General features: G+C 62.3%; 46 protein-coding genes and 2 tRNA genes (1 of these 48 running past the window's edge). 26 read left to right on the top strand and 22 right to left on the bottom strand.

The window, feature by feature from the left end; translation table 11 throughout:
- On the bottom strand, window positions 1-1,327 hold the start of the coding sequence (locus JQ46_RS02515) for a transglycosylase domain-containing protein (protein ID WP_034985172.1). The gene continues 1,403 nt to the left of window position 1, outside the view; only the first 1,327 of its 2,730 coding nucleotides appear in the window; it begins with the start codon at window positions 1,325-1,327; the stop codon falls past the left edge of the window.
- Window positions 1,320-1,661: a DUF5318 family protein gene (locus tag JQ46_RS11315; RefSeq protein WP_237744682.1), complete on the bottom strand. Its 342-nt coding sequence runs from the start codon at window positions 1,659-1,661 to the stop codon at window positions 1,320-1,322. Before JQ46_RS11315 ends, JQ46_RS02515 begins: the two co-directional genes overlap by 8 nt.
- A gap of 190 nt (window positions 1,662-1,851) precedes the next feature.
- Between JQ46_RS11315 and JQ46_RS02505 the strand changes: the two genes are divergently transcribed.
- From JQ46_RS02505 to JQ46_RS02490, 4 genes are all read left to right on the top strand, one after another.
- Window positions 1,852-2,943 (top strand): inositol-3-phosphate synthase, encoded by a 1,092-nt coding sequence (locus JQ46_RS02505; protein ID WP_034985171.1) that lies wholly within the window; start codon window positions 1,852-1,854, stop codon window positions 2,941-2,943.
- 179 nt (window positions 2,944-3,122) lie between these two features.
- Window positions 3,123-3,590, top strand: coding sequence for a MarR family winged helix-turn-helix transcriptional regulator (locus tag JQ46_RS02500; protein ID WP_034985170.1), 468 nt, complete (start codon window positions 3,123-3,125; stop codon window positions 3,588-3,590).
- A gap of 25 nt (window positions 3,591-3,615) precedes the next feature.
- Complete coding sequence (locus JQ46_RS02495; RefSeq protein WP_034985169.1) at window positions 3,616-4,545, top strand: universal stress protein; 930 nt, start codon at window positions 3,616-3,618, stop codon at window positions 4,543-4,545.
- Window positions 4,546-4,624: 79 nt separating this feature from the next.
- Window positions 4,625-5,236, top strand: coding sequence for a hypothetical protein (locus JQ46_RS02490; protein ID WP_237744681.1), 612 nt, complete (start codon window positions 4,625-4,627; stop codon window positions 5,234-5,236).
- A gap of 874 nt (window positions 5,237-6,110) precedes the next feature.
- On the opposite strand, the gene JQ46_RS02485 is transcribed toward JQ46_RS02490, so the two are convergent.
- Window positions 6,111-9,053: a leucine--tRNA ligase gene (locus tag JQ46_RS02485; RefSeq protein ID WP_034985167.1), complete on the bottom strand. Its 2,943-nt coding sequence runs from the start codon at window positions 9,051-9,053 to the stop codon at window positions 6,111-6,113.
- An 84-nt stretch (window positions 9,054-9,137) separates the two neighbouring features.
- On the opposite strand from JQ46_RS02485, the gene JQ46_RS02480 reads away from it, so the two are divergent.
- From JQ46_RS02480 to JQ46_RS02460, 5 genes are all read left to right on the top strand, one after another.
- Window positions 9,138-9,764, top strand: a complete 627-nt coding sequence (locus JQ46_RS02480; protein WP_034985165.1) for an SdpI family protein — start codon at window positions 9,138-9,140, stop codon at window positions 9,762-9,764.
- Between the two features lie 95 nt (window positions 9,765-9,859).
- Window positions 9,860-10,789 (top strand): ribokinase, encoded by a 930-nt coding sequence (locus JQ46_RS02475; protein ID WP_034985164.1) that lies wholly within the window; start codon window positions 9,860-9,862, stop codon window positions 10,787-10,789.
- Window position 10,790: 1 nt separating this feature from the next.
- Window positions 10,791-11,825, top strand: coding sequence for a nucleoside hydrolase (locus tag JQ46_RS02470; protein WP_034985163.1), 1,035 nt, complete (start codon window positions 10,791-10,793; stop codon window positions 11,823-11,825).
- Window positions 11,826-12,075: 250 nt separating this feature from the next.
- Window positions 12,076-13,449 carry an MFS transporter gene (locus JQ46_RS02465; RefSeq protein WP_034985194.1) on the top strand — a complete coding sequence of 458 codons (1,374 nt, stop codon included), beginning with the start codon at window positions 12,076-12,078 and terminating at the stop codon, window positions 13,447-13,449.
- Between the two features lie 132 nt (window positions 13,450-13,581).
- Window positions 13,582-14,595, top strand: coding sequence for a bile acid:sodium symporter family protein (locus JQ46_RS02460; protein WP_034985162.1), 1,014 nt, complete (start codon window positions 13,582-13,584; stop codon window positions 14,593-14,595).
- Window positions 14,596-14,641: 46 nt separating this feature from the next.
- Here the strand turns inward: JQ46_RS02460 and JQ46_RS02455 are convergent, their stop codons facing one another.
- The 5 genes from JQ46_RS02455 to JQ46_RS02435 are packed head-to-tail and all read right to left on the bottom strand — an operon-like array spanning window position 14,642 to window position 18,885.
- Window positions 14,642-15,202: an NUDIX hydrolase gene (locus tag JQ46_RS02455; protein WP_034985161.1), complete on the bottom strand. Its 561-nt coding sequence runs from the start codon at window positions 15,200-15,202 to the stop codon at window positions 14,642-14,644.
- A 48-nt stretch (window positions 15,203-15,250) separates the two neighbouring features.
- A complete protein-coding gene (locus JQ46_RS02450; RefSeq protein ID WP_424647992.1) occupies window positions 15,251-15,565 on the bottom strand; it encodes a branched-chain amino acid transporter permease in 315 nt (104 codons plus the stop codon).
- A gap of 54 nt (window positions 15,566-15,619) precedes the next feature.
- On the bottom strand, window positions 15,620-16,372 hold the full coding sequence (locus JQ46_RS02445) for an AzlC family ABC transporter permease (protein ID WP_051876208.1): 753 nt from the start codon (window positions 16,370-16,372) through the stop codon (window positions 15,620-15,622).
- Entirely contained in the window at window positions 16,373-17,197 is an 825-nt protein-coding gene (locus JQ46_RS02440; RefSeq protein WP_034985160.1) for a hypothetical protein, read from the bottom strand.
- Window positions 17,194-18,885 carry a CCA tRNA nucleotidyltransferase gene (locus JQ46_RS02435; protein ID WP_051876207.1) on the bottom strand — a complete coding sequence of 564 codons (1,692 nt, stop codon included), beginning with the start codon at window positions 18,883-18,885 and terminating at the stop codon, window positions 17,194-17,196. Before JQ46_RS02435 ends, JQ46_RS02440 begins: the two co-directional genes overlap by 4 nt.
- A 360-nt stretch (window positions 18,886-19,245) precedes the next feature.
- On the opposite strand from JQ46_RS02435, the gene JQ46_RS02430 reads away from it, so the two are divergent.
- The 7 genes from JQ46_RS02430 to JQ46_RS02400 all read left to right on the top strand — a co-directional run bounded on the left by JQ46_RS02430 (window position 19,246) and on the right by JQ46_RS02400 (window position 30,509).
- Complete coding sequence (locus JQ46_RS02430) at window positions 19,246-20,019, top strand: NUDIX hydrolase (protein ID WP_034985159.1); 774 nt, start codon at window positions 19,246-19,248, stop codon at window positions 20,017-20,019.
- 101 nt (window positions 20,020-20,120) lie between these two features.
- On the top strand, window positions 20,121-22,859 hold the full coding sequence (locus JQ46_RS02425; protein ID WP_034985158.1) for a membrane protein: 2,739 nt from the start codon (window positions 20,121-20,123) through the stop codon (window positions 22,857-22,859).
- A 53-nt stretch (window positions 22,860-22,912) separates the two neighbouring features.
- Window positions 22,913-26,812 carry a murein biosynthesis integral membrane protein MurJ gene (locus tag JQ46_RS02420; RefSeq protein ID WP_237744680.1) on the top strand — a complete coding sequence of 1,300 codons (3,900 nt, stop codon included), beginning with the start codon at window positions 22,913-22,915 and terminating at the stop codon, window positions 26,810-26,812.
- Window positions 26,813-27,010: 198 nt separating this feature from the next.
- A complete protein-coding gene (locus JQ46_RS02415; RefSeq protein ID WP_034985156.1) occupies window positions 27,011-27,628 on the top strand; it encodes an RNA polymerase sigma factor in 618 nt (205 codons plus the stop codon).
- A gap of 38 nt (window positions 27,629-27,666) precedes the next feature.
- Window positions 27,667-28,701 carry a thioredoxin-disulfide reductase gene (trxB, locus tag JQ46_RS02410; RefSeq protein ID WP_034985155.1) on the top strand — a complete coding sequence of 345 codons (1,035 nt, stop codon included), beginning with the start codon at window positions 27,667-27,669 and terminating at the stop codon, window positions 28,699-28,701.
- 123 nt (window positions 28,702-28,824) lie between these two features.
- Window positions 28,825-29,148, top strand: coding sequence for a thioredoxin (trxA, locus tag JQ46_RS02405; RefSeq protein WP_034985154.1), 324 nt, complete (start codon window positions 28,825-28,827; stop codon window positions 29,146-29,148).
- A gap of 173 nt (window positions 29,149-29,321) precedes the next feature.
- Window positions 29,322-30,509, top strand: a complete 1,188-nt coding sequence (locus tag JQ46_RS02400; RefSeq protein WP_034985153.1) for an N-acetylmuramoyl-L-alanine amidase — start codon at window positions 29,322-29,324, stop codon at window positions 30,507-30,509.
- Here JQ46_RS02400 and JQ46_RS10765 read toward each other — a convergent pair.
- From JQ46_RS10765 to rpmH, 9 genes are all read right to left on the bottom strand, one after another.
- Complete coding sequence (locus tag JQ46_RS10765; RefSeq protein ID WP_080719481.1) at window positions 30,483-31,469, bottom strand: hypothetical protein; 987 nt, start codon at window positions 31,467-31,469, stop codon at window positions 30,483-30,485. The genes JQ46_RS02400 and JQ46_RS10765 overlap by 27 nt on opposite strands.
- Window positions 31,470-31,672: 203 nt before the next feature.
- The gene (locus JQ46_RS02390) at window positions 31,673-32,254 is read right to left on the bottom strand and encodes a nitroreductase family protein (RefSeq protein ID WP_034985152.1); all 582 of its coding nucleotides are present in this window, start codon (window positions 32,252-32,254) and stop codon (window positions 31,673-31,675) included.
- A gap of 98 nt (window positions 32,255-32,352) precedes the next feature.
- Window positions 32,353-33,630: a ParB/RepB/Spo0J family partition protein gene (locus tag JQ46_RS02385; protein ID WP_034985151.1), complete on the bottom strand. Its 1,278-nt coding sequence runs from the start codon at window positions 33,628-33,630 to the stop codon at window positions 32,353-32,355.
- A 260-nt stretch (window positions 33,631-33,890) separates the two neighbouring features.
- Window positions 33,891-34,829: a ParA family protein gene (locus JQ46_RS02380; RefSeq protein WP_034985150.1), complete on the bottom strand. Its 939-nt coding sequence runs from the start codon at window positions 34,827-34,829 to the stop codon at window positions 33,891-33,893.
- Window positions 34,830-34,926: 97 nt separating this feature from the next.
- Entirely contained in the window at window positions 34,927-35,595 is a 669-nt protein-coding gene (gene rsmG / locus JQ46_RS02375) for a 16S rRNA (guanine(527)-N(7))-methyltransferase RsmG (RefSeq protein WP_034985148.1), read from the bottom strand.
- Between the two features lie 197 nt (window positions 35,596-35,792).
- Entirely contained in the window at window positions 35,793-36,767 is a 975-nt protein-coding gene (gene yidC / locus JQ46_RS02370; RefSeq protein ID WP_034985146.1) for a membrane protein insertase YidC, read from the bottom strand.
- 87 nt (window positions 36,768-36,854) lie between these two features.
- Window positions 36,855-37,097 (bottom strand): membrane protein insertion efficiency factor YidD, encoded by a 243-nt coding sequence (yidD, locus tag JQ46_RS10920; RefSeq protein WP_080719480.1) that lies wholly within the window; start codon window positions 37,095-37,097, stop codon window positions 36,855-36,857.
- 109 nt (window positions 37,098-37,206) lie between these two features.
- Window positions 37,207-37,596, bottom strand: coding sequence for a ribonuclease P protein component (rnpA, locus tag JQ46_RS02365; RefSeq protein ID WP_034985144.1), 390 nt, complete (start codon window positions 37,594-37,596; stop codon window positions 37,207-37,209).
- An 84-nt stretch (window positions 37,597-37,680) separates the two neighbouring features.
- Window positions 37,681-37,824, bottom strand: coding sequence for a 50S ribosomal protein L34 (gene rpmH, locus JQ46_RS02360; RefSeq protein WP_005292556.1), 144 nt, complete (start codon window positions 37,822-37,824; stop codon window positions 37,681-37,683).
- Between the two features lie 705 nt (window positions 37,825-38,529).
- Here rpmH and dnaA point away from each other — a divergent pair.
- From dnaA to JQ46_RS02330, 6 genes are all read left to right on the top strand, one after another.
- The gene (dnaA, locus tag JQ46_RS02355; protein WP_034985142.1) at window positions 38,530-40,281 is read left to right on the top strand and encodes a chromosomal replication initiator protein DnaA; all 1,752 of its coding nucleotides are present in this window, start codon (window positions 38,530-38,532) and stop codon (window positions 40,279-40,281) included.
- Window positions 40,282-40,889: 608 nt separating this feature from the next.
- Window positions 40,890-42,074 (top strand): DNA polymerase III subunit beta, encoded by a 1,185-nt coding sequence (gene dnaN, locus JQ46_RS02350; RefSeq protein WP_034985185.1) that lies wholly within the window; start codon window positions 40,890-40,892, stop codon window positions 42,072-42,074.
- 47 nt (window positions 42,075-42,121) lie between these two features.
- Window positions 42,122-43,471 carry a DNA replication/repair protein RecF gene (recF, locus tag JQ46_RS02345; RefSeq protein ID WP_080719479.1) on the top strand — a complete coding sequence of 450 codons (1,350 nt, stop codon included), beginning with the start codon at window positions 42,122-42,124 and terminating at the stop codon, window positions 43,469-43,471.
- Entirely contained in the window at window positions 43,461-43,988 is a 528-nt protein-coding gene (locus tag JQ46_RS02340; RefSeq protein WP_237744679.1) for a DUF721 domain-containing protein, read from the top strand. The genes recF and JQ46_RS02340 overlap by 11 nt, the downstream gene beginning before the upstream one ends.
- A 110-nt stretch (window positions 43,989-44,098) precedes the next feature.
- Window positions 44,099-46,123 (top strand): DNA topoisomerase (ATP-hydrolyzing) subunit B, encoded by a 2,025-nt coding sequence (gyrB, locus tag JQ46_RS02335; protein ID WP_034985138.1) that lies wholly within the window; start codon window positions 44,099-44,101, stop codon window positions 46,121-46,123.
- Between the two features lie 9 nt (window positions 46,124-46,132).
- Complete coding sequence (locus tag JQ46_RS02330; RefSeq protein ID WP_034985136.1) at window positions 46,133-47,134, top strand: alpha/beta fold hydrolase; 1,002 nt, start codon at window positions 46,133-46,135, stop codon at window positions 47,132-47,134.
- Window positions 47,135-47,323: 189 nt separating this feature from the next.
- Here the strand turns inward: JQ46_RS02330 and JQ46_RS02325 are convergent, their stop codons facing one another.
- The 4 genes from JQ46_RS02325 to JQ46_RS02310 form a co-directional block, all read right to left on the bottom strand.
- Window positions 47,324-48,040 (bottom strand): hypothetical protein, encoded by a 717-nt coding sequence (locus JQ46_RS02325; protein ID WP_034985134.1) that lies wholly within the window; start codon window positions 48,038-48,040, stop codon window positions 47,324-47,326.
- A gap of 200 nt (window positions 48,041-48,240) precedes the next feature.
- Window positions 48,241-49,539, bottom strand: coding sequence for an iron uptake transporter deferrochelatase/peroxidase subunit (efeB, locus tag JQ46_RS02320; protein ID WP_272944691.1), 1,299 nt, complete (start codon window positions 49,537-49,539; stop codon window positions 48,241-48,243).
- Window positions 49,539-50,798, bottom strand: a complete 1,260-nt coding sequence (locus tag JQ46_RS02315) for an EfeM/EfeO family lipoprotein (RefSeq protein WP_034985132.1) — start codon at window positions 50,796-50,798, stop codon at window positions 49,539-49,541. Before JQ46_RS02315 ends, efeB begins: the two co-directional genes overlap by 1 nt.
- 40 nt (window positions 50,799-50,838) lie before the next feature.
- A complete protein-coding gene (locus JQ46_RS02310) occupies window positions 50,839-52,785 on the bottom strand; it encodes an alkaline phosphatase family protein (RefSeq protein WP_034985130.1) in 1,947 nt (648 codons plus the stop codon).
- Window positions 52,786-53,068: 283 nt separating this feature from the next.
- On the opposite strand from JQ46_RS02310, the gene gyrA reads away from it, so the two are divergent.
- The 4 genes from gyrA to JQ46_RS02290 all read left to right on the top strand — a co-directional run bounded on the left by gyrA (window position 53,069) and on the right by JQ46_RS02290 (window position 56,697).
- Entirely contained in the window at window positions 53,069-55,582 is a 2,514-nt protein-coding gene (gyrA, locus tag JQ46_RS02305; protein WP_034985129.1) for a DNA gyrase subunit A, read from the top strand.
- A gap of 156 nt (window positions 55,583-55,738) precedes the next feature.
- Window positions 55,739-56,377 (top strand): DUF3566 domain-containing protein, encoded by a 639-nt coding sequence (locus tag JQ46_RS02300; RefSeq protein WP_034985127.1) that lies wholly within the window; start codon window positions 55,739-55,741, stop codon window positions 56,375-56,377.
- A gap of 104 nt (window positions 56,378-56,481) precedes the next feature.
- A tRNA-Ile gene (locus JQ46_RS02295) sits at window positions 56,482-56,558 on the top strand.
- Between the two features lie 66 nt (window positions 56,559-56,624).
- Window positions 56,625-56,697: transfer RNA gene (locus JQ46_RS02290), tRNA-Ala, on the top strand.
- A 133-nt stretch (window positions 56,698-56,830) separates the two neighbouring features.
- On the opposite strand, the gene JQ46_RS02285 is transcribed toward JQ46_RS02290, so the two are convergent.
- On the bottom strand, window positions 56,831-57,671 hold an 841-nt coding region (locus tag JQ46_RS02285), incomplete at its 5' end, for an IS256-like element IS1249 family transposase (RefSeq protein ID WP_034985124.1).

The following is a 57,671-nucleotide window of genomic DNA, read 5'->3' as shown; positions in this document are numbered from 1 at the left end:
CCAGTACATAGTTCCAGCGTGCTTCTGCACGCTCGCGGTTGGTCCACGGATCCAGGCCAGAGGGCGCCTGGATGGTCGCGGCCAGCACCGCGCCTTCCTCCGGGGTGAGGTCCTTGACGTCCTTGTCGAAGTAGGCGTGAGAGGCCGCGCTGATGCCGTAGGCATTGCGGCCGAAGTAAATGGTGTTCAGGTAGGCCTCGAGGATCTCGTCCTTCGACCATTCGCGGGCCATCTTCGCGGAGATAACCAGCTCCTTGGCCTTACGGCTCAGGCTAAACTCGTCGCCGACCAGCGCGTTCTTCACGTACTGCTGGGTAATGGTCGAGCCACCACCGGCACCCTCGCGGCCCAGCACCTGGCCGACCGCCGCGCGGGCGAAGCCGGAGACGGAGAAGCCGGGGTTACTGTAGAACTCGCGGTCCTCAGCAGCCAGCACGGCCTGGCGGACCGGCATCGGCACCTCGTCAATCTTGACGTTCTGGCGGTTGCCTTCCGGCGGCACGATGCGCGCCAGCTCGGTGTCGTTATCGCTGGCCATAATGTAGGAGATCTGATTGTTCACCAGCTCTTCCGGCTCCGGCACCTTCGTCACCGAATACGCCGTAAAGAACGCCACCAGCGGCACAATGATCAGCACCGCCATGACGGCCGCCAGCCCCGCGAAGAAGTTTCGCAGGGTGCGCTTATCGCGCCAGCTGCGCTTCTTGCGCGTCCTTGCCTTCAGCTTTCCATCGCCCACGGAGCGGGATCCATTCTTTTTCACGCGAGTCTGTGGTCCATTCTGATTGGGCCCATTCTTGCTGGGGCCGTTGTTCTGCGGCCTCTTTCTTTGTGACGCCGCCGCCCCCGCCGCTGCAGCCCCAGCTCCCGCTGCGGCTCCGGCCCGGCGGGAACCTCCGGACTTCACCGGCTTGGTGCCGCGACCCTGCGCTGGCTTGCCCTGTGCGGGCTTGCCATGCGCCGGGCGCCCCTTAGCCGGACGACCCTTCACTGCGCGCCCCTGGGCAGCCTGACCCTGTGCAGGACGACCCTGTGCAGGACGTCCCTGGGCACTGCGGCGCTTACCTGGCTGAGCACCCTGACCCTGCGCAGGTTTGCCGTTTGCAGCCCGGCGCTTGCCCGGCTGGCTAGGCTTACCCGACTGGCCCGGTGCTGGGCGCCCCTGCGCAGGCTTGCCGTTTTTAGCCCGACGCTTGCCAGACTGAGCACCCTGACCTTGGCCAGGCCTACCCGGTTGCCCCGGCTTCCGCTGTCCGCCACGGCCAGCACCGGAATTTCCGGCACCACCGCGGGAGAACGGGTTCTTGGACGGCTTGTCGCTACTCAACTAGACGAGTCTCCTGATTGTCGATCGTGATTCCGATCAGCTCTTCTCGGATCAAGTGATTCCATCTACACTTCATGCACACTTCAACGGTGTGTATCGAGAACTCAGCATCCTGCTGCGCATTCACTAGCGCATCAATAACACCATTGATCTCTCTTACACTACGCGCTGTACCCGACTTTTCACCTAATACGTCGCCGTGAATCCACTGCGTTTCCCTTAAATCATGCCTTCCGCACACCGGACACGGACGGTCGACTGCCTGACCTAGAACCTCCGCGGACGAAAGGAGCCGCGGGGTGGCGTCACCAACAAAGCGCCCGACCCCACGCACCTGAGACAGAGTGCGACGGCGATCGAGTGACCTATCAATAACCCTTCGCGAAATCGACACACCCACATTCTAAACACGGCTCGGACAACCCCCACCGCGCGCGAGCTTAATCGATACACCCGCCCGGCTTGATCGGTAAACCTGCCGACGAGGAGCGGTTTTCACCAGCCCACAACCTAGCGTTGACCGCATGACATCTAAGACTTGCAACATCGCAATCGTGGGTCTCGGCAACTGCGCGACCTCACTGATCCAGGGCATTCACCTGTATTCCGACGCCGCCGCGACCGAGAACGTCCCCGGCCTCATGCACACCCAGTTCGGCCCCTACTCGGTCGGCGACGTGCACGTGACCGCTGCTTTCGACGTGGATGCGGACAAGGTAGGCAAGGACGTCTCCGAGGCCATCGACGCGGGCATGAACTGCACCATCAAGATCGCCGACGTGCCCCACACCGGCGTGACCGTGCAGCGCGGCCACACCTTCGACGGCCTGGGGCGCCACTACCAGGAAAGCATCACCGAATCCGACGCAGAGCCCGTCGACGTGCCACAGGCTCTGCGCGACGCAAACGTGGACGTGCTGGTCAGCTATCTGCCCGTCGGCTCCGAAGAGGCCGACCGCTTCTACGCGCAGTGCGCCATCGACGCAGGCTGCGCCTTCGTCAACGCCCTGCCGGTGTTCATCGCCTCCGACCCGGAGTGGGCCGAAAAGTTCCGCGCAGCTGGCCTGCCGATCGTCGGCGACGACATTAAGTCCCAGGTCGGCGCCACGATCACCCACCGTGTGCTGGCCCGCCTCTTCGAGGAGCGCGGCGTGCGCCTGGAGCGCACCATGCAGCTGAACGTCGGCGGCAACATGGACTTCAAGAACATGCTGGACCGCGACCGCCTGGAATCCAAGAAGATCTCCAAGACCCAGGCCGTGACCTCCAACCTGCAGGAAAGCCCGCTGGCCGGCAAGGTCCACGACCGCAACGTCCACATCGGCCCGTCCGACTACGTGGAGTGGCTGGACGACCGCAAGTGGGCATACGTCCGTCTGGAGGGCTCCGCCTTCGGCGAGGTGCCGCTGAACCTGGAGTACAAGCTGGAGGTCTGGGACTCCCCGAACTCCGCGGGCATCATCATCGACGCAGTGCGCGCCGCGAAGATCGCGCTGGACAGGGGAGTGGCCGGCCCGGTTGAGGCAGCCTCCAGCTACCTGATGAAGTCCCCGCCGACGCAGCTGCCGGACGACGTCGCCCGCGCGCAGCTGGAAGAGTTCATCAACGGCGCTTAAGCGCTGGGCACGTGGCGCCAGGAGCTTCCGGGGGGTGGGAGTTTCCGGCAGGAGTGTCGGTGCACGCCTATGCAACAGTGGGCGTCACCGGCACTTGTTTTCATCCGTAGGGGGCGAAACTGCCGTACTAGGCAACCCTCATGAGCATTTACTTGCAAAACTGTTGTATTTTAGTACCTATGGCTTCCACATCTCTTGAAATTGCCAAGAAACTGCGCCTCCCGTTGACGCGCCTGTACCTGCTGTACTTCCGCCAAACGGAGAGCTCGCACATCAGCATGGCGCAACTGTCGATCCTCATGATTCTCGAGGAAAACGGCCCAATGCGCATCAGCCAGATCGCGGCGACCGAGACGATCCGCATGCCCACCGCCTCCAACGCGGTCAACCAGCTGGAGACGATGGAACTGGTCACCCGCGTGCGCGACACCTCCGACCGCCGTGGCGTGAGCGTCGCCCTCACCGACAAGGGCCGCGAGGAGCTCGAGCGCCTGGGCGAAGAGCGCGCCGAGCAGCTGGCCAGCATGCTGGACAGCCTCAGCGAGGAAGAACTCAAGGAAGTTGCAGACGCCACCTCTGTCATCGAGCTGGTTCTGCGCCGCTACACTGAATCCATAGAGGCAAAGCTGAACAACGACCAGCACTAAAGCTGGAGCTAGCGAGCAATCTTCCTTGAGCAACACCCCTAAGTCCGCCGACCCCCTCCGTCTACTCCTCACGTGGCGCCCCGAATCCGCAGGTGACGAGGCTGCGCAGGTCGCCGCCTGGATCGCCCGCACGGAAACCATTGCCCTGCGCACCGCCACGGTCATCTCGCGCTCGTGGACGGCGCAGCCGGAGCTGGAGTTCGACAGCTACTCGGAGTGGCTCGACAAGGAATCCAAGGCTGTCTCCTCTGCCGCGCGGAAGGCCCTCGCTCTGGCCAAGCTGCCGGAGCAGATGCTGGACGCCGACGAGCCCTCCACCGTCACTGTTGATCACTCGGAAACGAAGGCTCTTATTGACGCCGCCGCCGAGTTCAATGCCGACATGATGATCTTGGGCTCCCACCCCGCCGCGCCGCATTCTCGCTTCCGAATCGGCTCGACGGCGGACGCACTGCTGCACTACGCCCCGCTACCACTACTGCTGGCTCCGCGGACGCCGAAGCTGTCGAAACGTGGCGTCACCAGGGTCAATTGCAGTTACATCGACACCGACCAGTCGCACGAGGCCCTGCGCCGCGCCGCCGACCTGGCGCACCGTTGGAATGTTCCGCTGCGGCTGGTGGCGTTTAGCCCGCGCGGGGCGACGATGTACCCGACGGAGACGGAGTTCATCGACAACTCGGACATGATGGTCGAGTGGCGTGAGCAGGCGCTGGCGCTGCTGGACCGTGGCCGGGACCGTGCGCTGAACAGGCACAGCGACCTGACCGTGCAGATGGAGGTCGGCAGCGGCTACGGCTGGTCCGGCGCGATTAACGCCCTGAAGTGGAAGAAGGGCGATCTGCTGGTGATGGGTTCCAGCACGCTGGGTGGTTTCCACCGCGTATTCATTGGCCCGTCGACGAACCAGATTCTGCGGCACAGCCCGGTGCCGGTCCTGCTGAGCACCGTTTAGCGCTCCTCAGCGTGCCGCGCGGTGCGCGATCCCGCGCGGGTTCTGATTAAGCACCGAGGAGTGTAGATTTGAGGTCATTATGAGCAATGATGGTTTGAACAACGGCCCCTCACCTGCTGATAACCCGGACCCTTCCTCCCAGTCCGACGGCTCCACTCCCGACGGCTCCTCTCCCGCAAGCTCCCAGCCTGCCGCATCCACTCCCGACGGCTCCTCTCCCGCAAGCTCCCAGCCAGGCGCCTCCTCACCTGATGGCTCCCATCTCGAGATGTCCGAGCTGGATCGCCCCAGCGCCCCCACCGAGCTGGACTACGAGGCCGACCCGTTGCTCCGCCTCGAGCGCAACAATAAGTCCACTCGCCAGGCGATTTGGTTCTTCGTCGGCGTGATCGTGGCCACCACTTTGTCTGCGATCCTGATTTGGATTTCCTCCAAGGTAATCGGCGGCCCCTACTGCGATGCAGACTCCTCCGCACAGCTGTGCAGCCGGACCTTCCAGCTGCTGTTCGCCATAGTGCCCACTTCCGTGGCTTTCTTTGGGCTTTTCGGCTCGGCTTTCATCACCTACTACAAGTGGAAGAACCACCAGCGCTGGCGCCCATGGGTAGCGGTGATCTGGTTCATCATGCCGTTCTGCATGGCTTGGATCACCTCGGTCGGCGCGTACCTGCTCCTCGACCACAACCTCTAGGACCGCTAGTTCCCCTAGTTCCCCTGACCCTGCGCTCCCACTCCGCTAGCCTCCGCGCGCTACGTCCACTTACTCCACCCGCCAGCACACTCCCACTCCTCTAGCCTCCGCGCGCTCTACGTCCACTTACTCCACCCGCCAGCACCGCCTACCTGCGCCCGGGCACTCAGGAGATGTCCCAAATCTTCCACTTTCGGCCAGTAGCATCTGTGAAGCGCAGATCTTACAACCTTCTGACCTGCGGGAATAGAAACTTATAGAAACAGAGTGGAAGATTTGGGACAATCCCCCCTGCGGACCGTCCCCTTTGAACCCATCTGAGCTAGCCACTCCGAGCTAGACCCAGCCAACCCCTCCGAGGTAGACCCAGCCAGCGAGACACTCCAATTGACACGTCGCCGAGGGCAATCACAGAGCCTTAGGCGGGGTAATGTCCCAAATCGTCGAGTTATTGAAAGTAGAGGGTTTGAAGCCCAAAATAGCGACGCTCTGACCTGCAGGAATAGAATAGTTATGTTTTAAGACGTGGAATTTGGGACATTCGCCCCTCGAGCAGGCCATCCAGCCCGTCATCAACGCCTCGCAAAAGCCCAATCCACGCCTTTCGGAAGCGTCACTGTGACATTTCAGATGCATAAACTCGCACCTTAGTTCTATTCTGCGCCTTAGAGTCCGCAGCTTCCGTCCGTGACTGTAATGAAGGCGCACGCACCCCCACCGTGCCGCCGGGAAAAATAGACCTGCGGCCCGACAGCACTAGAACAGCGCCGCCGCAGGGTAGGGTCGGGGCGCCGGAAGAAGGAGAACTCCAGCCCGGGCGCGCCAGCGGGCACCCCCGCGGCACCCATGCCCAGCGGGCGCCCCAGCGCGGGCGCTACTTCGCGACGATATTCACCATCTTGCCCGGCACCACGATGATCTTCGCCACCGTCTTGCCCTCAATGTGCGAAGCAACATTCGGCTCCTCCAGCGCAGCAGCCTCAATGTCCTCCCGCGAAGCATCCGCCGCCACGTTAATGCGACCGCGCAGCTTGCCCATCACCTGCACTGGCAACTCAATAGTGTCATCCACCAGCCACTTTTCATCCCACTCGGGGAAGGACTCATAAGTAATACCCTCGGAGTGGCCCAGGATCTCCCACATCTCCTCGGCGATGTGCGGCGCCACCGGCGACAGCATCTGCACCAGCGGTTCCACGGCTGCCCGCGGAGCCTGCCCGGCGGAGTAGGTTTTCGTCAGGTAGTTCACGTACTCAATCAGCTTCGCTACAGCCGTGTTGTCGCGCAGCTCTGCATAGTTTTCGTGAACCCCCGCGATGGTCCTGTGCAGGGCTTTTAGGTCTTCATCCGTGAGGGCGTCATCGCTCACAGAACCCTTACCCGTGTTCTCGTCGACGGCGAGGCGCCACGCGCGCTGCAGGAATCGCTGCGCGCCGACCACGTCCTTCGTAGCCCACGGCCGCGACGTGTCGAGCGGACCCATCGCCATCTCGTAAACGCGCAGGGTATCCGCACCGTAGTCGTCGCAGATCTCGTCGGGCGAGACCGCGTTCTTGAGGGACTTACCCATCTTGCCGTATTCCTGGAATACTTCTTCTTCCTTTGTGACGCCCTCAGCATCATCCGCCTCGCGAACCCAGAAGAACTTACCGTCGCGCTCGGTGACCTCCTCCGCGGGGAGGTACACGCCGCGGGAGTCCGTGTAGGCGTAGGCCTGGATGTAGCCCTGGTTGTAGAGGCGGTAGTAGGGCTCAAAGCTGGAGACTACTCCCAGGTCGAACAGCACCTTGTGCCAGAAGCGGGCGTACAGCAGGTGCAGCACGGCGTGCTCCACGCCGCCGACATACAGGTCCACGCCGCCGGAGGGGCGGCCTTCGCGTGGACCGACCCAGTAGCGTTCGTTTTCGATGTCTACCAGGGCGTTGTCGTTGTTCGGGTCGATGTAGCGCAGTTGGTACCAGGAAGAACCTGCCCACTGCGGCATGACGTTCGTGTCGCGGTAGTAGGTCTTTTCTCCGTCGCCGAGGTCCAGGGTGACCTCGACCCACTCCTTGGCCTTGGCCAGCGGGGGCTGGGGGGCGGAGTCCTTGTCGTCCGGGTCGAAGCTGACGGGCTTGTAGTCTTCCACCTCAGGCAGCTCGACGGGGAGCATGTCCTCCGGCAGGCCGTGGGCCATGCCGTTTTCGTCGTAGACGATGGGGAAGGGCTCGCCCCAGTAACGCTGGCGGGCGAACAGCCAGTCGCGCAGCTTGTACTGGATCTTTCCGCTGCCGGCGCCCTTGGATTCCAGCCATTCGATGGCCTTGTCGATGGCCTCCGCCTTGCCCAGGCCATTGAGCTCCAGGCCGTCGGAGTTGTTGGAGTTGATGTGCGGTCCGTCCTCGGTGAACGCCTCGGTGAGCTCGAGCCCCTTCTCACCAGCATCTGCGCCAGCCTTGCCTGCCTCAGCGCCCTCCGGCGCCAGCACTGGCACGATCGGCAGCCCGAACTCGGTGGCGAACTCAAAGTCGCGGGTATCGTGCGCCGGCACAGCCATGATCGCGCCGGTGCCGTAGCCCGTCAGCACATAGTCCGCGATGAAGACCGGCACCTGCGCGCCGTTCACCGGGTTAGTGGCGTAAACGCCCAGGAAAACGCCGGTCTTCTCCTTGTTCTCCTGGCGCTCCAGGTCCGACTTAGCGGCAATTGCCGCCCGGTAAGCCTCCACTGCAGCAGCCGGAGTCGACTGGCCGTAGGTCCACCGTGGGTCGACATCCGTGTAGGCGTCACTACCCGCAGAAGAACCACCGGACTGCGCGACGAGCGTATCCACCAGGTCGTGCTCCGGGGCCAGCACCATGTACGTCGCGCCGAACAGCGTGTCCGGGCGCGTGGTGAACACGTCAATGTCGCGGCCAAGGCAGTCGAACGTGACCTCCGCACCGCGGGACCGGCCGATCCAGTTGCGCTGCATGGACTTCACCTTTTCCGGCCAGTCCAGGTACTCCAGGTCGTCGATCAGGCGGTCGGAGTACGCGGTAATGCGCATCATCCACTGCTGCAGATTCTTGCGGAAGACGGGGAAGTTGCCGCGCTCGGAGCGGCCCTCCGCCGTGACCTCCTCGTTCGCCAGCACGGTGCCCAGACCGGGGCACCAGTTCACCGTCGAGTTCGAACGGTAGACCAGGCGGTAGCTATCCAGGATCTCCTGCTTCTCGGCGGCGCTGAGGTCCGCCCAGTCGGAGCGCTCGGCAGCGAGCTTCTCCTCCAGCTCCTTAATCGGGCGAGCTTTGCCCAGGGTGCCGTTGGCGTTCTTAGCCTCCGGGTCGAACCAGGAGTTGTAAATCTGCAGGAAGATCCACTGCGTCCAGCGGTAATAATCCGTATCCGTTGTGGCGAAGCTGCGGCGCTTGTCGTGGCCCAGGCCCAGGCGGCCCAGTTGGCGCTCCATGTTGGCAATGTTGGCCATGGTGGTGGTTCGCGGGTGGGTGCCGGTCTGCACGGCATACTGCTCGGCGGGCAGACCGAACGCATCGTAACCCAGCGTATGCAGCACATTCGCACCCTTCATGCGGTGGAAGCGCGCAAACACGTCCGTGCCGATGTAACCCAGCGGGTGGCCAACGTGCAGGCCCACACCGGAGGGGTAGGGGAACATGTCCTGGATAAATTTGCGGTCCTCCGGCAGCTCCGCGCCCGGCTCCGCCAGATCGCCCGTCGGGTTAGGGGCGTTAAACGTGCCGTTGTCGGCCCAGTGCTTCTGCCACTTGGCCTCGATCTTGGTCGCGAGGCCAGGAGTATAGCGATAAGAATTGTCTTCAGTGCTGCCGTTAGTCATGTTTTAACAGTCTAGTAGGTCGCCTGGACAGGGCAGGTTATTGCGTTTGGCTTGTTAGCCACCTGCGGTAATAGACTGTTTGGCATGATCGTGTTGACCGTTGTGTTGGTAGTCGTGGGTCTCGCCTTTTTCATCGCGGGCCTGCTGGGGGCTGCGGGGAAGTTGCCGGGTAACCCGGTCGTTGGCCTGCGCATTCCGGAGGTTCGCAAGACCGAGGAGCTCTGGAACACCGCGCACCGCATCGTCGGCCCGGCCTGGATGGGAGCTGGTGCGGCGTTCATCGGCGCGGCGCTGATCACCCTGAAGGTGAGCGGTTGGATGTGGCTGGTCTTCGCGTTGTTGCTGGTCGGCGCCGCTTTCTTGATCGGCCTGGGCTCCGCGTTGGGCGCCCACGCCGTCGCGCGCCTGGACGCCCGTGCCGCCCAGCTCGAGGCCGCCGAATCTTCTTGTTGCTCTAGCGGTGACGCCACCTCGGACTCCTGCTGCGGCGATTCCAGCGCGGCCGCCGGCGCTGGTCAGGCTGCTGGCGCTTGCTGTTCCGACGGCTCTGGCGTCGGCGCCGAAGCTGGCGCGGTGAGCGCGGAGGCGTGCGCAAGCGGTCAGGCGTGCGGCAGCTGCTCTCTGAATGGCTCCTGCGAGGGCGGTGGCGTGGACTGGGAGGCTGCCCAGCGGGCCGCCTCGGCGCAAGACTCGGCCCAGAACCCAGCGTAGAATCCAGCGCAAGACCCCACACGGGCCTAGCCCAGCACCACTGCACCCGTCGCCGCAGCTCCACCGCGCCCGGCAACCCAGTATTCTGGGGAACCATGAGAGACTCCAACGCCACCGTCGTCGTATCCGGCACCACCAACGTCGACACCTTCGTCACCGTCCAGAATTTCCCCCAGCCAGGGGAAACGACCATCGCAGAACCCGGCATAGAGGGGCTGGGCGGTAAGGGCGCCAATCAGGCGGCAGCCTGCGCACACTTGGGCGTCAATACCGTCCTTCTATCTGCGGTGGGCACCGATCCGCAGGGCGAACTCGCGATCAAAGAGCTGCGCGAACACGGTGTGAACACCGACTACATCGTAAGTAGCCGGCAGCCAACCGGACGGGCGTTCATCATGAACGACCCGAGCGGCGAGAACATCATCATCGTCACCTCGGGCGCAAACGAGCTGGTCAGCCCGGCTCAGCAACGTGAAACCGTGGAGGAATTGCGCCGCCAGGGACCCGTACCTATCGTGCTTGCGCAGGGCGAACTGACCCCCGAGCACAGCGCGGAGCTGCCGAAGCTGGTGGCGAATTCGGACTCGCGGCTGGTGCTGAACCTCGCGCCCGTGACCACGCGCGACCCCGACCTGCTCGCCGCGGCCGACCCCTTGGTGCTGAACGAGGGTGAGGCCGCCGCGGTGCTCGACGCCGCCCCCGGCACGCCCATCGAGGAGCTGCTGGAGCGCCTGCGCCCCATCGCTCGCTCTGTGGTGGTTACCTTGGGGCAGCGTGGAGCCATGATCTTGGAGGGTGACGCCGAACCGGTGCACATCCCCGCCGTCTACGTCGAGCGCGTCGTGGATACCACTGGTGCAGGCGATGCGTTCTGCGGCACGCTCGCGGCGGCGCTGGCGCAGGGGGAGAACCTGGTGGATGCGTGCACGCTGGGCGCGGCGGCCGGGGCTCTCGCCACGCAGAAGCGTGGCGCGGCAGGCAGCTACGCCACCGAGAACGAAATCCGTCGACTAGGAGACGCATAAAATGACTCAGAAGATCATCCTGGACTGCGATCCGGGGCACGACGACGCAATCGCCATGCTCCTGGCCTGGGGAAACCCGAACCTGGATCTGCTGGCGGTCACGACGGTGGCGGGCAACCAGACGCTGGAGAAGGTCACCAAGAACGCCCTGGCGCTGGCGCGCGTCGGCAACATCACCGGCATTCCTTTCGCCGCCGGGGCGGATCGCCCGCTGGTGGCGCCGCAGATCATTCCGGAGGAAATCCACGGGGATAGCGGCCTGGACGGCCCGCAGCTGCCCGCCGCCGGGGCCGAGCTGGATCCCCGCCACGCGGTGAACCTCATCGCGGACATTATCCGCGACAACGAGCCGGGGACCGTCACCCTCGTCCCCACGGGGGCGCTGACCAACATCGCCCTGTTCGCCCGCATGTATCCCGAGCTGGTGGAGCGGGTGGGTGGCGTCACCCTGATGGGTGGTGCGCACCACGCAGGCAACATGACCCCGAGTGCCGAGTTCAACATCCTGGCCGACCCGGAGGCCGCGAAGATCGTGTTCGGCGCGGGCTGGCCGGTGACGATGGTCGGGTTGGACGTCACGCACAAGGTGCTGGCCACGCCGCAGCGAATGAAGCAGTTGGCGGAGGTCGACACGGACGTGGCGAAGTTCATCGCGGAGCTGGTGGAGTTCTTCGGCGGCGCGTACATGAAGGAGCGGCACTACCCCGGCCCGCCGATGCACGACCCGCTGGCCGTCGCGGCCGTGGCGGACCCGCAGGTCGTGCGCACAATCCTGGCGCCGATCGACGTGGAGACCAAGGGCGAGCTGACGCGCGGGGCGACGGTCGTGGACTTGCGGCGCACCTGGGGTAGCCAGGATGGCGGGCAGGATCCGACGGCGCTGGGCACGGCGGATGATTCTGATATTGACGCCCCCGCCTCCGCCACTGCAGCGGGCGCTACCCTACGCACCCGCGTGGCTGTGGACGTCGACGCCGAGCGCTTCTGGAACCTGCTGGTCGACGCGCTACAGCGCATCGGGAGTACGGGATTCTAGTTAGGCGGTTCTAGTCAGGCGCGCATTCATCGCTTAAAGTTCTAGCTGCAACTATTAGAACCCCAATTGGTTTTCAATTGACGCTGAATCGGAGCCGCCCATGAACTCCACTAATCCGCACGCCGACAACGCACCATCCGGAAAGCCCGGTGGCGAGGCCGACGGAGCCACAGCCACTGGAGCCCCTGCTACAACCGCAGCAGCTTCCCCGGATCCGGTCGACTCCCGTCCCGGCGGTATCGGCCTGCTGATGACGGTGCTGATCACCGCGGCCGTCGCGTTCCAGCTGAACGCCTCCATGCTCTCCCCGGTGCTGGCCACCATGGCTCGCGAGCTGAACACCGACGAGGCCGCCACGGGTCTCACCCAGACCGCCTTCTTCACCGGTGGAGCCATGTGCGGCCTGTTCCTGCCGCGGCTGTCGGACATTGTCGGCCGCCGGAAGATCCTCGTCATCATGCTGGGCGTGATGTCCCTCGGCGGCCTCATCGCCGCGCTGGCGCCCAACATTGGCGTGCTGATGGTCGCCCGCGCCATGCAGGGCATCGCCGGCCCCACGATCCCCATGACCCTGATCATCCTGCGCAGCCAGGTCAAGGAGGAAGTCCGCCTGGGCACGCTCATGGGTCTGCTCGCCGCCATCAACGGTGGCGTCGCTGGTATCGACGTGATCCTGGCCGGCTGGATGGCCGAGCAATGGGGCTTCCGCTCCGTGTTCTGGCTCATCGCCATCATCGGCATCATCGCCACTCTGGTCGTCGCCTTCGGCGCTCCGGAATCCAAGCCGTCGGACAATGTGAAAATGGACTGGGCGGGCGCTGCTCTGCTGGTGGTATCGGTGCTGTGCATCACGTTGGGCGTCAACGAGGCAGGCAAGGCCGGGGCAGCGAACTGGCTGTACGTCATCGCCATGTTCATCGTCGGCGCGGTCGTCTTCCTGGCCTTCTGGAAGTACGAAAACCGCCACGACCAGCCGCTGGTCGCCCCGAAGTACCTGGCCCGCCGCCACACCTGGGCGCTGCTGGCCACCACGGTGCTGACCATGACCGGCGTGTTCGCCGCGGTCAACGGCCTGGCTATCTCCCTGGCGCAAAACCCGGATGCGGGCTTCGGCCTGGAGGCCGACAAGGCCTCCCTGTGGCTGCTGACCCCCTACGCCCTCATCGGCTGGGCCGTCGGCCCCTTTGCTGGACGCTGGGCACCGAGGGTCGGCTACGGACGGCTGATCATCATCGCCAACCTCGCCAGTGCGGCCCTCATGCTGGCTCTGGCGTTCGTCGGCGTGCACTCGCTGCCGGTGCTGATCATCACAGTGATCCTGCTGGGTGTTACCTACGCGGGTATCGGCAACATCGTCATCAACAACCTGGGCGTGGTGAACTCCCCGAAGGATAACGAGGGCTTCCTGCCCGGCATGAACTCCGCAGCCTTCAACCTGGGCGCGGGCGTGTCCTTCGCCGTGCTGCCGGTCTTCCAGGTCGCGGGCTCCCCGCAGGGCTCGGATTCTGCCGCGGGTTATATCACCGCGTTCATCGTCGCCGCGGTGATCCTCGGCATCGCCGCGGCCGTGGCGGCGCTGATCCCGAAGCAAACCGTCGCGGAGCTCGACCGCGCCATCGTCTAACCCCCGGCGCCGCGCGCGGGTCCACGCACCACTCTGCGCCCCGGCCCCCGCAGGCGCCCACCCCACCCGCGCCTGGCCCGTTGTGGACGGTCAAGGTTCGCGGAGGCGAGGGCGTCAATAAGATAAAGACCCATGGTAGAAAAACAGTCGCTATGGCACCGCATCATTAACTACCGGCCGGACTTCCTCATCGTCCTGATCGTCATCGCGGTCGTCGCGGCAATCATTGTGCCCGTGCGCGGCGAGGCGGCGGATGTCGCCAACACCATCACCAAGATCGCCATCGCATTCCTGTTTTTCCTCTACGGCGCGCGCCTGTCGCCACAGGAGGCCCTGAAAGGCCTGATGCACTGGCGGCTGCACCTGCTGATCATGGCGTTTACCTTCGTGGTCTTCCCGCTGATCGGCGTGGCGATGATGCCTCTGAAGGCGGTCGTCGGAAACGAACTCTACCTGGGCATTCTCTTCTGCACCCTGGTGCCATCGACAGTGCAATCCTCCGTTGCGTTCACCAGCATCGCGCGCGGCCACGTCGCCGCCTCGATCGTCGCGGCCAGCGTGTCTAGCCTTGTGGGAGTGCTCTTCACACCACTGCTGGTGCTGTTGCTGATGTCTTCTTCGGAAGGCTTTCATATTGACGCCACCACGTTCCTCGACATCGGAGTCCAGCTACTGCTGCCGTTTGCCATCGGCCAGCTGCTGCGTAGGTGGGTGTTCAAGTTCGCGGCCTCCAAGGCGACGAAGAAGGTGGACCAGATCTCCATCGGCCTGGTGGTGTACGTCAGCTTCTCGGAGGGCATCGTCTCCGGCGTGTGGGGTTCCGTCAACTGGCTGACGATTCTGGGCCTGGTGCTGGGCTCCATCGCGCTGGTGCATCTGATGCTGGGCGTGACGAGCGTGACCTCGCGGAAACTGGGATTCAACTACGCCGACCAGGTGGCCATCCAGTTCGCTGGCACCAAGAAGTCCCTGGCCTCGGGGCTACCGATGGCGGCGGTGATGTTCGGCGGGGCGAGCCTGGGCATGATGATCCTGCCGCTGATGATCTTCCACCAGGTGCAGCTGGTGATCTGCTCCTTGCGTGCCAGCACCTATGCCGCGCGCTTCCCGGAGGGCGAGAAGACCGCGGGCGCGCACACCTGGTAGGAGCTCGGGCTAACGCGGGCACGGAGCCTGCCGCACACTTGCCGCACTATTCCGGCTTCTGCAGCCGCTTCACGTAGCCCATGCGCGGGCGGAAGCCCGCCGGGTGCTTCATCTGCGCCACCGCGTCGGCAATCACCAGGCGGAAACGCGGCTGCATCGGCGGCATCTGGGAGATCGAATACCAGCCCACCTGCGTGGACTCGTCGTCGCCGATCACCGGCTCGTCGTTGAACTCGCCGGTCGCGGGGTCGGGAATCACTGTGCAGCGGACGGTGGTGTCCACGTAGCTGGTCACATCCCCATTCGGGTATTCCACGGGGCCGACCTGGCCCACGCCCAGCAGCGCATCCACCTGCACGTGCAGGCCGGTTTCCTCTCGCACCTCGCGGATGGCCGCCAGGTGCGGCTCCTCCCGCGGGTCCACGATCCCCGTCACGGGGGTCCACTGACCGTCGTCGGCGCGCTTCACCAACAGCACCTCCGGCACGGCCCAGATGGGTGCGTCCTCTGGGACGTCTCGGATGACAATGGCCGTCACGCCGGGCAGCCACAGCTCGTCGTGGCCGATTTTCTTGCGCAGTTCAACGATGAAATCAGGGGTCGGCATGGGCGCTATTCTACGGTGCTGGGGCTAGGTGCGGCGGGGGAGGGGGCGTCAAAAAATAAGGTTCACCAGCACCAGATACAGCACCGTGCCCAGCAAGATCGACAACGTGGCCGAGCGGCGCCAGAGGTGCACAGCGACGGTGAAGGCCAGGGCGATGCCAACCGCGGCCAGTCCGCCCGGCGCGCTGGCCTGGCCGGAGACGGTGTAGATGACGAGGAGGGTCATCACGCCGACGGGCATCGCCACCCCCAGCCAGGCGACCAGGTCGGACTCGCGGAAGAAGCGCAGGGCGGCGAAGGGCAGGCCGCGCAGGGCGAGGGTGACCAGGAAGACCGCGCCGAGGATCGCGAGGGTGGGGCCCACCTGCACACCTTCGGGCAGGCCGGCGGTGGCGAGCACCTGCATCGGCACGGCCACTTACTCCACCTCCCGAGATACAGCATTGTCCGCGCCGACTTTCAGCCGTAGCGCGCGGTCCAGCGGCGGGCATAGGAAGCGCACGATGAGGCTGACGAAGTACAGGCTCATGCCGATCATCAGCATGTTGTCGGGCGAAACCAGCAAGCTCACCGCGCCACACACCGCGGCCATGATCGGCAGCGAAAGATCCTTGAAGCTCACGAAAGCCTCGATCGCCAGAACCGTAAACAGGGCAAAAAGCGCGAACTCCATGCCCTGGATCTCGAAGGGCAGGGCGCTGCCGAACAGAGCACCGACCAGGCCACCACCGACCCAACCCGCTTGCAGCAGAATCTGCACCGCCATCACGCGGGCAGTGGACCACTGCGCATCGCGCCGGGCGGCGAGGATCGCATACGTCTCGTCCGTCAGTGCATAAATGCCATAAGCCCTGGCCAGCCAACCACGGACGTGGGCGATGGGGTAGTTCAGGGCGTAGAAGGCGTGGCGGAAGTTCACCAGGAACCCGTACAGCGCCGCGCTCAGCGGCCCCACGCCACCCGTGACCAGCGAGACCGCCAGGAACTCCATGGATCCCGCGTAGATGACGAAGGAGAAGATCGGCGCCCACCACCACGCGAAGCCGACCTGAGTGATCAGCAGGCCAAAGGCCAGACCCAGCGGCACCATGCCCAAGGCCACAGGCCAGGCGTCGGCAATCCCGGCGCGCCAGTCAGCGTTTCTGTCGCGGTGGGTGCTGCTCACGGCCATCTAGTTGCGCTCCGGGTGGCTCGCCCAGGTTGCGAACAGGTTCTTGGGGAAGGGGCTGTTCTTCATAATCTGACGCCACGTCTCCGCCGGTCGGTCCGTGAACACATCCTCTGCGGTTGCGGCCTGGAGGCCGGCAATCCCGGAATCCAGCCAGCCGCGCACGTCGGCGGCGTTGAGGAGGACGTAGCTGTGGAAGAGCCGCAGGCCGCGCAGCATAGAGGGGTCCACATGGCCGACAACCTGCGCTACCTGCTCGTCTACGCTGGGCGCCTCTTCGGCGGTGCTGATCAGCATGAACTGCCCGCGCGCGCCAAAGCGGGTGGCGGGGGCTAGGGCTTCAGGGCTGCCGGAGGCGGCGGAGGCGCCCGCGGCGTCCAGCTCCAAACGGTCCGCGTCCAACAGGCCAACGGCGAGCACGACGGGTTCGTTGTCGCCGCCGATGAAGAAGACCTTCGGCTTGGTGAGCTTATCCGCCAACGAAGGCAAGTGGTTGGCGACGGCTTCGCTGCTCATGAGACCCAGGCGGACGGCCACGATGGTGGCGCCGTCGGCCTGCGCGGCGCCGGGGCCCTGGCCGTCGGCCTCCGGGTTGTCCTGCACTTCCAGCACCAATAGCGCGTCCGCGCCGGGCAGCCCCGGCACGGCGAGCACGCCGGGGGAGGTGCCGAAGGCGTCGACGAACGCCTCCAGGTGTGCGGGGTCGACGTCCGCGGTGTCCAGGTAACCATCCGGATCCACAACCACTGCCGGTGCTTGGAAGATCACGTCACCGGGGTGCACGTTGAACTGGTTCTCGGCACCATTCGGCTGCTGTTCAGCGCTCACTTTTGCGACCCACCTTTCTGTTCGCCCCACCATTGTTTCAGCGCGGCGATGGCGTCCTCACGCTCCATCGGCCCGCGATCCAGCCGCAGCTCCTTCAAGTATGCCCAGGCCTTGCCCACATCGGGGCCGGGCTTGAGGTCCAAGATCTGCATGATCTCGTTGCCATCCAGGTCGGGGCGGACGGCGGCGAGGTCCTCCTGCTCCTGCAGCTGCTCGATACGCTTTTCCAAATTATCGTAGGTGCGCTGCAGCCTCTGGGCTTTTCGCTGGTTGCGGGTGGTGCAGTCGGCGCGAACCAGAAGGTGCAACAGTGGCAGCAGCTCGCCGGCGTCGTTGACGTAGCGGCGCACGGCGGAGTCGGTCCAGGTGGATTCGTTGTTGTCCTTCTCGCCGGCGCCGCGGCGGGCATCCTGGTTCTGCCCCTTGCCTTGCGTGTCCGCGTAGCCGTGGAACCGCATGTGCAGAAATACCAGCTGGCCGATGTCCTGAACGTGCTGCTTGGAGTACTTGAGCTTGCGCAGGCGGCGGCGGGTGATGCGCGCGCCCACGACTTCGTGCTGGTGGAAGGTCACCGCGCCGGATTCGGTAAAAGCCCTGGTGTCAGGCTTGCCGATGTCGTGCAGCAGCGCGGCCATGCGCAGTTCCAGCGAGGGCTCCAACCCGCGCTCGGCTTCCAGGTTCACGGCGTTGCGCAGCACCTTCAGCGAGTGCCAGTACACGTCCTTGTGCTGCCGGTGCTCGTCCTGCGTGAGCTTCAGAGCTGGCAGCTCCGGCAGCACGTGGTCGGCCAGCCCGGTCTCGACCATCAGGTCCAGGCCCACCCACGGTGCCGAGCCGAGCATCAGTTTGTTCAGTTCGACGGCCACGCGCTCGACGGTGATGCGGCTGATCTGCTCGCTCATCGCCGTCATTGCTTCCTTGACCCTCTTTGTGACGCCAAACTCCAGCTGGGAGACGAATCGGCACGCGCGGAGCATGCGCAGCGGGTCGTCGTTGAAGCTGATCTCCGGGCTATCCGGGGTGTCTAACACTCCGGCCTGGAGGTCTTCGAGGCCGTTTAGAGGGTCGCGGAGCTGGTGATTTCCGTCGGGGGAGAGCTCCAGTGCGATGGCATTTGCGCGGAAATCGCGGCGGATGAGGTCTCCGTCGAGGCTGTCGCCGAAGGAGACCTCGGGGTTGCGGGACTGGCCGTCGTACTGGTCGGCGCGGAAGGTGGTGATCTCCAGGATCTGACCCTTGACCAGCGCCGATACGGTGCCGTATTCAATGCCCGTGTCCCACACTGTCTCCGCCAGGGGCGTGACAATGTCGACGATGGCCTGCGGCCGGGCGTCGGTAGTGAAATCCAGGTCGTGGGAGAGGCGCCCCAGCAGAGCGTCGCGTACCGACCCGCCGACGAGGTAGAGGCTGTGGCCAGCGTCGTGGAAAGCCTGGGTGAGTGGCAAAAGGTCGCGGTCAAGCGCGCGCAGGGAGGTAAAGGCCTCCTGCAGCATGCCTTCAATCGTGCGCGAGCTGGCCGGCGCAGCGGCCGGCTGCGCCGGCTGCTCAGTGGCCTTCGCAGTGGCCTGCTGCGCTGGCTGTGCCGCCTTGCCGGGCTGCGCGGGATCCGAGTTTGCGGGGGAGTGGGCGGGTTTCGTCACGCTGCCAGATTCTACTAGCCCCCTCGGACGAGCCAACGGCCCCCTCATAACCTCCCAAAACCCCCGCACAAGTCTCAAATATCTCAGGACCTCCCGCACGGGCGCCAAGTCCCCCCTCAAAATCTCCCTAGATGAGCGGCAGATGTCGTTAGAACGGGAATACGCCGAGCAAAAGCTAACGCCCAAAAAATCCGCAATCCTCTGACCAGGCACTTTGCATAATCGACGCTTACTTTCAATAACGTATTCCCGTTCTAACGACATTCACCAGCTTGCGGCCCTGCCGGAACCCCCAGAAGCCTGTACCTGCACACCACCCGCAGATAGTTACAAATTCAGTTATAATTTCGCCTCCACTCGCTTCCATTCAGTTCCACATTGCGCAGATAACCGGCTATCGTTATCAGAATGAGTGGAAACGACAGCACCGGAAACGGCACGCCCCGCCGCCGGCGCCGCCGTTCAAGAAGAAGGCACCGCTCTGGCAGCGGCCAGCAGCAAGGCAACGGCCAGGGCAACAGCCAGCGCGGCCAGAACTCCCAAAACAGTTCCAACCAGGGCAAGCGCAAGAGCAACCGGAACCAGTCGCACCGCAAGAAGGGCGCCAACTCCAACAACCGCAACCGCCAGCGCAACCGCAGCAACTCGCGCCCGCGCTCTTTCGACGAGCACTCCAGCCTGCCGACCTCCGTGGAGACCTCCGCGGGCGGCCTGGTACTTTCCGGCCTGGCGGAGGCCGTGCAGCCTAATGGCGAGGTCGACTTCTCCGCAATCTATGTGGCCCTCATCGGCCGCCTGGATCGCCGTGGCAGGCTGCTGTGGTCCATGCCGAAGGGGCACATCGAACCGGATGAATCCCAACACGCCACCGCCGAGCGCGAGGTGTGGGAGGAAACGGGCGTGGCCGGGGAGGTCATCGCCGACCTCGGCACCATCGACTACTGGTTCGTCTCCGAGGGCATCCGTATCCACAAAACCGTCCACCACCACCTGCTTCGCTATGTCGATGGGGATCTGAACGACGAAGACCCGGAGGTCACCGAGGTTCGTTGGCTGCCCGTCAACCGTCTGATCGAGCACCTGGCCTACGCCGACGAGCGGCGCCTTGCCCGCCAAGCCTTCGACAGTCTGGCTGATCTGGCGCGCGCGGAGGCCGAAGCCGGCCGTGCAACGCCACGCTAAGGAGCGCTAACGGATTGCCAGCCGTTGCTGTTAGAACTAATAGCGACTAACAACTACTAATTACTTACGTAAGCGTGTAATCGTGCACAAAGGTGAGCGCAATGTCTAGATTCCCCCACGCCTGCACGGCGTTTGGTGTTTCTGTCGCGCTCTGTGGCCTGTTTGCCCTGCCTGTGGCCCCGGCGGTCGCTGACCCTATTAATGACGCCCCCTCGGCCTCCACCACTCAATACTCAGCCCAGGGGCGGACCCCGGACCCCACCGACCCCGCGGTTCGCGAGGATTCCACCTGGGCCAACCCGCTGGCTCGCGCGACGGATCCGCAGCAGGACGTGGACTTGGAGATCACCGGCATTGGTGCCAGCTCGAGCGTCCACGCCGCCGCGGGTCAGACTTATACCCTGCGCATCCGCAATGATCGCTCCCACGCCCTGAGCAATCTTTCGCTCACCTTGTTCTATCGCTCGGCCGCCACCGCCGCAGAGGTGCGCGTCGCGCAGCTCGCTAACCAGGGAGAATACTCCCTCAGCAGTCAGCCTCTGCAGCTCGACGGCACGCTCAGCCCCGGCGAGACGCGCGAGGTCACGGTCACTCTTCCTGCGACTGGTGTCTCCATCGACTCTTCTCGTGACGCCCCCTCGCCCCAACCGCTGAACCTCCCGCCTAATGCTTTTGAGGAACCCGGCGCTTATCCCCTGTTGTTTAGCCTGAGCGGCCAAGACACGAACCCGGAGAGCCCGGAGCAGGGGGGCGCACAGTACCTGGCGGTGGCGCGAACCACGCTGAGCGTGGGGGCGTCCACAAGAAAAGAAGACCAACCCAGCACCCCAGTGACGGTCGTGTATCCGCTGGCGGGGCCTACGTACATGGCGGCGGGGCAGACGGGCGATGCTCCGAAGCGGCGGCCCGCGTTCGTGACGAAGGACGTGCTGGCAGCCGAGGTCGGTAAGGGCGGTAGGCTGCGGGGGCTGCTGGATGCCTACCGAGAGGCGAAGTCGAGCAAGCTGAAGCAGGCGACGTGCATCGCCATCGACCCGGAGCTGCTGGATACTGTAAACCGCCTGGCAGAGGGGTATTTCGTGGGCGAGCGCGCGCCTGACCCGGTGGAGGAACCGCAACGGCTGCGCGACTCTTGGGATGAGATCCTGGGCGGCAAGGAGGTGGACGCCCAGCACATGCCCGGCAATGCGGATGCGAAGAAATGGATCGCTGACCTGCGGGAAGTCGTGCAGAGCAACTGCTCGGTGGCGTTGCCGTACGCCGGGACGGACATCAATGGGCTTTCGCAGGTGGATTCCGACTGGCTGCGCGTGCGTGCACTGGGCACGGGTGCCGGGGTGATTCAGCGGATCCTGGGCGTGGTGCCGACGCAGAACGTGGTGATCCCGGACGCTGGCTACGTCTCCCCGGAGGCACAGCAGGTTCTGGCGGCAGGGATCAGCAAGACTCCTGAGGGTGTGGAGCCGGTAGAGACCGACCAATCACGCCGTTTTGAGCAGACCGTGCAGGGTAAACCGGCAATTCCGCAGGCCGGGCACGTTACCACGCTGGTGGCGGAGAATACGGTGAACATCGAGCAGCCGGCGGCCGCACCCGAACAAGATCCCGGCGACGCAGGTCCAGATAGCATCGACCACGCCAACCCCACCGACGAGGCATGGAACGAGCGTCTGGTGAACCTCCCCGGCGCGCAGACCGACAGTGCGAAGACCACCGCCACCGCACTGACGTACTCCGCGGACCTCGGCACGGTACTCAAGGCCACTGGCGAGCACCCGGAGATTGCCGCATACTCCAACCCTGACCTGCGCTTTAACCTCGCCGACGATAGCGCTGTCGCCCGCCTGGCCAGCGCACAGGCGGTGCTGAACCTGGAGCTCGACTCCGGCCGTCCGACCCTCGCCGTACCGCCCGCCGCGTGGTCCGTGAACAAGACCCAGGCCAGCAGCTTCCTGCAGACCATCAGCCAGCACCTGGACGATCACTCGGCTACTCCCGCCCCGCTGCCGGAGGCCGTGCAGCCCCGCGGCATCGACCTGGCGGATGTGAGCTCCGGCAGCACCACGGTGCCTTACACCGACCCCGGTGCGTACTCCTCGCCTTACCTCGGAACGGTGGCGGATGCCGCCCGCAAGCTGCGGGAGCTCACGTTGTTTATGCAAAATGATTCCGCCATTGCGCTGACCCGCGAGGGCTTCACCAGCCCCCTGTTTTCCGATCTTCTGCGTGGCCTTTCCACCTACCGCAAGCGCGAGCGCGACCACGTGGACGTCCTGCGTGAGCAACTCGGCACCAACCTCGCCCGCGTGGGGCAGGTCACCTCCCAGCTGCGCCGCTCCATCAGTCTGCTGCCGCCGGGCAACGTCTTTACCCGCACGTCGGATTCCTCGCCGTTGCTGGTGGTTGCGCGCAACGGACTGCCCCTGCCGGTGACGGCCAAGGTTGGTTATTCTTCTGACGCCGACACGGATGTCACCGTCCACGTGGATTCCACGGCCTCGCCGACGATCCCGGCAAAGGGCTCCATCACCTGGTCACTAACCACCGACATCGCGGACACGTCCGAGCAGGTCAACCTATCTTTGTGGCTGGCGACCAACAGCCAGGAAGGCAAGGGGGATCTGGAAGACGGAACCCGCATTTCGGATCCGGTGGAGTTGCGCGTGCAGTCCGTACCGGGACTGTCCTCCCGCGGGGTGGCCATCATCGCCGTGCTGCTGCTGGGCATCGGCGCGGCGGGCAAGATGCTGTGGGATCGCCGGGGTGGGCCCACTTCTAAGCGGAATACAGCCACTCCGCTGCGGCCCGCTCCGCGCCCGCAGGAGGGCGATCAAAACTAGACACGCCCGGGGCTCCGTTAGGGAATGCACGATTGTTGCATAAAGATGGAGTAGTGACTTCTGAGCAAGAGAGGGAAGACCAACCGGCTAGGCTCTCGGCCGGACAGCGCGGACGTTTCCGTGCGACCCAGCCGCCGGCGCTAGCGCCGAAGAAAGACCGCACGAAGGCTGGAGTGTCTGCGGGCGGAGACGGGGCGTCACAAAGCCCTGCAGAGGTAGCCCCGACCTCCCAGAGCGGCCAAGGCCAAAGCAACGGTGGCCAGAGCGGCCAAGGCAACAGTGCCCACAACGGCGACGGCACGACCGCGGCTCAGGGCGCGGCAGCCACGGCGGCAACCGCGGGCACCGCGAGCGCCGCCACCGTGACCGCAGCCGACGAGCCGACCGGCAATGGCGGCAATGGCGGCAGTGGCAGCAACGGCAATAGTGGCGGCGACGACAACACAGACGGCCAGAGCCAAAAGCAGAGCGATGAGCAGATCGTCCGCGCCGGCGGCTCCATGGCCATTGCCACCCTGATTAGCCGCATCACGGGCTTCCTGCGCACGGTGTTCATCGCCTCCGCGCTGGGCGGTGCGGTGGCCAGTGCCTTCAACACGGCCAACACGCTGCCGAACCTCGTGACCGAGCTAGTGCTCGGCGCGGTGCTGACCTCCCTGGTCGTGCCCGTGCTGGTGCGCGCCGAGAAGGAGGACGCGGACCGCGGCGAGGCTTTCATACGAAGACTCTTGACGCTCACGTTCTCGCTGACCCTGGTCATCACCCTGGTCTCCGTGGCATGCGCGCCGCTGCTGGTGCGCATGAGCCTGGATTCCGAGGGCCACGTGAACATCGGCATGTCCACGGCATTCGCCTACCTGGTGCTGCCGCAGATCATGTTCTACGCCATGTTTGCCGTATTCATGGCGATTTTGAACACCAAGGGAGTATTCAAACCCGGCGCGTGGGCGCCCGTGGCCAACAACGTGGTCACGCTAGCCGTGCTGGGGCTGTACATGTTCCTGCCACGGGATACGAAGCTGCAGCCCACGGACAACGTGACTATCACCGACCCGCACGTGCTGCTGCTGGGCCTGGGCACCACCGCGGGCGTGGTCATGCAGGCGCTGATCATGGTGCCCTTCCTGCGCAAGGCCGGCATTAACCTGCGCCCGCTGTGGGGGATCGACGAGCGCCTGAAATCCTTCGGCGGCATGGCCATCGCCATCGTGGTGTACGTGGCTATCTCCCAGGTCGGTTGGCTGCTGAACAACCGCATCGCCTCCGACACGTGGGAGGTCGCGCCGACGATCTACATGCAGGCATGGCAGCTGCTGCAGATGCCCTATGGCGTGATCGGCGTGACGTTGCTGACGGCCGTCATGCCCCGCCTGTCCCGCAACGCCGCGGAGGGTGACGACAAGGCCGTGGTGCGCGACCTGACCGTCGCCTCGAAGCTGACGATGCTGGCGATGGTGCCGATCATCGTGTTCTTCACCTGCTTCGGCACCCTGATCTCCGCCGCCCTGTTTGCGTACAAGGAGTTCACCCTGGAGGATGCGAACGTGCTGGGCTGGACCATCAGCTTCTCCGCGTTCACCCTGATCCCCTACGCCCTGGTGCTGCTGCACCTCCGCGTGTTCTACGCGCGCGAGGAGGTCTGGACGCCCACCTTCATCATCGCAGGCATTACCGCGACGAAGCTGACCTTCGCCTACATCGCCCCGCAGATCGCCACCGAGCCGCGCCTGGTTGTGGTGCTGCTAGGTGCGGCCAATGGCCTGGGCTTTATGGCCGGTGCGATCATCGGCGACCGCCTGTTGCGGCGCTCGCTGGGGGATCTGCAGTTCCGCAAGGTGACGAAGACCGTGCTGTGGGCGCTGGGTTCCTCGCTGATCGGTGCACTGGTCGCCTGGCGCGTGGACGTGCTGCTGACGCACTTCGCCTTCCCGGCGCTCGCCAACCCCTGGTTTGTCATCCGCCTGCTCATCGCCGGCGTGCTGTTCCTGAGCATTACCGGGCTGATCCTGGTGCGCGCCCCGCTGCCGGAGATCCAAACCCTGGTGGGCGCCCTGTCGCGCATCCCGGGTATGTCGCGGGTTCTTCCGTCTCGACGCCCACTTCCCAGCGACGAGCAACCCATCGAAGAGGACCAGCCCCGTCGTCTGTCGGCCCAGGAGCTGGCCGCCCGGGAGGCCATTGCTCTGGACCACATGATGGCCGGCGTGGCGCTGCCGCCACTGGCGGCGGGCCGGGTGCGCGGTCCGCGCCTGGTGCCGGGTGCTCCGCTGCTGGAGGGCCGCTACCGCCTGCTGGCCGATCACGGCGGTTGGTCTGCCGCCCGGTTCTGGCAGGGCCGCGAGCTGGCCACCGGCGACATTGTGGCTCTGACCATCATGGATCCGGTGGCTTATGCCCGCTCGCAGGTCGCCCCTGGAATATCCGTGCCCGTCAACGGCGTGGAAGTGGCGCGCGCGAAGGACGAGATGCTGCGCCTCTCCGCGAAGCTGAAGCAATTCAACGTGCCGGGTATGGCACAGGTCAACCGCGTGATCGATTACGGCAACCTGGTGGTCATTGTGTCCCGCTGGGTGCAGGGTTCCCCGCTGACCACCGTGGCGGAGAGCCAGCCGGAGCCGCTGGCGGCTGCCTTCGCCGTGTCCTCCCTGGCCGACGCTGCCGCACAGGCCGAAGACAGCGGCACCTCGCTGGGCTTGGATCACCGCGACCGCGTGCGCATCGGCACCGATGGCGCGGCCGTGCTGGCCTTCCCGGGTGTGCTGCCGAACGATGACACGGCACAGGATGCCCACGGCGTGGCCGCGGCGCTGCGCGTGCTGCTGGAGCACGTCCCTTACGAGGAGGTGCCGGAGAACCTCACCCGCACCTACAAGAAGATCCACGAACTCGACGGCGAGAAGGTGGGCCCGGAGGACCTGCGCAAGGTAGCGAAGGACCTGCGAGAGCTGCAGGCCGGCGGCCTGGCTGTCCAGGAGGATGCAACTCCGGATCCGAGTGCACAGTCCGGCTTCGGTGCCCGCGGCAACCGCCCGGTGGGCATGGCCGCCGCGGCGGCCATCGCGTTCGTCTCCGTGTTGGTTATCGCCGCGCTGGTTGCGGCGGTGGTCAGTGTGGTCGGCGGCGACCGGAAGGATTCGCCGCTGTCCACCGACTCGCTGCGCCAGGGTGCGCAGGCCGTCCGTGGCGTGGACCCGGCGGAGGTTCCTCTGAGCCGCCCCCTCGAGTGGCTACCCGCCGATGTGAACTGGCCGCTGGATCGCCCGGACCTGGCGCGCCTAATCACCGACGGCGACCCGGAGACGTTCTGGCAGTCCAACCCTGCGTCCGTGCAGCTGGGTGGCCAGCCCGGCACCACGAAGCCTGGAATTGGTCTTTTGATGACGCTGCCAGAGGGCACCGCCCTGTCGCAGGTTCAGCTGCGCGGCCTGACCCGGGGGACCACCCTGGAGCTGCGCCTGGCGCAGGCTGACATCAACGGCAAGCTGGCCTCCCTGGATCAGACGACACTGCTGAAGTCCGTGCATGCGGACTCCGACGACGTGACCGTGGATCTGGCTGGCATGGGTGCGGACCACGCAGATACAACTGGCGACTCCGGCTGGGGTGTCGACCGCGAAGGCTCCTCCGCCGCGCCGGGTGAAGGCAACAGCGACGGCGACGGCGACAACGAGGACGCCGAGGGAAGCCAGAAGGGCAATGAAAAGGGCAAATACGATACCGATAAGGTCAGCGCCGCCAAGGGCAACCGCCTGCTGATCTGGATTACCGGCCTGCCGCTGCCGAAGCCTGCCACGCTGGCGGAGGTTACCGCCGTCGGCAACTGGCTGGATCAGACCAGCGAGGAAAATGCCGGTGCCGGTGACTCTGGCGACTCTGGTGACGCCGACGAAGCCGACGAAGCCGACACTGTAGAAGGCTCCCGACCCGCACGCCCCGTGCAGCCCGTCGGATAGACGCTCGAATAGACGCTCGGAACGCCTGCGCCCCTATAGCGCAACACGGCGCCTGCCTCAACTGTGAAGTTCACAATGAGGCAGGCGCCGTTCCCAGTTATCCACAGGCCAGGAACTTCGAACCCACAATCTGCCCGCTCATGAATAAAGTGTGGAGCACGGGGGCGGCACGGCTCCCGCAGACACACTAGGGGGAAGATGATGCTGGGGGCGTCACAAAGAACAAAGAGCAACACACGGCCAGCGCAACAAACCGACCACGAGCTGCTGCGCGGCCACAACGAGGGGCAACCCGGCGCGTTCCGCGAGCTGATCGACCGCCACCAACGCACGCTGTGGTGGGCGGTGCGGCGAGTCAACGTGCCCGAGGCCCACCAAATGGACGTTTACCAGGAGGGACTGCTGCGCGTGCACCGCTTCGCCGCACGCTTCAACGGAGAGCGCTCCGCCAGCGTGAGCACCTGGATGGCGACCATTATGCGCAACGCGGCGCTGTCATACATGCAGCGCTACAGCCGCGAAGCGCAACCGGGGCGCGAGGATTTCAACGAGCGTACGCGAACCCTGCCCGCGCGGGGGATGCGAGAAGAGGCGACGGTCGCCCGGTTGGATGTGCACCGCAGCCTACGGCAACTTTCGCCCGAGATGCGTGACGTGATGGTGTTGACGGAAATCAGAGGGCTAAGCGAGGCGACAACCGCGGAGCAACTGGGGATTCCCGTTGGCACCGTGAAATCACGGAAGAATCGGGCGAAACGGATGATATACGAGCACCTCGGAGGGGCAGAGGAATACGGAATGGCTGTGGCCGGTTAGACTGAAGTGAACAACATCTTCGACCTCAAAGGATAGATATGAACCAGCCATTCCTGCAGGCCAGCGGTATTCTCAGCAATGATTCGAAGGGTGCCGCGGACGCGGATAACGCCAGCGCTACCAGCGCAGACGGCGCTGCAAACGCAGAGGCAGGCAAGGTTCATGACGTCATCATTATCGGCTCCGGGCCCGCGGGTTACACCGCTGCTGTATACGCGGCACGCGCCGAGCTGAACCCGGTGGTTTTCGAGGGCGTAGAGTACGGCGGCCTGCTGATGCAGACCACCGAGGTGGAGAACTTCCCGGGCTTCCAGAAGGGCATTATGGGCCCGGATCTTATGGAAGAAATGCGCGCCCAGGCCGAGCGTTTCGGCGCTGACCTGCGCCAGGAGGATGTGGAGAAGGTCGACCTGACCGGCGAGATCAAGAAGGTGTGGGCCTATGGCGAGGAGTACCAGGCCCGCGCCGTGATCCTGGCTACCGGCGCCGCCCCGCGCTACCTGCACGTTCCTGGCGAGCAGGAGATGCTCGGCCGCGGTGTATCCGCCTGTGCGACCTGCGATGGTTTCTTCTTCAAGGACAAGCAGATCGCTGTGGTCGGCGGCGGCGATTCCGCGATGGAGGAGGCCGACTTCCTGACGAAGTTCGGCGAGAACGTCACCATCATTCACCGTCGTGACGAGTTCCGCGCCTCCAAGATCATGGAGGAGCGCGCCCGCAACAACCCGAAGATCAAGTTCCTGACCAACGCGAAGGTCGTGGAGGTCAAGGGCGACAAGTCCGTGGACACGCTGGTGGTGGAGGACACTCAGACCGGCGAGCAGAAGGACGTTGCGATGGACGCCATGTTCGTCGCCATTGGCCACGACCCGCGCACCACCGTCTTCGAAGGTCAGGTGGAGCTGCAGGAGAACGGCTACGTGAAGGTCGAGGAGCCCTCCACCCGCACTAGCCTGCCGGGTGTATTCGCAGCGGGCGACCTCGTGGATTCCCACTACCAGCAGGCCATCACCGCAGCTGGCTCGGGCTGCCGCGCCGCCCTGGACGCCGAGGCTTACCTCGCCGCCCTGTAACGGATCGGATAAGTTCGGTCACCGTTAGGTAACTATGGCCGGTCGGGCATAAGATACTTGCATGTTGAAGGGTAACCTCCAACCTAAAGAAAAGCGCTCCCAACCAGGAGGTTTGTCGCCACTATGTCCGACATCGTGAACGTCACCCAATCCACCTTCAAGTCCGAGGTCGTCGAAGCTACTCAGCCTGTTCTTGTCGACTTCTGGGCCGAATGGTGCCGCCCTTGTTTAGCTATGACGCCCATTCTCGACGAGCTGGCGACGGAGTTCGATGGCAAGGCGAAGATTGCCAAGGTGAACGTCGATGAGGAGCGCATGTTGGGCGCCATGTTTCAGGTCATGTCCATTCCCGCCCTCATGGTTTTCAAGGACGGGGAGAAGGTCGCGGAATTCACCGGCGCCCAGGATCGGGACACGCTGCGCTCTGCGATTGAGGCGCAGCTTTAAGAACAGCTGATAAAACACGCCTGACCTGCAAGTGAAGCAGATTGTTTAATTTGTCCCTAGAATTGCACCTATGGCTCGCCACTGTCGGCGAAAGATCTTAAATGTGATCTGGATCACAGTGGATAAAGTGGCTCTAGGCCGCGAAAGTTTGAAGAATTGGAGTGTTGAACCCAGTGGATCGTTTGCTTCTCCAGGTCGGCGACCGCAGCCCGCGCGTCGCCGAGGTCCGTGGCACCTTGGCGCGCCTCGGGCTGCTGGAAGGGTATGAAGGCGACGCGACCGGCAGCAAGTCGCAGCGCTGGACCAGCGAGGAAGAAGTTTTCGACGAAGCGCTGGCGGAGGCACTAAAGGCGTTTCAGCAGCAGCGCGGCATTATCGCCGACGGCACCATCACTCCCGGCACGTTGCGTGCGCTACGTGAGGCCTCCTACACATTGGGGGCGCGTGTGCTCTCGCTCCAGGGCAACCAGTTCGTCGGCGACGACGTGGCGCAACTGCAGACTCAGCTGCACGACCTGGGCTTCTACACCAGCCGTGTGGATGGCCACTTCGGCCCGCGTACCCACTCCGCCGTGGTGAACTACCAGCTGAACTACGGGCTAAACAACGACGGCGTGGTTGGTCCAGATACTTTGCGCGCCCTGTCTTACCTGGGACGGAGAATCACCGGCGGTTCGCCCCAATCCATTCGAGAGAAGGAACAGATTCGCTCCGCCGGGCCACAGCTGACCGGCAAACGCGTGGTGATTGACCCGGGTCTCGGCGGCTCGGACAAGGGATACATCGTTGACGGCCCCTTCGGACAGATCTCGGAGGAGGAGATCCTCTGGGATCTCGCCGGCAGGGTAGAGGGCCGCATGATTGCAGCGGGAATGGAAACTATTCTTTCGCGCCCCCGGTCCGCCAACCCCACTAACCAGGATCGTGCGAACATCGCAAATGCTTTCGGCGCGGATGTCATGATTAGCCTGCGTGCCGACATCTACCCAAACGAGAAGGCCAACGGCGCAGCAACGTTCTACTTTGGCTCGCTGACGGGCTACTCGTCGATGGTGGGCGAGAAGCTCTCCGGCTTTATTCAGCGCGAGATTGTAGCCCGCACCCCGCTGCAGAACTGCTTTAACCACGGTCAGACGTGGGACATTCTGCGCCTGACCAGCATGCCGACGGTGCAGGTCGTGCCCGGTTACCTGACCAGCCCGAAGGACGTAGAGATTCTCACTGATCCCGCGATGCGCGATACCATCGCCGAGGCCATCGTAGTGGCCGTGAAGCGCCTATACCTGCTGGACAAGGACGTCCACGCCACTGGCACCTTCAGCTTTGTGGAGCTCCTACAGGAAGAGCTTCCGAACAAGTAGATTCTGCTCCGGACTGGCTTGACTGAGCTTAGTCATCCGGCTGGACGTTCTGCCTCGTCCAAGCGCTGCGAGACTTCCAGAACTGCCGGGCGTTTCAGGGTTTCCGCGCGTTGCGAGCGTTCTAGACGTTCCAGTTAGTTTTAGTGTCTGGTTTCCACCAATTACCGTGGAAATCTTCTCCGGTCCATTGACCTGTGCGTGATCCTCTTCAGCAAAGTCCCCAAAGAGGCTATGGGGCCCGTTGATCTCAAAGCGATAGCGTGGGAAGTGTCGGTGGTGTTTAACCACCTTGAAACCCTCCGCCTCGAGAATGTCCTCGGAGAGCATCGGGGCGCTATCCAAAATGTCCGCGTTGCCCCCGTGGGTTTCCGCGGCGGTCTTCCAGCCCCGATAGGATTCGGGCACATACTTGAGAGATTCGAGCGCGCTGTATCCGCTTTCTTCTTTTTTTGTCTCGTCCCGCACCTTCTGCCACGAAGGCTCGTTGAGCTGCCGTGCAAACTCCTCGTCAAAGTCCTCAACTCGAGCGAAAGCCTCTACTGCCTTGACTCCCCGTCGGTGCGCCTCGGTAAGCACAGTATCGATGAGTTGATGTTCCAGATATAGGCCCATATACGGAACCGCCACGTGGACGGTGCTCAGCAGGATTGCATCAGGGGAGATCGGCCCAGTTGGCATGTTCGCGATGCCCTGCATATAGCGCGCAGGAGCGAAGAAGACCGTCGCTGCTGGAACTGGGCGAGTACCTGCACCTCCGGCGCTGACGAAGGCCGTGTAGCCGCAGATTCCCCATTCCAGCAGGACATTCTGCAGCCATACTTGCTTATCGAATAGCGGATCCTTGGCTGAACTACGCTGAGTCCCGTAAGCCGGGGGGAGCGCCCAGAAAGTCGATGCCGCAGCACTGGGCTCTAGATCTTCGGAACACTGAGGCGTGATGGCTTTAATATGTACTTCCACAGCGCTCCTTTCTGTTCGTTGAAGACATCCAAGAGTCCCTGAAAGTAGCGAGTCTGGAATGCGCAATCCGCTGCGTGCGGTTGGTTTCTACGAGAATCCTATAGGGGACCAATCATTCCCGTGGCAAAATCGCTAGTTTTTCGTTACACAAAACCCCGATGTTTCACGTGAAACATCGGGGTTAGAAGTGGAAGAGCAACCGATTAATAGTGGTCATTCACTCGTCGGTTCGCCGCACGGCCTGGATGAGTGGGTTCTTCATTGGCGTAGCCCGCAGCCACTACGAGAGCGATTGATCGGTCGTCGCGCCCCTCGAGGCCAATTGCCTTCTTGACGCCATCTTCGTTCCAACCGGTGGTGGGGGAGGTAGCCAGACCCTGTTCCTGGGCTGCAAGTAGCAGGAATCCTGCAACCAGCATGGCATCTCGAATACCAATTTCGCGAAGCTTCTCCGCGGATGCCGAGCCGTTGAAACCACGAACCTTCTCCGTTAGATCTGCTCCGAGAATCTTCTCAGCATCGTCCGGCACCACCTCGGATCGGCCGACCACCACGAATACCACGGGCGCATCTAGGAACTGCTGTTGCCCCGAGGCGTCGAAAATCGCCTGCTTAACGGCCTCATCCTGGACAACTACCAGGTCACGCATCTGCGCATTAAATGCACTAGGGGCTTCGAGGGCATTCTGAACCACTCGATCCAAGACTTCAGCGGGAATCGCCTGATCGGTGTACTGGCGCGTTGCTCGGCGAGAGGTAATAGCTTCACTTACGGTCAGAGACATAAGAATCTGCTCCTTTGGTTATATTTCGCTTTGTGCTGGTTCGCTTTGCCTAGTTGGTCTTCCCCAGGTTGGGATTTGTCGTGGTTAGAATAAGCGTTCTAGTGCTTCTTGAACTTCAACAGCTCGACAATTCGGTCGAAGTCCTCAGGACCACCAAATTCAACGACAATCTTGCCCTTTTTCTTCCCCATCTGAACACTGACCTTGGTCTCCAGAGCATCAGAGGCGCTGTCAATCCAGTTGGAAACATCTTCAGGCAGCTGCTGAGGTGTGCGACCGCTGAGCTTTGTGCCACTAGTTGCCTTTTCCCCTCGGTTAAGAAGAGTCACTGCTTCTTCTGTGGCGCGGACACTCAATCCCTCGCTTACGACACGAGTAGCAAGCTTCTCCTGCTCCTCCGCGCCACTCTTCAAGCCGAGTAGAGCACGCGCGTGGCCGGCACTGAGCACACCGGCTCCGACTCGCCGCTGCACAGATACAGGCAATTGAAGAAGGCGAATCATATTAGTGATAAGCGGACGAGACCGCCCGATCTTCTTCGCCAGCTGCTCCTGGGTTACTCCGAACTCCTCCATCAGTTGCTGGTACGCAGCTGCTTCTTCTAGTGGATTCAGCTGAACACGGTGAATATTCTCCAGCAGCGCATCCCGGAGCATCTCATCGTCAGCAGTTTCCCGAACGATTGCAGGGATTACTTCGAACCCGGCCCGATTCGCAGCTCGAAGACGGCGTTCGCCCATGATGAGCTCATACGTAGAATCCTCATCTGGAGCTTTACGAACGACGATCGGCTGCATGAGCCCGAACTCCTTGATGGAGTGGACGAGTTCTTGGAGGGCCTCCTCGTCAAACACCTCTCGCGGCTGCTTCGCATTTGTACGAATGGCGTCGAGGGGGAGCTCTTGGTAGGTTGCCCCGAAATCGTCTTGCGATGTTTCACGTGAAACATTCGAATCAGTGGCAGCTGAGGAACGACCCTCAGACACTCCGCCTCCCAATCCGGAGTACTCCCGGGCAGCCGATCCTGAAGCGTCACTGTGACGTTTCGGATCCATACCCGAAGTACCCTCTTGAACGGCACTCACGCCATCGAAATTCGACTGATCAGAATCGCTCAGACCCGTTTGTCGCTTTCCTTGGTCAGTATGTGGGGTGCTGTGCGAATCTGTTTCCCGAGAGTCCTTTGCGCCGATTTGCGATTGTGCGCCGACATGGGAACTCCTAGCTCCGTTGTTACTGCCTGATCCGCTACCCAGTACTATGTCCGCAGCTCCGTCCCCTAGGGATGGGCGAGCGGGCCCGGTAGGGATAAGAGATGCAAGACCGCGGCCAAGCCCACCGCGGCGGGCATTGCCTACCGCATTAGGGGAGGGCATCTGCGGCTTTCGAGATGAGCCACTGGGCTTGGTCGCCCCTAGAACTCGTCCGGTATTCGAAGGTAGACCTTTTTCAGTTTTCTGGGGCATCTTCGCGCCCGTCGGCTTGCTCTTCGGCAACGGACTCTCCTGACTTTGAGGCGCTTGATCCACCAGATTAAGGCTCGAGTTGTCACCCGAAACCTTGGATGCGGTATTTTTTGCGCTCTTTAACTCTTTTTTTGACAATTTGGAATCTTTTTTATTGCGCTTCCCCACTATTAATCACCCTGATTATGGAGTTCTGGGGCAATACCGATCGGTGCAGTTTCCACCGCCGGGAGATAGTCGCCTCTTTGAGCGAACTCCTTCGCTGCGTCATAGTAAGCAAGCGCACCAGGCGCGCCACCGTCGTACTGCAACACTGTCATGTTGTAACTCGGAGCCTCGGATACCTTGACGTTACGCGGAATATGGTTATCCAAGACCACGGAGCCAAAGTGGGTACGAACATCGTCGCTGACGTTCTGCGACAGCCGTGTGCGACCATCATACATCGTTAGTAGAACGCCCGAAATATGGAGGTTCTGATTCAAGTTCTCCCGAATCATGGCGATGTTATCGATCAACTGGGTTACGCCTTCAAGGGCGTAATACTCACATTGAATCGGAATGAGTACCTCGTTGACGGCGGTCATTGCATTGATCGTCAGGAGCCCGAGGGATGGGGGACAGTCGATAAAGACGTAATCGAAGCCGTGTTCTTCGATCCACTCGTCACTGATAGCGGAAGAAAGTCGGTACTCACGACGTACTTCATTCACCAAGTTGATCTCAGCGCCGGCAAGATCGATAGTGGCGGGAACGCAGAAGATGTTCTCATTGTCTTCGTTGCCCTGCATCACTTCGTCGATAGTCATCTCATTCAGTAGAACCTCATAAGACGAGGGTGTTCCAGTATGGTGCACCGCGTTGAGGGCCGTCGACGCATTACCCTGCGGATCCAGGTCAATAACGAGCACCTTCATGCCTAAAAGGGAGAGTGACCAAGCAAGGTTCACGGTAGAGGTCGTTTTACCAACGCCACCCTTTTGGTTGGCAATGGTGATCTTCCTGCACTTCTCCGGCCGCGGCAGCTTATTCCGGTTTGGGTTCTTCAAACGCGCGGCCTGCTGGGCGGCTCGCCCAATGGGTGTTTCATCCATGTCGAAGGTCGACATCTATGTCCAATCCTGAAGTCGAAAGATGATGTTTCACGTGAAACATCGAGGTGTATGTAAAGGATAGATCAGCCTCAAAGAGGCCACAATGAGAGCCCTACTTGATACGCGGAATGGTGATCACGTGTGTAGGTTCAGCCACTTTAGACTCGCCAACAAGCTGGATGGTTCCATCGCCACCGCCTGCCTTAGTGATCTCCTTAGCGTCTCGCTCGAGTTCCTCTGCGACCGAACCTCCCTTGAGAGCCTTCATGGCTCCATCGATTCGTACTAGGGGGAGCGACCAACGGGTGAGCTTGCCCAGCGGTGCCACAGCCCGAGAAGTAGCGACGTCCGCACCCCCCAAGGCCTTCACCACATCGGGTTCTTCAGCGCGGCCGCGAACGACCTCGCAGCCCAAATCGAGTCGATCGTTGATCTCGGACAGAAAGTTATAACGTCGCAGCAAGGGTTCCAGGAGCTGAACCTTCAAATCCGGACGCGCGATGGCCAAGGGGATACCCGGTAAGCCGGCACCCGATCCAATGTCCACAACACGGGAACCTTCATCAATTACCTCCCCGAGGACAGCGGAGTTAAGAACATGGCGCTCCCAGATACGGGGAACCTCGCGGGGGCCCAGCAATCCTCTTTCAATCCCAGCCGTTGCCAAGAACTCCGCATACTCCCGGGCAAGGGGTAGACGATCCCCGAAAACCTCCTGGGCGGCCGCTGGGGGTTCACCTAGTTCCGGGCTCTGTATATTTACATCGTCTCGATTCGCCATCTAGACACTCCTTCAACGGTGGGAGGTAGGGGCAATGTTTCACGTGAAACAATCGGCTTCTATTACTCCACCCATTCTATAGCCCATCCGGCACTAAGCAGCACCCGAGCCTCGTAGTAGCGAATGGCTGTTACAGAAGACCTAAGGAAAACAAAAGAGCCGCCACCTTTCCGGTGACGGCTCGTAGTGCTTAAGGGTTACTTGCGCTTCTTACCCTTCTTCTTCGGGTTATCCGGACGGACACCGACCTTCGGGGCAGAAGTGCGCTTGGAGGCGGCGATAGCTTCCTTCTCCGCTTCCTCCTCAGCATCCATCTTCTTGTAGAGGAAGTACTGCTGTAGGTAGGACCAAGTCATGTTCGTAGCCATGTACAGGGCGAGCCCTACCTGCCAAGCGAAACCACCCATCAGGTACAGAACCGGCATGACCCAGAGCATCAGCTTCTGCATCATGTCCATCTGCATCTGAGACTGCATGGCCTTAGGATCGTTCGCCTTGATCGGATTCTCTGCGCGACGCTTGGCAGCGCGATCCATAGACATGCGGGCAGAGAAGTGCATCAGCACGGAAGCCAGCAACATCAGCGGCACAACAACCATGATGATGTTGGTTCGGGTGAAGTCCACGTGACCGTCCGCAGAGAACGCACGGTAGTTGTTCGGATCCATGGAGATGAAGCCGGACAGCGGGGTACCGAAGATACGAGCGTCCAGGAAGGACTGGACCTCGTCCACGCCGAAGAAGTAGTTCGGGGTATTACGAGTCTCCTCAACCGTCATCCCCAGCTGACCCACACCGGTTCCCGTACGGTTGAAGGAACGAAGCACGTGGAACAGACCCAGGAAGATTGGCATCTGCACCAGCATTGGCAGGCAAGAAGCCAACGGGTTTACGCCCATCTCCTTCTGCAGCTTGCGCATCTCGATCGCCAGGGTCTGGCGGTCGTTCTTGTACTTGCGCTGCAGCTCCTGCATCTTTGGCTGCATTTCTTGCATCTTGCGGCTGGAACGCAGCTGATTGGCCATCGGCTTCACCAAGAGAATACGAATGGTGAACACGAGGAACATGATTGCCAGCGCCCAAGTGATGCCCGAATCTGGGCTCAGGACGTAGCTGAACAGCTTATGCCAGAACCACAAAACGCCGGACACTGGATAATAAATAAAATCCATGGCGACTCGAGGTTTCTCCTGTAGTTGATCTATTAAGGCCCGTAGGGTCGGCGCCACCGTTAGTCGGCGTCCAACGAAAAAACGCAGTTAGCGGCGTCGCTTGCCCCACGAGCACAGGGGACGACGAGGCGGGACAGGATCCCAACCTCCCGGATGCCATGGCCCACAGCGGGCCAGACGACCCAACGCGAGAAGCGACCCCTTAACCAGACCGTGGCGGCCTATAGCGGTTAAGGCGTAGTTGCTGCACGTAGGATCAAAACGGCATGTTGGCCCCATTTTAAGGGGTGACACATAACTTTGGTAACCAAGGATCAATCGGCGAGCCATTCGGGCCCCAATCCCCAGCCGACTGTCACCATCGGGCCGACCATAGCGACCGTCACTGTTGGCGGCCACATCACTATTGGGGGAGGGCTCGCCAGCGAGGAAAGGCTCGCTAGTTGGGGAGGGCTCGTCGGATGCAGCTGCGCACATCGCCGACCAACTCCTCGAAACTTGCGGTGGCACTCTTAGGCAACGCGCGGAGCACTACCGTGGTGCCAGCAGGGAAGTCCAGGCTACCTTCCTCCATCACGGTGCGGAAGGCATGACGAAGCTTCCGCGAGGTATTATGCCTGGTCACAGCGTTTCCGACCGCCTTGGAAACCACGAGCCCCAAACGCGGACCAGCAGTCGCCCCCTCTTGCAGCGGCAGCGGGAGCTCTTCAGCCCGACCGCAGCTCACCAAAATGTGAGCCACCACAGTGCGGCTTCCCTTCTTCCGACCATTCCGTATCGTCTGCCCGAACAAGGCGGTCGACCGAAGCCGGTGCTGGGGAGCTAGCACTGTGGTGGCTCTTTCTTATTTATTGACGCCCCTACGACAATCCACCCCAAGAGTATTGGGGTGGAGCGAACGTCTGTGCCTAATTTAGGCGGTCAGGGACTTGCGGCCCTTGTTGCGGCGTGCGGAAACGATGGCACGGCCGGCGCGGGTACGCATGCGGGTACGGAAACCGTGCACGCGTGCACGACGACGGTTGTTGGGCTGGAAAGTACGCTTGCCCTTGGCCACGGTACTTCACTCCTTAACTTTCGCTAGCAGCGGACGAGCCACCTGCAGCCACAACAGACACCCAGCCCCTACGAGGGCTGGGATCAACGCTTAAGCCAGCGGCGCGCCCACAAATTTAAGTGGACAGTTGCACCGGCAAAGTCCGGGAGGACTTAAGAGCCAGTACCGGTGGCACCCGATAGACAGCGTGGTGACCTGCTGTCGTACGTGGGTTGCCATAGACGAGTCAAGGATACGTGCTGTGACGGAAGTTATCCAAATTTTAGCGAGCCCCCACGGCAGATATAGCGAAAAATGCCACCTCAATGTGCATATAAGCGCTCTTTAGCAACGGAATTCTTCAGAGGGGCTTGGGTGTGAACAACGGGGCTTAGAGGTGGAAACGGACTACGTCAAATATCGTTGGGCCTTGTGGAAAACTCCTCCACCCCCAAACATTAAACCTTTACTTTACACCCTATACATGCAGGTCACGCGCGTTTTCACAATTTAATTAGAGTTATCCACAAGAGCGCTGTACCTTGGGGATAACATGTGAAAAGAAGTTATCCACAGGTGTGTATAACCGTGTGGAAACGCAGGACAACCGGCGTTTCGCACTGTGCACTGGGCCGTGAACAACTGCCAAACAGCGCGGCCCGCTAAACCACCCATGGTTTAACCCCCGTTAACCTTTCGGCCACCCCCGACCAACCCTGGAGTCCCATGAGCAACTCGAACTTCTCCATCGAGGAACATTTCCCAGACATGTGGGATGCCATCATGCACGATTGGCTTGCCGATAGCTCGTCGGCTAATCCCGATCCGGATCTGCCGACGATCTCCCCCAAGCAGCGTTCCCTGCTGCGCAAAGTCAGGCCGGTGGGACTCATGGGGCGCATTGTGGTGCTGGAGACCCCGAACAAGTGGACCAAAGAGTCGATCGAACAAGACCTCATCGACCCCATCAAGCACGTGCTCAAGACGCGGCTGGATCTTTCCGTTAGCCTCGCCATCACCAGCATTAACGGGGAACCTGAGGATCGCGCCGAGGCAGCCGATGACAATCGCACCGATGCTGATGCCGCTGGCGATACCCACGAAGGGGCGTCACAAAAAGGGTCGGTGGCGACCGCAGACGATCTTTCAATGTCGCAGGTAGAAGAGCTGGTCAACCGGGCCGAGCAGAGGGACGGTACGGCGCAGGCTGGGGCTGGCGGTGCGGCCGAGACTGCTGAGGAAGCTGCGCGGCGTCGGGAGCATGACGCCGACGAACTCGCCGGGCAATACGCAGCGTCGGAGAATCGTATCGACCCGAACCCGTCTCCGACGCCCACGCGCTGGACGAACAAGGAGACCGCGCACCGTCCGGCCCCGCGGCACACACCGCCGCACACCCATTCGCCGCAGCCGTCTTCGAGCTTCAACGATGGCCTCGACGGCGAGTCGCTGCTGAACAAGAACTACACGTTCGAGAACTTCGTGGTCGGTTCCTCCAATAACTTCGCCGCCGCGGCCTGTCGAGCTGTTGCCGAGGCACCGGCGAAGGCCTATAACCCCCTGTTCATTTGGGGCGAATCGGGCCTGGGCAAGACCCACCTGCTGCACGCCATTGGCCATTACGCCAAAGAACTGCAGCCGAATATGCGGGTGAAGTATGTGAGTTCGGAAGAGCTGACGAACGACTTCATTAACTCGATCGCCAACGACACCCGCGAATCCTTCAAGCGGCGTTACCGCAACCTGGACATGCTGATCGTGGACGATATTCAGTTCCTGCAGAACAAGGAATCCACGCAGGAGGAGTTCTTCCACACGTTCAACGCCCTGCACCAGGCGAATAAGCAGATCGTCTTGAGTTCCGACCGGCCTCCCCGGCAGCTGACCACCCTGGAAGACCGCCTGCGCACGCGCTTCGAGGGCGGCCTGATTACGGATGTGCAGACTCCGGACCTGGAGACGCGCATTGCGATTCTGACGAAGAAGGCCGAATCCGACAATGTGCAGTTGCCGGAGGACGTGAAGGTGCTGATTGCCAGCCGCTACGAGAAGTCCATCCGCGAGCTCGACGGTGCGTTGATCCGCGTGACGGCCTACTGCGCGCTGAGCCACGAACCTTTAACGGTAGAGACGGCCGAGATTGCGCTGCGGGATATTTCGCCGGCGGACCAGGACGTAGAGATCGTGCCGCAGCACGTCATCGAGGTAGTAGCAAATTACTTCAACCTGACCACGGACGAACTGGTGGGGAAGGGTAGAGCCAAGAAGTTTGTGCAGGCTCGGCAGATCGCCATGTATCTGTGCCGCGAGCTAACGGATCTATCCCTGCCGAAGCTGGGAAGCGCATTCGGCGGCCGCGACCACACCACGGTGATGTACGCGGAGCGGCGCGTGCGGGAATCCCTGTCGGAGAATAAGAAGGTCTTCGATCAGGTGCAGGAACTAACACAAAAGATCAAGTCCCATGCCCGGGATTAGCTCCGCCGACCACTAGCACCACCCCCGGCGACAGTGGGAGACGTGAGTTTCCCACAGTTTTCCCCAGATTCGACGAATTATCCCCAGGCTCGCTGTGGATAACTCACGAGGGTCTGACCTTTACTAGACCAGGATTCAACTGAGTTATCCACAATTCCACAGGGTTTTCCACAGGTGTAATTTCAAACTTGTAATTCAAGGGGTAGCGGTTTTGGCGGTCTCCGGATACGCCACGAAGGATGAAAAGTTAGCTGCGTCACAAAACAGCACCCCGTCCCCTGGGGAAAACTGCGCCTAAACTGGGTAAACAGCAGTGGACAAGATGTGTACAACTTACGACCCGCCGAAGTTATCCACAGTCAAGAACTCTTATTCACAACTTGTCCACCGAATCATCAACACGCGAACCCACGGTGCGACGTGCATCGATTAGGGTTTGTGCACAGCATCCACAACACCTACTACGACTGCTATCTCTCTAAATAAAAGGGAATAAACAGAAATAGAGCTTGTGGGTTAATCTTGATCAGACGAACCTCGAGGACCGCCAGACCCCCGAGAACCTCGATAACCACGAGAGCGACGAGAGCACGGAAGTTAGATTGAGCATGGATAGCCAAACAGTGAGTTTCATTGTTCCCAAGGATGACTTCGCATCCGCACTCGGTTGGGTAGCCCGCTCCCTGCCTAGCAAGCCAACCCAGCCCATCCTGCGCGGCGTGATGATTGTCGCCGACGACGAAGGGTTGGAACTTTCTGGATTCGACCGCGAGGTCTCCACTCGCGTGCGTATTAATGCTGAGGTCAACGAGCCCGGCAAGATCCTGGTAGCAGGCAAGCTGGCCTCCGACATTGTCGGCTCTCTGCCAAACAAGCCGATCAACATTGAGTTCGACGGCACCACCGTGACCCTCAAGACTGGCAAGTCCAAGTTCGAGCTGCCCGCAATGACCATCGAGGATTACCCGGTTCTGCCGGAGCTGCCCGAGGTCACCGGCACTATCGATCCGAACCTCTTTGCGGAATCCATCTCGCAGGTCGCTGTGGCGGCTGGCCGCGACGACACCCTGCCGATGCTCACCGGCGTGCACGTGGAAATCGACGGCGAGAATGTCATTATGGTCGCCACCGACCGCTTCCGCCTGGCCGTCCGCAGCTTCCAGTGGAACCCGGCGCAGGCCGACGCGCAGGCGAAGCTGCTGATCCCGGCCCGCACCCTGGCGGATACCGCGCGCTCCATGGATCCGAACAACACCGACCCCATCGAGATCGCAGTAGGTAGTGGCGAGGACATCGGCGCCGATGGCCTGCTGGGTATTTCCACCGAATCGCGGCACACCACCACGCGCCTGCTCGACGCAGAATTCCCAAAGTTCCGTCCACTGCTGCCAAAGACGCACACCGCCCTGGCCAGCGTCGAGATCGCCCCGCTGCAGGAGGCCATCAAGCGCGTCTCCATCGTCGCCGAGCGGAACTCCCAGATCCGGATGGACTTCAAGGACAACACCGTCACCCTTTCCGCAGGTGGCAGCGATGTCGGTTCGGCTACGGAAACCCTGGACTGCGCTTTCGCCGGCGAGCCGCTGGTCATTGCGTTTAACCCCAGCTACCTGAAGGAAGGCCTGGCGGCCATCCACACCCCGCGCGTGGTCTTCGGCTTCACCATGGCCTCCCGCCCCGCGATCCTGCTGCCGGATCCGGGCGAGCTGCCCGAGGCAGATGCAGAGGGTAACTTCGCAACCCCGGAGACGGACTTCACCTACCTGCTGATGCCAGTACGCCTGCCGGGCTAATCCGGGCTAGGCCAAGGTTGATTTTGGGGGTAGATTTCTAGCTAACCGTGTATGTCTCCAATCTTCGTCTGAGTAATTACAGGTCGTGGGAGGAACTCGACCTGCAACTCAGCCCTGGCATCACGATCTTCTCCGGCCCCAATGGCCACGGGAAAACCAATATCGTTGAGGCACTCGGTTACCTAGCCCACCTAAGCTCGCACCGCGTCAACAGCGATGCCGCCCTGGTGCGGCGTGGGGAAGACATCGCCAACATTTCCGCCACTGCCGTGAACAATGGCCGCGAGCTCACCGCTCACCTAGCTATCCGCGCCCGAGGCTCGAATCGCGCGCACATAAACCGTGCTGCCATGAACTCTCAGCGGGATCTGCTGGGGGTTGTGCGGACTACATTGTTCTCCCCGGAGGATCTGGCGCTCATCCGCGGCGAACCCGAGCAGCGCCGCCATTTTCTGGATACGATCATGATCGCCCGATACCCGCGCCTAGCTGCGGTGAAGGCGGATTACGACAAGGCGCTGCGCCAGCGGAATGCCCTGCTGCGGCAGTCAGCATTCGCTCTGCGGCTAGTGGTGGGCGCTCCGAAGGGAGCCAGCCACAACCTCTCGGAGGACATCAAGGCTGATGCGGAATCCGCCCTGGCCACCCTGGACGTGTGGGATAGCCAGTTGGCCGCGCTGGGTGGGCAGATCATGTCCGCGCGGGTGCAGATCGTCCACGACCTCGCCCCGCACCTGCAGCAGACCTACCAATCGCTGGCTCCGCAGTCGCGCCCCGCGCACATGTCTTACACGTCCACCATCGATGAGGAGCTCGCTGACCTGGGCATTCGCCTGGGCGTGAGCGAGCCGGATCAGCCTACGGCACTGCTGAGCCCGGAGATCGCCGAAGCCACGCTGCTGCAGGCCTTCGCCACCAAGCGACCCCAGGAGGTCGAGCGTGGCACCACACTGCTTGGCCCCCACCGCGACGATGTGAACTTGATCCTCGGCCACCAGCCAGCCAAGGGTTACGCCTCGCACGGTGAATCCTGGTCCTTTGCTCTTTCGCTGCGGCTCGCTGCGTTTTTTATGCAGCGCGGGGACGGGGTCGAGCCCGTCGTGATCCTCGATGATGTTTTCGCGGAGCTCGATTCTTCTCGACGCCACCACCTCGTCGACCTCATCTCCAGCGCCGAGCAGGTCCTCATCACGGCCGCGGTGGATGAGGACATTCCAGAAGCCCTGCGGAATGTGGCGAAGATCTACACTATTGATGAACTCAAGACTCCCGCGGCTAATGTCCTAGCTGATACTCCAGCGGGTACTCCAACTAGTGCCCCGGAAGATGCAGCAGCAAATGCAGCAGCTAGCGCGGCGGATCGCAGTATGAAGGATGGCGAGGCCGATGGCGACTGACCCAGTAGCCCAAGCTCTCGCTGCCATGAAGAAGGCCGGTGGTTCCCCGCAAGCTGAGTTGCCGCTGGTGGCGTCACCAAAAAAGAACAAGAAGGCAACGTACCGCAAGGCGACCAGGTACAAAACCCGCATGGATGGGCGGCTGGATCGCAGTTACCGGGAGCCGAAGCGTTTCGGTGCGCTCATTGGGCGCGAGATCAAGCGGCAGGGCTGGCAGCAGCGGGTGAGCGTTGCGCGGATCATGAACGCCTGGCCGGAGCTGGTGGGTGACAAGATCGCCGAACACACTCGCCCGGTGCGCTACGAGGAGGAAACGCAGATCCTGGTGATTGAGTGCGATTCCACCCCGTGGACCACTCAGCTGCGCTACATGCAGACCGTGATCCTGCAGGCCATCGCCAAGCGTGCGGGCGAGGACGTGGTAGCCCAATTGCGGATCCAGGGTCCCAACATCCGGCGGCCGAAATACGGCAAGCTGAGCGTGCAAGGGCGCGGGCCGCGAGACGACTTCGGATGATCTAAACACGGCTCAAATAGCTCAAACGGCCTGTCCAATGGCACCTTTAGGCCCGCGACGCGCTAGAATGGGGTGGTTATTTACGCGCGAGAAAAGGAGTTTGACCCACCGTGGCTGAACCACAGAAGCAGAGCGACTACGGCGCGAGTTCAATTACGATCCTCGAAGGCTTGGAGGCCGTTCGCAAGCGCCCCGGTATGTACATCGGTTCCACCGGTGAGCGCGGCCTGCACCACCTGGTGTGGGAGGTTGTGGACAACTCGGTTGACGAGGCCATGGCGGGTTATGCCAAGGAGGTCAGCGTAACGCTGCTGGCCGACGGTGGCGTGGAGGTCATCGACGATGGCCGTGGTATCCCAGTGGAGGATCACCCGACCGGCCCGCCGACCGTGCAGGTTGTTATGACGCAGCTGCACGCGGGCGGCAAGTTCGATTCGGACTCCTATGCCGTTTCCGGTGGTCTGCACGGTGTGGGTATCTCGGTGGTCAACGCCCTGTCTACCCGCATGGAGACTGAGATTAAGCGCGACGGATACCTGTGGCGTCAAAACTTCAACCAGGCTGTGCCCGAAGATCTGCAGCAGGTGAAGAAAACCCGGGGCACCGGCACGAAGCAGCGCTTCTGGCCGGATCCGGAGGTCTTCGAGACCGTCGAGTTCAACTTCGACACCGTGGCGAAGCGCCTGCAGGAGATGGCCTTCCTGAACAAGGGGCTAACCATCAAGCTCGTCGACGAGCGCGAGCACCTCGAGGACGATGAAGAGCTGGAGACCGCAGCGGAGGATGCGGCCGCACCGAAGTCCGCCGAGGAAAAGGCTGCCGAGGCAGAACAGAAGAAGGGCCCGCGCACCCGCGTCTTCCACTACCCGGAGGGCCTAAAGGACTACGTTGCCTACATCAACCGCAAGCGCACCGCGATCCACCCGACCATCATCTCCTTCGACGTGGCCGAGGAAGACCACGAGGTAGAGGTTGCGCTGCAGTGGAACAGCGGCTTTAGCCAGTCCGTCCACACCTTCGCCAACACCATCAACACCATCGAGGGTGGTACGCACGAGGAAGGCTTCCGCGCGGCGCTGACCTCCCTGATGAACCGCTACGCCCGCGAGCACAAACTGGTGAAGGCCAAGGATCCAAAGCTCAGCGGTGACGATGTGCGCGAAGGCCTCGCGGCAGTTATCTCCGTGCGCGTCGGCGACCCGCAGTTCGAGGGCCAGACGAAGACGAAGCTCGGCAACACCGAGATCAAGGGCTTCGTGCAAAGGGCCGTGAACGAGCACCTCGCGGATTGGCTGGATGCCAACCCGGCGGAGGCGAAGGCCATCGTGGACAAGGCAGTGGCTTCCGCCCACGCCCGCGACGCCGCCCGCAAGGCCCGCGACATGGTGCGCCGCAAGTCCGCTTCCGACATCGGCGGCCTGCCGGGCAAGCTGGCCGATTGCCGTTCCCGCGATCCGAAGCTCAGCGAGCTGTACATCGTGGAGGGTGATTCCGCAGGTGGCTCCGCGAAGTCTGGTCGCGATTCCATGTACCAGGCCATCCTGCCGCTGCGCGGCAAGATCCTGAACGTGGAGAAAGCACGCATGGATAAGGTGCTGAAGAACAACGAGGTCCAGGCCATTATTACGGCCCTTGGTACCGGTATCCACGACGAGTTCGACATCAAGAAGCTGCGTTACCACAAGATCGTGCTGATGGCTGACGCCGACGTGGATGGCCAGCACATTGCCACGCTGCTGCTTACTCTGCTGTTCCGCTTCATGCGTCCGCTGGTGGAGGAGGGCTACGTGTACCTGGCCCAGCCGCCGCTGTACAAGCTGAAGTGGGCCAAGGGCGAGCCGGGCTTTGCCTTCAGCGACCGCGAGCGTGACGAGCAGCTCGAGGAAGGCCTGGCGCAGGGCCGGAAGATCAACAAGGACGACGGCATCCAGCGCTACAAGGGTCTGGGTGAGATGAACGCTAAGGAGCTGTGGGAAACCACCATGGACCCGACGGTGCGCACCCTGCGTCGCGTGGACCTGGAGGATGCCGCGGCCGCCGACGAGATCTTCAGCGTGCTGATGGGCGACGACGTTGTAGCCCGCCGCAGCTTCATTACCAAAAACGCGCGCGACGTGCGCTTCCTTGATGTTTAATCGAGTGTTGTGAGCGATTCGAAACACCAAGCGAAAACCACTCGTACGCAGCCGCGCCGGGAGCCGACCCTGCTGCCGGTTGAGATGGTCGACGGCACCACGTCGCAGGTTCGCCTGTTCCTGCCCGGCACGGCGAAGGTGGGGGAGGAAGGTACTGACGCCACCACCTCCGGCAGTACTGCGAACCCAGCGAACAGCCCAGCGGATGCCGCGTGGGATCGTGCCCGCCCCCTGGTCGTGGTCTGGCCGGGCTTTGGAATGGGTGCCCGCTACTACGACCCGATCGCCTGGGAGTTAGCCGACCGCGGATACCCGGTGGTTACCGGCGAGCTGCGTGGTCAAGGTAGTTCCACGGCTGTAGCCACACGCAAGCACCAGTGGGGCTACCACCACCTGGCCTCTGAGGATTATCCGCGAACGATCCGGGCTGCGAAGGAGGCGCTGGGCGTCAATAAAAATCACCCCACGTTAATGCTTTGCCACTCGATGGGCGGACAGATCGGTGCGCTCTTCCTTGCGCGACCCGAGGCTGAAGAGCTGGGCATTCAGGGGATGATGGGCGTGGGTTCCGGCACCCCGTATTACAAAGGGTTTGAGGGTAAGCAGCGTACGCGCCTGCGCTTCGGTACCTACCAGATCATGCTGAATATCCTGCTGTTTGGTTACCAGCCCGCGGGCGTGCTGGATCTGGCGGGTTATGGGCGCCAATCGGGCACGCAGCTGCGTGAGTGGTTCCGTTATGGGCAAACAAACCGCCTGCACAAGCTGGCGGACCAGGACATGGACTACGAAGAGGCGAAGAAGTCCGTGCGCACCCCAGTGCTGCTGACGCGCTGCGCGAACGACGAGGACTGCCCCATTGCTTCCGCGGAGAACCTGGGGTCGGAGTTGCCCGCCGACGTGGTGCAGGTAGAGGAGCTCGATTCGCAGCTGGGGCACAACCGTTGGGCGCGGGAGCCGGAGCTGGTGTCCGATCGGCTGGAGGAGTTCTGGCGGGAGATGGCCGACTAGCGGCGCTCTCGGCGCTCGGTCCCGCGCTCAAGGCGGCTCTGAGAGAGTCTGGAGCGTGCTCAGAGCCTGGCCGCGTGGGAACGCATGAAGAAACCCGCGGACCTTCCAAAGTGAGAAGGAGCCGCGGGTTAGTGGGTTAAACGGAAGGCGTGGTCCGCCTTTTGCGTGATTACGCTATGGAAGCGTGAGTTATGCCTGGCGGCGAGCGAACATCATCCAAGCGCCAGCGACCATGGAGATCAGAGCCAGGCCAGCCAGGATGGAGATCTCCGGCTTAACGCCGGTGTTAGCCAGCTGAACGTTGCGCTCTGCCGGAGCCTCAGCGTCTTCTGCCGGAGCCTCTGCGACCGGTGCCTCAGCCTCGCCCTCTGCCGGAGCCTCAGCGTCTTCTGCCGGAGCCTCGATGTCCTCCTTAGCCGGAGCCTCTTCGTCGGCAGCCGGTGCCTCAGGCTTACCCTCGCCCTCAGCCGGAGCCTCTTCCTTCTCGCCATCCTTCGGAGCCTCAGCCTCATCCTCGGCCGGAGCCTCCTCGCCCTTGTCGCCGGCGTTGCCCAGGACTGCACCCAGAACACCCAGGCCAACGATGGTGCCACCGATGCCAGCAGCGATCTTGTTTTCCTTGCTCATGTTGGAGGAGCCGGTCTGGCCGTCCTCGGCGCCGTTCTCGTCGCCCTCGCCTTCGCCCGGCTGGTCGTCGCCGGACTCGGCGCCCTCGTCCTCGCCTTCGCCCGGCTGCTCTTCGTCAGCGCCGTTGTCCTCGGGCTGGGTGTTCTCGTTCTCTGCAGCCGGAGCCTCCGGAGCTGGGGTGGCGCCGTCTTCCTCAGCGCTAGCAACCGGGGTCAGCAGGGCTGCGGAGGCCAGAGCGGTAGCAGCGGCGGTAGCGGTGATCTTCTTGGACAGCTTCATGTCTTTCTCCTGTGTTTGCGTGTGTAGCCAAACCGTTTGGCTTCTGGGTGAAACGTCGGACATTTTTAAAGTAACTTTCGCCCTGGGATTTTTCAGTGCTAGAAATTACAAAAACCCCTGATCAGACGGTTTCTTCAAGTAGATTCTTTAAATTGACTGGTCAGCGCGAGATTGCACATATACGCAGCTTTTCACACCAGTCACTTTGATCTACCCACGTATGGGGGAACGAAAAGTCCCTTACCCAGGAAGTCATCTTTCCCGGACACCCCGGGAAATACGTAGAAATACCCACCGCCGTACGGCCTGATGTAGTCAGCCAGCGGCTCGCCCTCTAGCCGCTTCTGCACGGTAATAAACTGTCGCTGCAGATCCTGCTGGAAGCACACGAACACCAAACCCACGTCCAAGGTGCCGTTGTCCAGCACACCATTGTCGTAGTTATAGGCGCGCCGCAGCATCAACTGGTCCGCCGTTTCCTCGGTCCGCGGGTTCGCCAAGCGGATGTGCGCATCCACCGGAATCACATCCCCTGTGGGGTCATCCAGATAGTCCGGCGCCTCCCACTCGTCGCCGCCGGAAAGCGGCCCGCCGCTGAAGCGTTCGCGGCCAAAGATCTGCTCCTGCTCCGCGATAGAGATGCGATCCCAGAACTCCGTCAGCATTACGATCAGCCGCACGGCCATATAGCTACCGCCCGCTGCCCACTTCGGCTCGTCGCCACCGGCCCACACCAGCTCGTCGTGCTGCTCGGGCGTGGGATTAACGATTCCATCCTTAAATCCCAGGTGGTTGCGCTGTGTGCCACTCGGCCGGGGCGGGTTCTGGTAACCGGATTGGCGCCACCGCACCGCCATCGCCCCGCGCGTGTGCCGCAGAATATCGCGCAGAGCGTGCATCGCCGTATCCCGGTTGTGCGCGCAGATCTGCAGCGCCAGGTCGCCATGGCACTGCGCGGGATCCAGCGAATCATCCGCGAAGGCCTTCATGGTCTTGAGGTGCTTTGGCTTCTTAGCCTTCAACCCGAAGCGATCGTCGAACAGCGTTGCGCCCGCCCCTAGCGTGATCGTCAGCCCGTCCACCGGCACGTCCTCGCCCAGCTCCCCGGAATCCGTCGCCGGATACGCAATCCCATCGGGTGCCGCCGGACCCCCGGTGGTCAGCACGCGCGCCCGTTCGGTGATTGTCTGCAGCAACTCCTTTAGCTCCTCGCGCTTTTTAACCAGCACGTCCAAACCGCAGATGATCAGTTCTTTTTGCGGTGGCGTAATCACGCCCTGCTGGTGTTTGCCCTCAAATGGATAGTCGGGTAGCTCGTCGCTGCCGTCGTTTTCTTCGGCGGTGGCGCCGGTTTTTGCAAGGGTAGTGACGCCACCCGCTCCAGCCAGCCCCAGCATTCCGCCGAGCATGGTGCGCCTCGAAACCCGGGCGCCTCCGGGGCGGTTCTCCTGCTCGCCGTGGTCGTCTGTGGTGGCACGGGAATGAAAAGGACAGTTCACTACATCCTCCTGATCACAGTCATCGTCGCCAGCGGGGCAAGCAGCTCGTTCAGCTTCCCAATGGCCGCTCCCAGCTCTCGCTGATCGGCCTGTTCCCACGCGGTGAAGGGCTTTTTACCGTCGTATTTAGCCGCCATTTTCTTGGCTACCGCGTCCGTTCGATCCAGCTGCTTGTCGAGTTCGCGCAGATCCGCCCCGCGGTCTTCCACCAGGTCGCGCAGAGGATCGAGGGTAGAGCGGGTGGAGTAGAGTGCGGCCCGCACCGCGCTGCCCGTGATGTGGGCGCCGAAGTCGTTATGGCTCTTGAGGTCGAAGCGCTCGACCTCCTCGGTGACCTCGTGTGTTCGCAGGCCATAATTGGGTGCGAAGATCGCAAAATGCTCGATGCCGTCCGCCACTTCGTGGACATTTTCGTTCAGATTCTCGGCTGGGTCGAGCAGATCGCCCATGGACTCGCCGTGCCACAGTCCCCACTCCAGCCGGTGGTAGCCCGAAAGATCCTTGGCCTGATTGCCGTTGGCCTTCGAACTGGTACCGAAGTCCGCGATTTCATCCACCGGCCCCGGCCACTCGTGGTTCGAATCATCTAGCCTGCGGTAGGCCAAGTAAGCCGTCTTCCAGGCTTCTTTGGCAGCTGTGCGGTCGCCGGAACGCACGGCACGCAACAGCGCATCGTCCTTGGAAACCCACTCGCGCACCTGGGGTTTTTGTGCACGCGCGTGAGCGATGGATACGTCCGTGACCTCTTTGTCCGTGATCGGTTTCATCCTGGGGGCGTCACGAAGAGAAGAATCGGTGACCTTAAACTCGTCGCTAGAGATCGCCTTTTTACCCTGGAAGACGCAGGTCAGGTGGTATGTGCCGTCGGTCAGCTTCACGGACCAGGAGCGGGTGGCGGAACTGCCGACGCGCTCTAGAGTCTGGTAGGCGAAACCCTCCTGGTCGGCGACGTAAACCGTGGTGGAGGCGTCCGCGGTGTTGGTCACTCGGATGTGGTTGAGGTCGCCGCGCAGATCGCCGGGGGAGGGGCAGGCGCGGCGGCTCTTGATGTGAATGTCGGCGTCAGCGTAAACGTCGGTATCGCCGGAACCATCGGCAGCGTTTGTGCCGTTGCCGCCAGTGCCGTTGTCGCTATTCTCGCTAGAGCAGCCGGATAGCAGCAATGCGCTCGCCGAGACAGAGGCCACGGCGAGGGCTGCGACAACCCGGGCGGGCTGCCGCCGCGGGCGGGGTTGATCCGATGATTCAGGGGAGGTCATGGCTGGTACCGATGGTGGCTAATAATGGCGCCTATTAGTTCTAGCTCTCGGATCCGCCCTTGCGGTTGGAGATCCAGGTGAGGAAGCCCAACACGATTACGGCCACCGCGCCCATGCCCAGCCAGGCGCCCAGGTGGTTGGAGTCGTCGGACTCGCCGGCTGCGTTGTTCTTGCCGTTAGAGGCTGCGACGTTCTGCACGTCCTTCTCCGTGACCTTCGGGTCGTTCATGCCCTCGGCGACGTCCTTCAGCTTCTCGCCCGCGCGGTCGCTGTCATCCACCCGCTCGATGGAGTCGTAGTCCTTGGCCACGGTGCCGTCGGTCTCGTTGAGGAACAGCTTCTCCGCGCTGGCGTTGTCGAAGTCGAACATGTTGTCCAGCTTGCCCGCGCGGTTATCGAAGCTGTGCTCGCCGAGGCGGCCCAGCTCCCAGTTGTCCTGGATGAACTTCGTCACCGAGGTCTGCTCGGTGTAGGTGTTATCCACGTGGTTGACCTTGGAGTACGGCGAAATAACCAGCATGGGCTGGCGGGTGCCCGGGCCGCACTGGCCGTCCTCGTCATCGGCCACGCCGACCTTCTTGGCAGCGTCGGTGCAGATCTTGGAATCGATCGGCTTACCGGTTTCCTCCAGCTTGGTCGTGTCGTTGGAGCCATTCAGAACCTTCGGGGCACGGTGGTCGTACCAGCCGTCGGAATCGTCGTAGGCGATGACGATGGCGGTGGAACCCCACTGATCAGAGTTCTGGATCTCGTTGATGTAGTGGGTCATGAAGGCCTGCTCGTCCAGCGGGTTGGAGTAGCCCGCGTGGCCGTCCTGGTAGTTGGAGGCCTTCAGGTAGCTCACGGCCGGAAGGTTGTTGTTCTCCAGGGCGGTATCGAAATCCTGCAGGTCGTACTGGTGGTTGGCCTGGTCGGACTTGCCGATCATGTCCGGGCTGCTGGGCTCCAGGTGGTGTGGGTTGGCGGTGGATGCGAAGTATTGGAAAGGCTGGTGGTGCGGGTTGTAGTCCGTCTTCTCCTGGCCGGTCAGGGTCTTGTGCGTGGCACCGCAACGAGCGCGGGCATCGTCCGTAGCCTTCTCCGTCGGGCGGAAGCCGCCCTGGAACCAGCCCCAGGTGATGTCTTTCTCATTCAGCTGGTCGCCGATGTTCTTGTTGTGTAGCGCAGCCACCTCGTCGGTCTTGGAGGAGGAGCTGTTGGAGCAGTCGTCGTACAGCGGATCCGGGTCGCCCACGACGGTGACGGTCTTGCCGTCCTTGGATACTCCGGCGAACTCGTCGGACTCACCCGGTGTGATCTTCACCTGCTCGCCGTTCGACGGATCGTGGATGGTGGCGCCGGCGACGGTAGCTCCCACCAGGTTCAGCGCGCCGGGGGTCGACGGGCCGAAGATGGTGGAGTAGCTGTTGTCGTTCATGGCGTAATGCTGCGCGTAGTTCCACAGACCCGTGACGGTGTTGCCGTCGTAGTAGCCCATGGTCATACCCGGGCGGGCGTACAGACCCTCGTTTTCCTTATCCACGTCGGTGGAGACAGTCTCCGGGAACTTGTCCATCTTGCCGCCGTTAAAAGCCTCCTGCAGCGCGGAGTACTCGTGGTTCTGGTCTACGGTGACGGCCTGGTCCGGGCCCAGGCGGAAAGGCTTGACGGAGTTGGGGTTGTTCTTACCCAGCAGATCCTCGCTAGCCAGGTTGTTGACCTTCGGGGTGCCCTTCTTTGCCTTAAACTTCGGCGCATCCTGGTCGTTGGACTGCAGCTTCTCGCCGTCCTTGTTCGCGGCCTTGGGGTAGGTGGCGAAGTAGTGGTCGAAGGAGATGTTCTCGCTGTAGATGACGACGACGTGCTCGATGGGAGTCTTCGGCTTGGCCTGAGCATCGTCGGCGGCGGCAACACCCATGCCGCCGGTGGCTGCGGCGACCAGCAGGGCACTGGAGGCGGCCATCGACGCTACTTTGCGCAGGGCGGTAAAGGGCTTGGGAGAGTTCATTTTTTGGGCTTCCTCTTGCGATAGCGGTCATAGCCACTAGTCGGCTATGGCTGCAATAGGGTCAGTGTTTGAACACTTCTGATCTAACTCCTGGTTCTGTGACCTCGCAGGGCGAAGAGGGCGCATCCGCATGAGTTCAGCGGTTATTTACCTGTGCAACATCTCGAATTCACTTAATGGGGCGGGAAAGGTGGCGTCACAAAGCCTCCAAAGCGCAGGAAACCCACAACAAGGGGGTAGAATGGATAGGTCTGAAGGCTAAACAGAAAGGCTTCTCAAAACAGTGAGCGACGACAACAACGGTAGCGACAACCTCTTTGATCGAGTCACACCGATCGATCTGCAGGAGGAAATGAAGTCCAGCTACATCGATTACGCCATGAGCGTGATCGTCGGACGCGCCCTGCCCGAAGTCCGTGACGGTCTGAAGCCCGTGCACCGACGCATCCTCTACGCGATGTTCGACAACGGCTACCGCCCCGAGCGCAGCTACGTGAAGTCCGCAAAGCCCGTCGCTGACACGATGGGTAACTACCACCCGCACGGCGATATCGCGATCTACGATACCCTCGTGCGCCTGGCCCAGCCGTGGTCTATGCGCTATCCGCTGGTCGACGGCCAGGGCAACTTCGGTTCCCGCGGTAACGACGGCGCGGCCGCCATGCGTTACACCGAGTGCCGCATGACGCCCCTGGCGATGGAGATGGTGCGCGACATCCGCGAGAACACCGTCGAGTTCCAGCCCAACTACGACGGCAAGACCACCGAGCCGACAGTGCTGCCGTCCCGCGTGCCGAACCTGCTGATGAACGGCTCCGGCGGCATTGCCGTGGGCATGGCCACGAACATCCCGCCGCACAACCTGAACGAGCTGGCGGAAGCCATTTACTGGCTGCTCGACAACCCGGACGCAGAGGAGGCCGACGCGCTGGAGGCCTGCATGGAGCGGGTGAAGGGACCGGACTTCCCGACCGCTGGGCTGATCGTCGGCGACAAGGGTATCCAGGACACCTACCGCACCGGCCGTGGCTCCATCCGCATGCGTGGCGTGACCAGCATCGAGGAAGAGGGCAACCGCCAGGTCATCATCATCACCGAGCTGCCCTACCAGGTGAACCCGGACAACCTGGTGGCCTCGATCGCGGAGCAAATCCGCGACGGCAAGATCGCCGGCATCTCCAAGATTGACGATGAGTCCTCCGACCGCGTGGGCATGCGCATCGTCATCACTCTGAAGCGCGACGCTGTGCCGCGCGTGGTGCTGAACAACCTGTACAAGCACTCCCAGCTGCAGACCAGCTTCGGCTCCAACATGCTGTCCATCGTGGACGGCGTGCCGCGTACCCTGCGCCTGGACCAGATGCTGCGCCACTACGTGGACCACCAGATCGACGTGATCGTGCGCCGCACCCAGTTCCGCCTAGACGAGGCCGAGAAGCGCGCCCACATCCTGCGTGGCCTGGTGAAGGCTCTGGACATGCTGGACGAGGTCATCGCCCTGATCCGTCGCTCCCCGACGGTGGACGAGGCCCGCACCGGCCTGATCGACCTGCTGGATGTCGACGAGGTGCAGGCCGACCACATTCTGGCTATGCAGCTACGCCGCCTGGCCGCGATGGAGCGCCAGAAGATTATCGACGAGTTGGCGGAGCTGGAGGAGACCATCGCCGACCTGAAGGCGATCCTGGAATCCCCACAGCGCCAGCGCGACATCGTCCGTACCGAGCTGGCCGAGATCGTGGATAAGTACGGCGACGAGCGCCGCACGCAGATCATCGCCGCTTCCGGCGACGTGTCCGAGGAAGACCTGATTGCCCGCGAGAACGTGGTTGTGACCATCACGTCCACCGGCTACGCGAAGCGCACGAAGGTGGATAGCTACCGTAGCCAGCGTCGCGGCGGCAAGGGCGTGCGCGGTGCCGAGTTGAAGCAGGACGACGTGGTACGCCACTTCTTCGTTTGCTCGACGCACGACACGATCCTTTTCTTCACCAACTTCGGCCGCGTGTACCGCCTGCGCGCCTTCGAGCTGCCGGAGGCCACCCGTACGGCTCGCGGCCAGCACGTGGCTAACCTGCTGGAGTTCCAGCCGGGCGAGCAGATCGCCCAGGTTATCCAGATCCAGTCCTACGAGGATGCCCCGTACCTGGTGTTGGCTACCGCACATGGCCGGGTGAAGAAGTCCCGCCTGACGGACTACGACACTGCCCGTTCTGGCGGCCTGATTGCCATCAACTTGAACGAGGGCGATCGCCTGGTTGGTGCGCAGCTGTGCACCGCCGAGGACGATCTGCTGCTGGTTTCCGAAGAAGGCCAGGCCATGCGCTTCACCGCTGACGATGAGACGCTGCGCCCGATGGGCCGCGCTACCGCCGGTGTGAAGGGCATGCGCTTCCGCGAGGAGGACCAGCTGCTGGCGCTGACGGTCGTGGCTGAGGATTCTTCACTGTTCGTGGCTACCTCTGGCGGCTACGGCAAGCGCACGCCGATGGAGGAATACCCGACGAAGGGCCGTGGCGGCCTGGGCGTGGTTGCGTTTAAGTATGACAAGAAGCGCGGCAAGCTGATCGGTGCGCTGACGGTCAACGATGATGACGAAATCCTGGCTATGACCTCCAACGGCGGCGTGATTCGCACTGAGGTCAGCCAGATCCGCCACAGCGGTCGCGCAACCATGGGCGTGCGCCTGGTGGACCTGGCCAAGGGCAACGAGTTGGTTGCCGTGGACCGCAACGTGGAGGAAGAAGCAGAGGAGTCTGCTGAGGCCACCGCGAAGGCGGAGACGGAATCCGAGTAGTCCGAGCAACCGGGGCAGCCCGGGTAGGCCTGCAGGATAAGCCTTGAACCGAAGTAGCCTGGCGGTCGATACCGCTAGGCTACTGTCGTAAAGGCACAAAAGAGCACAACCGAGCACGAACGAGTACTGAAGAGTACGAACAAGTACGGAGATGCGATGACGCACAAAACGCCCCCGCCGAACGCGAAGAACGCGAAGAAGGCCAAAAACGCGAAGGCAACGGCGGAGAACGCTAAGAACGCTCCGGCGGAGCAGGCCAAGGCGCCGGTGCAGGATCAGGCTGCCGCGAAGAACCAGACCACCGTGAAAACTGGTGATAAGGCCGCCGAGGAGGCCGGGCAGAAGGCTACCGTGAACGCCGACCAGAAAGCGCCAGAGACCAACGCGGCTACCCAGCCTGCCCAGCCCGCTCAGTCCGCCCAGCGCGACAACAAGCCCAGCAAGCCCGGCAACCCGGCCAAGCGGGGCGTGCAGCGCACGATCACGTACATCGAGCCGATCAGTGCCCTGAAGATGGCGCTCATCTTCAACCTGGCGCTGTTTGCGGTGTGGTTTGTGGCTATGGCGTTGATCTACATCGTTCTCGGCGCTGCGGGCACGTGGGACCGTCTGGATTCGCTGATCGGTGACCTGACGGATTCCTCTGGCATGTCCGCCGGCATGTACTTCGGTGCTGTTGTGGCCATTGGTCTTTTCGAGGTCGTGCTCTTCACTCTTCTGGCGCCCGTCGCCGCGCTGATCTACAACGCCTCGTCGAGCATTCTCGGCGGTCTGCGCATCCAGCTGGATCGCTAGCTCTTTGGTTCTTTTTGACGCCCACTTTCCAGCTATAAAAACCGCTACTGACCAGGCGATTTGGTGATTGGCTGGATTGGTGGGTAATGTTTCTACTCGTTCGAGGGCCTATAGCTCAGGCGGTTAGAGCGCTTCGCTGATAACGAAGAGGTCGGAGGTTCAAGTCCTCCTAGGCCCACCAATCGAACACTCTTCGCTAGAGATCAAAGCGTCTGATATAGTTTCGGAAGCTTGGTTCGATAGTCAAGGGGCATTAGCTCAATTGGTAGAGCATCTGCTTTGCAAGCAGAAGGTCAGGAGTTCGATTCTCCTATGCTCCACAACTAAATAAGGTGAAGGCCCTCCCGGAAAGTAAACCGGGGGAGGCCTTCATTTTTGCTTGTTCGGCTTTTCCTTCTTGCTCTCAGCGGGTTAAGGGTCAAAATGTGTGTCTGGCTCGGCGTGTCGCGGGGGTTAGATTTGGCCTTTTTGAATGCCGATTGAGTGGGTGTAGTCGGTGTCGATAGCGTTGTCGTAGAGGGCTGGGCGTCCTGTTTCGTGGTCGGCTTGGTTCTCGGTTTGGGTCAGGGTGGATACTTTGGCGAGTTGGCCCTGGCCCCAGTCGGACTGCCTGGCGATTCGTACTGGATCGTCAGGCAGTTCCGTTTTTAAGTAGAGCCACCAATCCAGCATGCGGCGTTGTCGTTCGCCTGATCTGCCGCGGTGGGTTCTGGCGAGCAGTTTGAGCTGGGCGTTGATGCCGCCTTCTAAGCTGTTGGTGGTGGATTTGATCCGCTCGGGCGCAAGGACTCCTGCTGGCGGGTTGAGGTAGACAAACAGCATCTCGGACCGCCAAAGATGGTTGAGGCTGTTGTAGGCCTTGCGCACGTTGTGGTGGGTCCACACGCGGGTCCATGCACCTGTTTTGGGGTCTTTGATCATGGTTTTCTCGTTCATCCATTCCCGGTAGATCGTTGAAAACTCGTGCAGTTGCACACCCCACGCGGCGGCTTCATCCAGTGTGGTGATCCGGGTCAGTTTCAGCGCAAGTCGGTAGATGGTGCGCCCGGCATCGGTGCGTGGGTTGGTGGTGGTGTAGCGGCGGACCACGCGTTGGGCGTGGACGAGGCAGCGTTGAATTTTCGTAGTCGGCCAGCACTTTTTGATTGCGCTGTATGCGCCTTGGCCGCCGTCGATGACGGCGATGAGTGGGGCTTCGATGCGTTCAAGCAGCAGTTGGTAGTCGCGGGTGGTTTCGTGTTTGCACCAGTGCCAGGCGATCACGTGGTCGATGGTCGCCGCGACGATCAGGCAG

Source organism: Corynebacterium jeikeium (assembly GCF_000738175.1).
Taxonomy (GTDB): Bacteria; Actinomycetota; Actinomycetes; order Mycobacteriales; family Mycobacteriaceae; genus Corynebacterium; species Corynebacterium jeikeium_C.
Note: the sequence above shows the minus strand (reverse complement) of the source record. Positions and strands in the feature narration are given on the sequence as shown.

Coding starts and splice junctions, on each gene's coding strand:
- JQ46_RS02505 (WP_034985171.1), top strand. CDS start 1,852: ATGACATCTAAGACTTGCAACATCGCAATCGTGGGTCTCGGCAACTGC.
- JQ46_RS02500 (WP_034985170.1), top strand. CDS start 3,123: ATGGCTTCCACATCTCTTGAAATTGCCAAGAAACTGCGCCTCCCGTTG.
- JQ46_RS02490 (WP_237744681.1), top strand. CDS start 4,625: ATGAGCAATGATGGTTTGAACAACGGCCCCTCACCTGCTGATAACCCG.
- JQ46_RS02485 (WP_034985167.1), bottom strand. CDS start 9,053: ATGACTAACGGCAGCACTGAAGACAATTCTTATCGCTATACTCCTGGC.
- JQ46_RS02480 (WP_034985165.1), top strand. CDS start 9,138: ATGATCGTGTTGACCGTTGTGTTGGTAGTCGTGGGTCTCGCCTTTTTC.
- JQ46_RS02475 (WP_034985164.1), top strand. CDS start 9,860: ATGAGAGACTCCAACGCCACCGTCGTCGTATCCGGCACCACCAACGTC.
- JQ46_RS02470 (WP_034985163.1), top strand. CDS start 10,791: ATGACTCAGAAGATCATCCTGGACTGCGATCCGGGGCACGACGACGCA.
- JQ46_RS02465 (WP_034985194.1), top strand. CDS start 12,076: ATGACGGTGCTGATCACCGCGGCCGTCGCGTTCCAGCTGAACGCCTCC.
- JQ46_RS02460 (WP_034985162.1), top strand. CDS start 13,582: ATGGTAGAAAAACAGTCGCTATGGCACCGCATCATTAACTACCGGCCG.
- JQ46_RS02455 (WP_034985161.1), bottom strand. CDS start 15,202: ATGCCGACCCCTGATTTCATCGTTGAACTGCGCAAGAAAATCGGCCAC.
- JQ46_RS02445 (WP_051876208.1), bottom strand. CDS start 16,372: ATGGCCGTGAGCAGCACCCACCGCGACAGAAACGCTGACTGGCGCGCC.
- JQ46_RS02435 (WP_051876207.1), bottom strand. CDS start 18,885: ATGAGGGGGCCGTTGGCTCGTCCGAGGGGGCTAGTAGAATCTGGCAGC.
- JQ46_RS02430 (WP_034985159.1), top strand. CDS start 19,246: ATGAGTGGAAACGACAGCACCGGAAACGGCACGCCCCGCCGCCGGCGC.
- JQ46_RS02425 (WP_034985158.1), top strand. CDS start 20,121: ATGTCTAGATTCCCCCACGCCTGCACGGCGTTTGGTGTTTCTGTCGCG.
- JQ46_RS02415 (WP_034985156.1), top strand. CDS start 27,011: ATGATGCTGGGGGCGTCACAAAGAACAAAGAGCAACACACGGCCAGCG.
- trxB (WP_034985155.1), top strand. CDS start 27,667: ATGAACCAGCCATTCCTGCAGGCCAGCGGTATTCTCAGCAATGATTCG.
- trxA (WP_034985154.1), top strand. CDS start 28,825: ATGTCCGACATCGTGAACGTCACCCAATCCACCTTCAAGTCCGAGGTC.
- JQ46_RS02390 (WP_034985152.1), bottom strand. CDS start 32,254: ATGTCTCTGACCGTAAGTGAAGCTATTACCTCTCGCCGAGCAACGCGC.
- JQ46_RS02385 (WP_034985151.1), bottom strand. CDS start 33,630: ATGCCCTCCCCTAATGCGGTAGGCAATGCCCGCCGCGGTGGGCTTGGC.
- JQ46_RS02380 (WP_034985150.1), bottom strand. CDS start 34,829: ATGTCGACCTTCGACATGGATGAAACACCCATTGGGCGAGCCGCCCAG.
- rsmG (WP_034985148.1), bottom strand. CDS start 35,595: ATGGCGAATCGAGACGATGTAAATATACAGAGCCCGGAACTAGGTGAA.
- yidC (WP_034985146.1), bottom strand. CDS start 36,767: ATGGATTTTATTTATTATCCAGTGTCCGGCGTTTTGTGGTTCTGGCAT.
- yidD (WP_080719480.1), bottom strand. CDS start 37,097: ATGGCTCGCCGATTGATCCTTGGTTACCAAAGTTATGTGTCACCCCTT.
- dnaA (WP_034985142.1), top strand. CDS start 38,530: ATGAGCAACTCGAACTTCTCCATCGAGGAACATTTCCCAGACATGTGG.
- dnaN (WP_034985185.1), top strand. CDS start 40,890: ATGGATAGCCAAACAGTGAGTTTCATTGTTCCCAAGGATGACTTCGCA.
- JQ46_RS02340 (WP_237744679.1), top strand. CDS start 43,461: ATGGCGACTGACCCAGTAGCCCAAGCTCTCGCTGCCATGAAGAAGGCC.
- JQ46_RS02325 (WP_034985134.1), bottom strand. CDS start 48,040: ATGAAGCTGTCCAAGAAGATCACCGCTACCGCCGCTGCTACCGCTCTG.
- JQ46_RS02315 (WP_034985132.1), bottom strand. CDS start 50,798: ATGACCTCCCCTGAATCATCGGATCAACCCCGCCCGCGGCGGCAGCCC.
- JQ46_RS02310 (WP_034985130.1), bottom strand. CDS start 52,785: ATGAACTCTCCCAAGCCCTTTACCGCCCTGCGCAAAGTAGCGTCGATG.
- JQ46_RS02300 (WP_034985127.1), top strand. CDS start 55,739: ATGACGCACAAAACGCCCCCGCCGAACGCGAAGAACGCGAAGAAGGCC.